Annotated in this window: 48 protein-coding genes and 1 riboswitch (2 of these 49 cut by a window edge); of the genes, 25 read left to right on the plus strand and 23 right to left on the minus strand. The window is 37.1% G+C overall.

All coding sequences use genetic code 11. From position 1 onward, the window contains the following. Positions 1-374: the 5' end (the start) of a THUMP domain-containing class I SAM-dependent RNA methyltransferase gene (locus ACMA47_RS04330; RefSeq protein WP_034695266.1), read on the minus strand. Its footprint begins 793 nt before the window's first position; only the first 374 of its 1,167 coding nucleotides appear in the window; its start codon is at positions 372-374; its stop codon lies beyond the left edge, outside the window. Between the two features lie 137 nt (positions 375-511). Between ACMA47_RS04330 and ACMA47_RS04335 the strand changes: the two genes are divergently transcribed. From ACMA47_RS04335 to ACMA47_RS04350, 4 genes are all read left to right on the plus strand, one after another. Then, positions 512-1,237 carry a class I SAM-dependent DNA methyltransferase gene (locus ACMA47_RS04335; protein WP_413928816.1) on the plus strand — a complete coding sequence of 242 codons (726 nt, stop codon included), beginning with the start codon at positions 512-514 and terminating at the stop codon, positions 1,235-1,237. Continuing rightward, complete coding sequence (locus ACMA47_RS04340; protein WP_413928817.1) at positions 1,237-1,965, plus strand: ZIP family metal transporter; 729 nt, start codon at positions 1,237-1,239, stop codon at positions 1,963-1,965. Before ACMA47_RS04335 ends, ACMA47_RS04340 begins: the two co-directional genes overlap by 1 nt. Positions 1,966-2,244: 279 nt before the next feature. After that, positions 2,245-4,983 carry a SusC/RagA family TonB-linked outer membrane protein gene (locus tag ACMA47_RS04345; RefSeq protein ID WP_413928818.1) on the plus strand — a complete coding sequence of 913 codons (2,739 nt, stop codon included), beginning with the start codon at positions 2,245-2,247 and terminating at the stop codon, positions 4,981-4,983. A gap of 10 nt (positions 4,984-4,993) precedes the next feature. After that, the gene (locus ACMA47_RS04350; protein WP_413928819.1) at positions 4,994-6,646 is read left to right on the plus strand and encodes a RagB/SusD family nutrient uptake outer membrane protein; all 1,653 of its coding nucleotides are present in this window, start codon (positions 4,994-4,996) and stop codon (positions 6,644-6,646) included. 120 nt (positions 6,647-6,766) lie between these two features. On the opposite strand, the gene ACMA47_RS04355 is transcribed toward ACMA47_RS04350, so the two are convergent. Together ACMA47_RS04355 and ACMA47_RS04360 are read right to left on the minus strand one after the other, a co-directional pair. Next, on the minus strand, positions 6,767-8,152 hold the full coding sequence (locus ACMA47_RS04355) for an OmpP1/FadL family transporter (protein ID WP_413928820.1): 1,386 nt from the start codon (positions 8,150-8,152) through the stop codon (positions 6,767-6,769). A gap of 54 nt (positions 8,153-8,206) precedes the next feature. Continuing rightward, a complete protein-coding gene (locus tag ACMA47_RS04360) occupies positions 8,207-9,307 on the minus strand; it encodes a prolyl-tRNA synthetase (RefSeq protein ID WP_413928821.1) in 1,101 nt (366 codons plus the stop codon). 144 nt (positions 9,308-9,451) lie between these two features. On the opposite strand from ACMA47_RS04360, the gene proS reads away from it, so the two are divergent. From proS to dnaJ, 5 genes are all read left to right on the plus strand, one after another. After that, a complete protein-coding gene (gene proS, locus ACMA47_RS04365; RefSeq protein ID WP_413928822.1) occupies positions 9,452-10,927 on the plus strand; it encodes a proline--tRNA ligase in 1,476 nt (491 codons plus the stop codon). 118 nt (positions 10,928-11,045) lie between these two features. Beyond that, positions 11,046-12,371, plus strand: a complete 1,326-nt coding sequence (locus tag ACMA47_RS04370; protein ID WP_413928823.1) for a DUF937 domain-containing protein — start codon at positions 11,046-11,048, stop codon at positions 12,369-12,371. A 113-nt stretch (positions 12,372-12,484) separates the two neighbouring features. Then, positions 12,485-13,819 carry an Nramp family divalent metal transporter gene (locus ACMA47_RS04375; RefSeq protein ID WP_079240989.1) on the plus strand — a complete coding sequence of 445 codons (1,335 nt, stop codon included), beginning with the start codon at positions 12,485-12,487 and terminating at the stop codon, positions 13,817-13,819. Between the two features lie 606 nt (positions 13,820-14,425). After that, the gene (locus tag ACMA47_RS04380) at positions 14,426-14,965 is read left to right on the plus strand and encodes a nucleotide exchange factor GrpE (protein ID WP_413928977.1); all 540 of its coding nucleotides are present in this window, start codon (positions 14,426-14,428) and stop codon (positions 14,963-14,965) included. A gap of 101 nt (positions 14,966-15,066) precedes the next feature. Continuing rightward, positions 15,067-16,194 (plus strand): molecular chaperone DnaJ, encoded by a 1,128-nt coding sequence (dnaJ, locus tag ACMA47_RS04385; protein WP_413928824.1) that lies wholly within the window; start codon positions 15,067-15,069, stop codon positions 16,192-16,194. Positions 16,195-16,334: 140 nt separating this feature from the next. Here the strand turns inward: dnaJ and ACMA47_RS04390 are convergent, their stop codons facing one another. Next, positions 16,335-17,219, minus strand: a complete 885-nt coding sequence (locus ACMA47_RS04390; RefSeq protein ID WP_413928825.1) for a DUF808 family protein — start codon at positions 17,217-17,219, stop codon at positions 16,335-16,337. Positions 17,220-17,374: 155 nt separating this feature from the next. On the opposite strand from ACMA47_RS04390, the gene ACMA47_RS04395 reads away from it, so the two are divergent. Genes ACMA47_RS04395 through ACMA47_RS04405 form a run of 3 tightly spaced genes read left to right on the plus strand, consistent with a single transcriptional unit; the run spans position 17,375 to position 20,196 of the window. Beyond that, a complete protein-coding gene (locus ACMA47_RS04395; RefSeq protein WP_413928826.1) occupies positions 17,375-17,857 on the plus strand; it encodes a tetratricopeptide repeat protein in 483 nt (160 codons plus the stop codon). Positions 17,858-17,885: 28 nt separating this feature from the next. Next, positions 17,886-19,277: a serine hydrolase gene (locus tag ACMA47_RS04400; RefSeq protein WP_413928827.1), complete on the plus strand. Its 1,392-nt coding sequence runs from the start codon at positions 17,886-17,888 to the stop codon at positions 19,275-19,277. Between the two features lie 49 nt (positions 19,278-19,326). Next, positions 19,327-20,196, plus strand: a complete 870-nt coding sequence (locus ACMA47_RS04405) for an alpha/beta hydrolase (RefSeq protein ID WP_413928828.1) — start codon at positions 19,327-19,329, stop codon at positions 20,194-20,196. A gap of 279 nt (positions 20,197-20,475) precedes the next feature. Here the strand turns inward: ACMA47_RS04405 and ACMA47_RS04410 are convergent, their stop codons facing one another. From ACMA47_RS04410 to ACMA47_RS04430, 5 genes are all read right to left on the minus strand, one after another. Then, a complete protein-coding gene (locus ACMA47_RS04410; RefSeq protein ID WP_034697501.1) occupies positions 20,476-21,174 on the minus strand; it encodes a DedA family protein in 699 nt (232 codons plus the stop codon). Positions 21,175-21,260: 86 nt separating this feature from the next. Continuing rightward, positions 21,261-22,373, minus strand: coding sequence for a peptide chain release factor 2 (prfB, locus tag ACMA47_RS04415; protein ID WP_079240982.1), 1,113 nt, complete (start codon positions 22,371-22,373; stop codon positions 21,261-21,263). Between the two features lie 343 nt (positions 22,374-22,716). Continuing rightward, on the minus strand, positions 22,717-23,010 hold the full coding sequence (locus ACMA47_RS04420) for a hypothetical protein (RefSeq protein ID WP_413928829.1): 294 nt from the start codon (positions 23,008-23,010) through the stop codon (positions 22,717-22,719). 18 nt (positions 23,011-23,028) lie between these two features. Beyond that, complete coding sequence (locus ACMA47_RS04425; RefSeq protein ID WP_413928830.1) at positions 23,029-24,132, minus strand: NAD(P)/FAD-dependent oxidoreductase; 1,104 nt, start codon at positions 24,130-24,132, stop codon at positions 23,029-23,031. A gap of 77 nt (positions 24,133-24,209) precedes the next feature. Then, a complete protein-coding gene (locus ACMA47_RS04430) occupies positions 24,210-25,559 on the minus strand; it encodes an AAA family ATPase (protein ID WP_413928831.1) in 1,350 nt (449 codons plus the stop codon). 116 nt (positions 25,560-25,675) lie between these two features. On the opposite strand from ACMA47_RS04430, the gene ACMA47_RS04435 reads away from it, so the two are divergent. Next, positions 25,676-26,578 carry an ABC transporter ATP-binding protein gene (locus ACMA47_RS04435; protein WP_413928832.1) on the plus strand — a complete coding sequence of 301 codons (903 nt, stop codon included), beginning with the start codon at positions 25,676-25,678 and terminating at the stop codon, positions 26,576-26,578. Positions 26,579-26,580: 2 nt separating this feature from the next. Next, positions 26,581-27,426, plus strand: coding sequence for an ABC transporter permease (locus ACMA47_RS04440; protein ID WP_413928833.1), 846 nt, complete (start codon positions 26,581-26,583; stop codon positions 27,424-27,426). A 168-nt stretch (positions 27,427-27,594) separates the two neighbouring features. Here ACMA47_RS04440 and msrB read toward each other — a convergent pair whose 3' ends face one another. The 4 genes from msrB to ACMA47_RS04460 all read right to left on the minus strand — a co-directional run bounded on the left by msrB (position 27,595) and on the right by ACMA47_RS04460 (position 30,063). After that, positions 27,595-28,692, minus strand: coding sequence for a peptide-methionine (R)-S-oxide reductase MsrB (gene msrB / locus ACMA47_RS04445; RefSeq protein WP_413928834.1), 1,098 nt, complete (start codon positions 28,690-28,692; stop codon positions 27,595-27,597). A gap of 17 nt (positions 28,693-28,709) precedes the next feature. Beyond that, positions 28,710-29,153: a DUF417 family protein gene (locus ACMA47_RS04450; RefSeq protein ID WP_413928835.1), complete on the minus strand. Its 444-nt coding sequence runs from the start codon at positions 29,151-29,153 to the stop codon at positions 28,710-28,712. Between the two features lie 80 nt (positions 29,154-29,233). Then, a complete protein-coding gene (locus ACMA47_RS04455; protein WP_413928836.1) occupies positions 29,234-29,503 on the minus strand; it encodes a hypothetical protein in 270 nt (89 codons plus the stop codon). 5 nt (positions 29,504-29,508) lie between these two features. Continuing rightward, on the minus strand, positions 29,509-30,063 hold the full coding sequence (locus ACMA47_RS04460; RefSeq protein ID WP_413928837.1) for a sigma-70 family RNA polymerase sigma factor: 555 nt from the start codon (positions 30,061-30,063) through the stop codon (positions 29,509-29,511). Between the two features lie 270 nt (positions 30,064-30,333). Between ACMA47_RS04460 and alaS the strand changes: the two genes are divergently transcribed. The 6 genes from alaS (at position 30,334) to ACMA47_RS04490 (ending at position 41,356) form a co-directional block, all read left to right on the plus strand. Then, positions 30,334-32,937 carry an alanine--tRNA ligase gene (gene alaS / locus ACMA47_RS04465; protein WP_413928838.1) on the plus strand — a complete coding sequence of 868 codons (2,604 nt, stop codon included), beginning with the start codon at positions 30,334-30,336 and terminating at the stop codon, positions 32,935-32,937. A 637-nt stretch (positions 32,938-33,574) separates the two neighbouring features. Next, a complete protein-coding gene (locus tag ACMA47_RS04470) occupies positions 33,575-35,053 on the plus strand; it encodes an alkaline phosphatase PhoX (protein WP_413928839.1) in 1,479 nt (492 codons plus the stop codon). Between the two features lie 65 nt (positions 35,054-35,118). Next, complete coding sequence (locus ACMA47_RS04475; RefSeq protein ID WP_413928840.1) at positions 35,119-36,933, plus strand: cytochrome-c peroxidase; 1,815 nt, start codon at positions 35,119-35,121, stop codon at positions 36,931-36,933. 305 nt (positions 36,934-37,238) lie between these two features. Further along, positions 37,239-39,566 (plus strand): hypothetical protein, encoded by a 2,328-nt coding sequence (locus tag ACMA47_RS04480; RefSeq protein WP_413928841.1) that lies wholly within the window; start codon positions 37,239-37,241, stop codon positions 39,564-39,566. Between the two features lie 75 nt (positions 39,567-39,641). Beyond that, on the plus strand, positions 39,642-39,878 hold the full coding sequence (locus tag ACMA47_RS04485) for a hypothetical protein (protein WP_034697514.1): 237 nt from the start codon (positions 39,642-39,644) through the stop codon (positions 39,876-39,878). An 8-nt stretch (positions 39,879-39,886) separates the two neighbouring features. After that, entirely contained in the window at positions 39,887-41,356 is a 1,470-nt protein-coding gene (locus ACMA47_RS04490; protein ID WP_413928842.1) for a M20/M25/M40 family metallo-hydrolase, read from the plus strand. A 414-nt stretch (positions 41,357-41,770) separates the two neighbouring features. On the opposite strand, the gene ilvA is transcribed toward ACMA47_RS04490, so the two are convergent. The 7 genes from ilvA to folP form a co-directional block, all read right to left on the minus strand. Next, positions 41,771-43,033 carry a threonine ammonia-lyase gene (ilvA, locus tag ACMA47_RS04495; RefSeq protein ID WP_413928843.1) on the minus strand — a complete coding sequence of 421 codons (1,263 nt, stop codon included), beginning with the start codon at positions 43,031-43,033 and terminating at the stop codon, positions 41,771-41,773. Positions 43,034-43,044: 11 nt separating this feature from the next. Then, on the minus strand, positions 43,045-44,091 hold the full coding sequence (gene ilvC / locus ACMA47_RS04500) for a ketol-acid reductoisomerase (protein WP_034692308.1): 1,047 nt from the start codon (positions 44,089-44,091) through the stop codon (positions 43,045-43,047). Positions 44,092-44,139: 48 nt separating this feature from the next. Further along, positions 44,140-44,421 carry a hypothetical protein gene (locus ACMA47_RS04505; protein WP_062671248.1) on the minus strand — a complete coding sequence of 94 codons (282 nt, stop codon included), beginning with the start codon at positions 44,419-44,421 and terminating at the stop codon, positions 44,140-44,142. Positions 44,422-44,432: 11 nt separating this feature from the next. After that, positions 44,433-46,157, minus strand: a complete 1,725-nt coding sequence (ilvB, locus tag ACMA47_RS04510) for a biosynthetic-type acetolactate synthase large subunit (protein ID WP_413928844.1) — start codon at positions 46,155-46,157, stop codon at positions 44,433-44,435. 6 nt (positions 46,158-46,163) lie between these two features. Continuing rightward, entirely contained in the window at positions 46,164-47,846 is a 1,683-nt protein-coding gene (gene ilvD / locus ACMA47_RS04515; protein WP_413928845.1) for a dihydroxy-acid dehydratase, read from the minus strand. 180 nt (positions 47,847-48,026) lie between these two features. Continuing rightward, positions 48,027-48,899 (minus strand): branched-chain-amino-acid transaminase, encoded by an 873-nt coding sequence (ilvE, locus tag ACMA47_RS04520; RefSeq protein WP_253318216.1) that lies wholly within the window; start codon positions 48,897-48,899, stop codon positions 48,027-48,029. A 370-nt stretch (positions 48,900-49,269) separates the two neighbouring features. Further along, on the minus strand, positions 49,270-50,040 hold the full coding sequence (gene folP / locus ACMA47_RS04525; protein WP_413928978.1) for a dihydropteroate synthase: 771 nt from the start codon (positions 50,038-50,040) through the stop codon (positions 49,270-49,272). 413 nt (positions 50,041-50,453) lie between these two features. Here folP and ACMA47_RS04530 point away from each other — a divergent pair, with 413 nt between their 5' ends. The 4 genes from ACMA47_RS04530 (at position 50,454) to tpiA (ending at position 53,401) form a co-directional block, all read left to right on the plus strand. Then, positions 50,454-51,020, plus strand: coding sequence for a DUF1599 domain-containing protein (locus ACMA47_RS04530; protein WP_062671258.1), 567 nt, complete (start codon positions 50,454-50,456; stop codon positions 51,018-51,020). A gap of 1 nt (position 51,021) precedes the next feature. Further along, entirely contained in the window at positions 51,022-52,131 is a 1,110-nt protein-coding gene (locus ACMA47_RS04535; RefSeq protein WP_413928846.1) for a BT_3928 family protein, read from the plus strand. A gap of 108 nt (positions 52,132-52,239) precedes the next feature. Then, on the plus strand, positions 52,240-52,587 hold the full coding sequence (locus ACMA47_RS04540; protein ID WP_034692300.1) for a TerB family tellurite resistance protein: 348 nt from the start codon (positions 52,240-52,242) through the stop codon (positions 52,585-52,587). Between the two features lie 55 nt (positions 52,588-52,642). Further along, on the plus strand, positions 52,643-53,401 hold the full coding sequence (gene tpiA / locus ACMA47_RS04545) for a triose-phosphate isomerase (protein WP_413928847.1): 759 nt from the start codon (positions 52,643-52,645) through the stop codon (positions 53,399-53,401). A 77-nt stretch (positions 53,402-53,478) separates the two neighbouring features. On the opposite strand, the gene ACMA47_RS04550 is transcribed toward tpiA, so the two are convergent. After that, positions 53,479-54,747: an esterase-like activity of phytase family protein gene (locus ACMA47_RS04550; RefSeq protein WP_413928848.1), complete on the minus strand. Its 1,269-nt coding sequence runs from the start codon at positions 54,745-54,747 to the stop codon at positions 53,479-53,481. A gap of 224 nt (positions 54,748-54,971) precedes the next feature. Beyond that, positions 54,972-55,163, plus strand: a riboswitch (cobalamin riboswitch). 62 nt (positions 55,164-55,225) lie between these two features. On the opposite strand from ACMA47_RS04550, the gene ACMA47_RS04555 reads away from it, so the two are divergent. Beyond that, on the plus strand, positions 55,226-56,332 hold the full coding sequence (locus ACMA47_RS04555; protein WP_413928849.1) for a T9SS type A sorting domain-containing protein: 1,107 nt from the start codon (positions 55,226-55,228) through the stop codon (positions 56,330-56,332). Positions 56,333-56,653: 321 nt separating this feature from the next. Here the strand turns inward: ACMA47_RS04555 and clpP are convergent, their stop codons facing one another. Beyond that, positions 56,654-57,340 carry an ATP-dependent Clp endopeptidase proteolytic subunit ClpP gene (clpP, locus tag ACMA47_RS04560; protein ID WP_027373257.1) on the minus strand — a complete coding sequence of 229 codons (687 nt, stop codon included), beginning with the start codon at positions 57,338-57,340 and terminating at the stop codon, positions 56,654-56,656. Between the two features lie 111 nt (positions 57,341-57,451). Further along, on the minus strand, positions 57,452-57,671 hold the 3' portion of the coding sequence (gene dnaG, locus ACMA47_RS04565) for a DNA primase (protein WP_413928850.1). Its footprint extends 1,769 nt past the window's final position; 220 of the gene's 1,989 nt are visible here — the last part of the coding sequence; its start codon lies beyond the right edge, outside the window; its stop codon occupies positions 57,452-57,454.

Genomic DNA, 57,671 nt, shown 5'->3' on the forward strand with positions numbered 1-57,671 from the left:
TGGAAATAATCCACGATCGCATCCTTCATTTTTAAAGTCACAAACTGAGAATGTTTGAACGTTTCAGAATTTACAGTGGCATCAATAGAGAAAGACTGATCAACATCCATAAAGTTCTCCCATTCAAATTTGAACAATCTATCATAGAACTGATGCTGATTGAAAGCTTTGAATTCATGAATTGGTACCAGGATTTTCAATGCTGTTCTTGCAGAGTAATTGATTTTATAAAGAAAACCAAGATCTCCTTCACAGTTTACTGCTCTGTTTTTAATTTCAACATTTCTTCCACCCAATTTTTTGATTTCTTCTGCCAGAATCTGCTCCAATCCAAAGAAAGTCTTTATCTGTATTTTAATATTTTCTGTATCCATAAGTTTGAATTAAAAGATTTAAAGCTTTAAAAATTAAAAGATTAACCATCCAACTTCTTGTCCAATTGAATTTTTCAATCTCTTAATGTTGTAAAATACTTTGCTTTTAACCGCACAAATTTAGTTATTTTTGCATTATGGAATGGTTTGAATCTTGGTTTGATACCCCTTATTATCATTTGCTTTATAGCAACAGAGACTATACTGAAGCAGAAAACTTCATTACAAAGCTCACAGCGGACCTTCAGTTGCCGCCTCAGTCGAAAATCATAGATCTTGCCTGTGGAAAGGGAAGACACTCTGTTTTCCTTAATAAATTAGGGTATGATGTTTTGGGACTTGATCTTTCAAGACAAAGTATTGAATCTGACAAACAGTACGAAAATCAAACTTTACTTTTTGAAGTTCATGATATGAGAAACCCTATTGATGCGGATCCAATGGATGCTGTATTCAATTTATTTACAAGCTTCGGGTATTTTGACAATGAAAGCGATGATAAGAAAGTATTCCAATCGGTTTACAATGCTTTAAAACCAGGAGGATATTTTGTACTGGACTATCTGAATGAAGAATTTGTAAGAAGTACCTTAGTTCCTGAAACCACAATAACCCGCGGCGATATTGAGTTCAGAATCTTAAAGAAGATCGAAGGCAGACATATCATCAAAGATATCCGTTTTGAGGCTGACGGTAAACCGTTTCATTTCTTTGAAAAAGTAAAACTTCATACCTTGGAAGCCATTCATGCCTATGCTTCTGAATGTGGATTTGAAAGAATAAAAATCTGGGGAGATTATCAGCTGAATGAATTTAAGAAAGAAAATTCCCCGCGATGCATCAATTTATTTAAGAAAAAATAATGACAACAGTACTTTTACTGATTTTAAGTGTTGTAACAGGAGTATTCCTTGGAAAACACTTTGGTAAAAAAGAGAAACTGGCTAAAAATTTACTGATATTAAGTGCCGGTTTTTTGATTACAATATGCCTCAACGAAGTTTTTCCACAGGTTTACACCTCTGCCGGAAGCAATAGTCTTGGGATATTTGTAATTGCAGGAGTTCTTCTCCAGATGATTCTGGAAGCCCTTACCAAAGGTTTTGAACACGGACACTTCCATCATCATAGTGAACATAATATTCTTCCCGTTGCTTTAATGGTAGGACTATTCATCCATGCTTTTATTGAAGGGATTCCTTTGGCTAATGAGCAGCATGAAATGTCACCATACCTTTGGGGAATTGTATTTCATAATCTTCCTATTTCATTTATTCTGGGAGCATTTTTATTTAACAGAAAGGGAGAATCAAAAAGTTCTTCATCCTATCCTTCTATTCTCATTGTAGCCTTATTTGCTCTGGCTTCTCCAATGGGAATGTTGTTAGGAAATTATTTCAATCCTGATCTTCAGCCCTATTTTCTGGCTATCGTAGGGGGAATTTTTCTTCATATTTCATCCGTAATCATTTTTGAAAGTAATAAAAATCACAATATCGATTGGGTAAAGATCGGACTGGTTGTCTTAGGAGTTTCACTTGCACTCATGATGCATGTTTTCCATCAACACCCCACTGCTCATTCTCATTAAAAAATAAAAAAGCTCTGAAATCCAGAGCTTTTTTTATTGTATTTGTAGTAATGATCCACTTTTTTCACAATCATTCCCGTTAATATTTACTCACACCTGTTTAGACATATAAGTTAAAATTTGTTTTTTAAAAAATATTTTACATAAAAGATTAAGTAATAATTAATTATATACACTTAAAACAAAAACGAAACATATTTTTTAACATTTTTTAACACGCTCATAATAACAACACATTGTTTTTTGTACATTAGCAACATTACCATCACCTAAATATGTATGAAAAAACAAAAAAATTTAACGACATCAGTCTGTTTTTTTTTAATGACGGGTTTTATAGCAGCCCAGACGACAAAGAAAACAGATTCTTTAGAAGAAAAAAAAATTGATGACATTGTAATTATCGGCTACAAGGCACAGAAAAGATCAAGCCTTACAGCTGCCGTTTCTGTTATTTCCGACAAAAAACTTCAGGATTCCAATACCCCCAGCGTATCCGGTCTTCTGCAGGGAAAAGCCGCTGGCGTTCAAATCTTACCTGGCGGAGGCTCTGCAGGTTCTGTAGCCACTGTAAAAATCAGGGGTACTTCTACTATCAATGGCCCTAGCTCTGCCCTTTGGGTGGTGGATGGCGTAGTAATGCCCTATGCCCCCAATCTGGATCCCAATCAGATTGAAAGTATCAACATCTTAAAAGATGCCGCTTCTACAGCCTTGTATGGCTCTAAAGCTGCAAATGGTATTGTACAGGTATTTACCAAATCAGGAAATTCAGGAAAAGGAACATTAAGCGCATCTCTTAATAATTCTTTTAATGTGTTTAACAACGGGCGCTTCAAGCTTATGAACGGAACGCAACTGTATGATTATTTCACCTCATTAAAAGGAGCACCTGAAATCCCTAAAACCCTTAGAAATGATGGTTACAACTGGCTGAAAGACGGTACACAAACAGGAGTTGTACAAAATTACACTATTGATTTCAGAGGTGGTTCGGACCATTCCAAAACCTATATTTCAGGAAATTATTATAATGAAACCGGAACAATAAAAGGAGATGAATACAATAGGCTCTCATTCAGAATCAATCATGAACAAACCATAAAGCCTTGGTTGATACTGAAACCCAAAGTCAGTTTATCATATACCACAGGAAAAGATACTCAGGCTTCCCTTTATCAGATGTACCTTAATATGCCATGGGACAACCCCAGAGATGCCAATGGAAATCTGATCCGGGTGGATGAGGATTACGCAGATTGGTATGGAAGAGATAAAAGCAGTTACCTTTATGACCTTCAATGGAACTATGGTAAAAGTAATCAACTGGACCTCATAGGAAATCTGGATGCTGAAGTCAGGTTTACTGATTATCTCAAATTCATCAGTACCAACAATGTTACCTACAAAAACTATGATGACATGTACTATACCGATCCCAGATCGATCAGTGGAACAAGTAATAAAGGGGAGCTAACAGAAAACTATCAAAGAGATATCAGCAAATTTTTCAACCAGATGCTGAGATTTGACAAAGATTTTGGAAATCATAACATCAACGCATTAGCTGCGTATGAATATACCGACAGATTCTATAAGTCATCAAGAGCAGGGGTTTATGGCGTAGTACCTGGTACAGATATTTTTAATACTGGAGCAACCACAGGACAAAAGCCAACAGGGAGAAAGCTTGACCGCGCTTATAATGCATTCCTGTTTAACACAGAGTATGTATATGATAAAAAATATTTTATCCAAGGGTCTTTAAGAAGCGAATCATCTTCTGCATTTGGTGCCAACAACAGAAACGGCTTATTTTATGCGTATAGTGTGGGATGGAATATTCATAAAGAAAATTTCTTCAAAGTAAAACCTGTTAACGAATGGAAATTACGAGCAAGCAGAGGACTTGTGGGAAATACACCCAGTCCGGATTACGGATGGCAGGACCTGTATAGACTGACTGAGAAATATGACGGACAAATAGGAGCAACATGGTACCAGCTCGGAAACCCTGGGTTAACCTGGGAATCAATCTATCAGAATAATATCGGTACGGATATCAGGGCATTTAATAACAGGCTTACTTTAAATATTGATTATTTTAATAATAAAACGAAAAACCTGCTGATGCTTGTCCCTCTGCCATCACTGACAGGTGTTGACAGACAGTACCTGAATATCGGTGACGTAAGAAACAAAGGCTGGGAGTTCAATGTAAATTATTCCATTATCCGCTCAAAGGATATCAACTGGGATCTGGGGTTCAATATCAGCACCTATAAAAACAGTGTCCTTTCAACCCGAAATAACGGCACACAGGTATTGGACAATTATCATGTAGCTATACAAGGATATGACGTTAACTCTTTCTATATGAGAAAGTGGCTGGGTGTAAATCCGGACAATGGTGAAGCACAATGGGAGGTCATTAATCCGGATGGAAGCAGAAGCGCAACCTCAAAATACAACCTGGCTACCGTTCAGGTGGTAGGAGCTGCCACACCAGATTATTATGGTTCTGTAAGTACTAATCTGAATATCAAAAATTTCTATTTTGCCGCAAATCTTTATTTCTCACAGGGAGGGCAAGTATATAACTCGTACAGAGAATTATTTGATTCAGACGGTGCCTATCCGTATTACAACCAGATGGTTTTAAAAGATGGATGGACAAGATGGGAAAAGCCTGGAGATATCGCAACCCATCCGGCTGCTGTATACAACAATAATTCATTAACAAATAAGCCTTCATCACGTTATCTTGAAGATGCCAGCTTTGTCAAATTAAGATCCCTGAGAATAGGATATAATTTACCTGCATCTCTAACAGAAAAGATGAAAATAAAATCGGCGAATATCTATATTATGGGTGAAAATTTATTCACCATCACCAAATTTTCCGGAGTGGATCCGGAAGTTGGTAATGCAGATAGTCAAAACGTCTATTCTGGCAATGCAGGAGCTATCTACCCTATTCCGAGAAGATTTTCTTTAGGCTTAAACTTTTCATTTTAAAAAAATAATTATGAAAAAAATACTCATTCCCATTCTTATAGTATCATTAACGGCATGCAATATAGATCGTTCACCATATGATTCAAAAGAGTCTGATGTTATCCTTGCAGACGCAACAGGACTAAAAACCATAACGCTAGGAAATTATGCATTGCTTAAAGGAGATGCCGAAGGTGGTGGTTTTTACAACAACCTCTACAGAATCAGTGAATATGGTGGCGATAATATTGATATCAGCGGAACTACCACCGATTCATTCTTTTATTATTATAATTATAAAAGTATTAAAAACAATGCCCGCACCAATATTATCTGGAACTCCGGATACAAGGCTATTATTGGGTGCAACAGAGTGATATCAAAGGTTGCCGAAGGAAAAGACATAGAAACAGATCAGCTCATAGGCGAAAATTATTTCTTAAGAGCTTATGTATATTTTTCTATGGTCAATGTATTTGGAAGACCATATAATCAGGGGACCGGCAATTCCGGAGTACCTTTAAAACTATCTGACGACGTCAACGATTTGCCTGCCAGAGCCACTGTGGGAGAAATATACAATCAGGTGGTAAGTGATCTTCTGAAAGCAGAAAAACTGATGACCCTGGATAAAAACAACATATATGCATCCAAAGAAGCAGCACAGGCTTTACTTTCCAGAGTCTATTTATACATGGAAAATAATGATAAAGCGATTGAATATGCAGATAAAGTCATCAATTCCGGAAAATATACCCTTTTGTCTAAAGCAGAATTGCCTGCTTATGCTACCAAAACTCCTGAATCGAATACCGAAACTATTTTTGCATTTAAATACAATAAAGATGGAGACTATAGTGATGGCTGGTATACTATAGGCTCTATGTATGCTACCATACAGAATGTGGGCTGGGGTGAAATGTATGCTTCTTCTTCTTATCTTGATCTTATCAATCAAAATCCTCAGGATGCAAGACTAAAATTTATTTCTCCAAAATACAGCAGTCCGGCAGTTCCGGTAGCATATTGGGTACAAAAAGGAACCAACTCATCCGGTGCTACCACCTACAGTTATCAATTTCAAAAGACTTTCCAGCAGAATGGAAACACTTATTTTACCATGAATAATATCAATTATCAGGTACAATCTGAGGTAACACCCAATAAAACAAACTATTATTTTATCAATGCAACCGGTGGGAAAACTTATGTTTACCTGGATAATGATATGGATAAAAGAAACGGATATCCTAAATTTTATGTTTTAAAATGTTCCTTACAGGAAGGAGTTCCACAATTGTGGTCTCCGGTTGTTATAAGACTGGCAGAAATATACATGAACAGAGCCGAAGCCCAAGCGAAAAAAGGGAATACCGCTTCAGCACTCGCAGATGTAAATATCATCAGAACAAGAGCAGGAATACCTGTATACAATTCAGTTCCGGCAGGACAGACAACGCTGAACACTGTTCTACAGGAAAGAAGATTGGAAATGGCTTTTGAAGGACATAGAAGATATGATGTTTTCAGAAACAAACTGGATCTCGACAGGCAGTATCCCGGCACCCATTTAAGTGGAAGTAATGCCTTTTATACGGTACCTTACACTCATAACAGAGTGGTAGAATATATTCCAGAACAGCAAATCCAGATCCAGCCAAATCTTGTGCAGAATCCGGATTAAAAAATGGATATACGTATACTTCTATTGTATATGAGTAGGAGACAAAATCAACAAAAAAGAGGCTGCCCAAAATTTTCGGGCAGCCTCTTTGTATATTTTGATATTTTTTAAAGCATCAGATTAGAATTTCCATCCTAAAGTAAGGAAGAAATTATTTCTGTTGTTTTTCACATTACTTACAGCATAATCCTGACTTTCAATAATTTTACTCGAAGAATAATATGATGAATCAAAATTATCACCCATGTATCCTCTCATAAAAGGATTTACATATTTGGAAGATATATTTTGATAAGATGCATCGATATAGAATGATTTGAAATCATATCCAATACCGAAAGAAAGTGTATTTCTATCACTTAGCATAAGATTGTCGTAAGACTCATCTCCCACAGTACCTGCATCATTAAATCTACTGATTGTAAGTGCATCAAAAGGACTTGACTGATAAGAGTATCCTCCTCTCAATCTGAACTGCTGTACTCTGTACTCAGCTCCCACTCTTACTTCTGAAAGATTCTTGTAGTTTTCTTTGAAGAAATCATTCAATTCTCTTTCTGCACCTCCATATACTTTATAATCAGGTTTTGTAAGTCCAAGAGTATAGTCTACGTTCAATGAGAAGTTTTTACTTGCTACAAACGCAGCACTCACCGTTGCTTTAAGAGGTGAAGTGAATTTTCTGTTTTCAGCTCCCATATCGTCTCCATAAACAGGATCATTATAGAAGTAATAATTTCTGTCTATTGTCCAGAATGTAGGAGTTTCAAGAGATGCTCCCACTCTGAAGTTAGGACTTAACTTCCCGATTACCCCTAATGAAGCAGAAAAACCTGATGATCTTTCTGAATAAGGAGTATCCTGCTTACTGAATGCTTCTGTAGAACCATTGGCAATGTTTCGGTACAACAAAGTATCATATTGGTCCAATGAAGCATTGAAAAAATTGAAACCTGCTCCTAAATATAAATTATGATTATAATTGGCTCCAACTCCAAAACTCATCTTTGACAAGTTTCCGTATCTTTCATACATATGCCCCGCTAATGCAGCATCCTTGGTAGTATCATTCTTATCAAAAGCATAAACGACCTTATTATTTCCCGGTGACTGGATGATATTGTCTAAGCTCTGATTAGAAAAATTAATACCAATGTTGATAAACTTCCATCCGGTTTCTGTCATCAAAGGAAAAGCAATTACTCCTCCTGCATTTCCAAGGTCTCCTCGGGTTTTGCTATAATCTATTGTAGATCCTCCTAAAGTACTTTTGTTTTTATTTCCTAAAATAGATAAAGTTCCTGAAACCTCACCTGAAATAGCGACTCCTAAACCTGCCGGGTTCGTAAGCAAAGAGTTTGCATCACCACCTAGCGCACCATTAGCTCCAGCCATTGCATTAAACTTAGCTGATCCCACCATAGGAGTACTTGAATAAACCTCTACAGTATTTCTTATGACAGAAACATCCTGAGCCTGTGCATAAAATGCAACAGAAATGCTCATTAATACTAAAGATTTTTTTAACATTATTTTTTAATAGTTTATTAATTTGAAAAATTATCTAAAGCCACCTCTGCCTCCGCCGCCGGATCTCATTCCGCCACCGCCTCCTGAAGAACCGCCTCTAAAGCCTCCTCCTCCGGAGTTGAAGCCACCACTAGATCTGAAACCTCCTGAATCATTAGATCTGAAGCCTCCGTTATTGTTGTTATATCTTGGTTGTGGTTGCTGATAATTGTAATTAGGTCTTGTTTGTGGCGCAGAATTACGGAATCCACCATTAGACTGTGTATTTCCGAAGCCTCCGGAATTACCGTTTCTAAAACCTCCGGAATTGCCATCTCTGAAACCGCCATTACTGTTTCTGAAACCTCCGTTTGAGTTAGTATCTCTGAAACCACCATTATTATTAGTGTTTCTGAAACCTGAATTATTTGTATTCGTTCTGTACACTGCGTTGGCTACCCCTGTATTCTGGAATCCACCTCCACTGATACCACTTCTTCTGTAAACAGGTCTGTTGTAGTAGCCACCACCCCAGTAACCGCCTCCGTAACCCCAGTAAGGATTTCCGTAGTATCCGCCCCAGAATGGATCATAATATCCGCCATAGCCGTATCCCCAGTATGGACTTCCCCATCCGTAAGAGCCTCCCCAGCCCCATCCGAATGATCCGCCCCAACCCCAGGACATACTTGCACCCCAGCCCCAGCCACGGTTCATACCCCAACCCCAATACGGGCTGTAACCACCATACCATCCCCAAGGAGATCCCCATCCCCATGAGTTGTCATAGTAGTTCGTCTGAGAACCTGAATAAAGTCCCCAATCTGAGTCTGTAGCATTAGAGTTCCAATTTGTATTGGTACCACTCCAATCGTTATATCTGTTTTGCTGCTCTCTGGAATTCGTCTGTGCATTTTGAATTACATTGGAATCCTGGTAGTAGTCATAGTATTCTCCTACTCTGTTTCCGCTATCATTAATGATAACTCCTTCAGGTAGCGTATCCTTATTGGGGTCGTAATACACCCCGTCTGTCTCGCTATACCCTCCCATCTGAGCACCACAAGACACAAGTAATAATCCGCCCGATATAGCCAATATCCCTTTGGATCTTAGCAGACCAAGCAAATTTTTATGTATATTTCTTTTCATGATAACGTAAAAATTTTTAATTTAAATTATATTTGCAATCTGTACCAAAAATGTACCAAAATACTGGTAAAAAAATCTATCAAAAATAGATTTTTATTTTTAGATAACAATAATGTACAAAAGTTAAAAAAATTTTAAAAAATAATGGCAAAATTAACCTCAAGAAGCGAAGATTACAGCAAATGGTATAATGAGCTGGTTGTAAAAGCTGATTTAGCTGAAAACTCAGGCGTGCGTGGATGTATGGTGATCAAACCGTATGGCTATGCGATCTGGGAAAAAATGCGTGATGAAATGGATAAAAAATTCAAAGAAACAGGTCACGTTAACGCATACTTCCCGCTTTTTGTGCCCAAAAGCTTGTTTGAGGCTGAGGAAAAAAATGCAGAAGGTTTTGCAAAAGAATGTGCTGTTGTTACCCACTACAGGTTAAAAACCGATCCGGACAATCCTTCAAAACTGATTGTGGATCCGGACGCAAAACTTGAAGAAGAACTTATTGTTCGTCCTACTTCAGAAGCAATTATCTGGAATACCTACAAAAACTGGATTCAGTCTTACAGAGACTTACCGATACTAATCAACCAATGGGCAAATGTTGTTCGTTGGGAAATGAGAACACGTCTTTTCCTGAGAACAGCAGAATTCTTATGGCAGGAAGGTCACACCGCTCACGCTACAAAAGATGAAGCTATTGAAGAAGCAGAAAAGATGAATAAAGTATACGCAGATTTTGCAGAAAACTTTATGGCCATTCCTGTAATTCAAGGGTTAAAAACACCTTCTGAAAGATTTGCAGGAGCTGATGAAACGTATTGTATTGAAGCATTAATGCAGGACGGAAAAGCTTTACAGGCTGGAACATCTCACTTCTTAGGTCAGAATTTCGCAAAAGCATTTGACGTAAAATTCACCAACAAAGAAGGGAAAATCGAACATGCATGGGCAACATCATGGGGAACTTCTACCCGTCTGATGGGAGCTTTAATTATGACGCACTCTGATGATTTCGGATTGGTATTGCCTCCTACTCTTGCGCCAATTCAGGTGGTGATTGTTCCTATCTTTAAAGGAGAAGAGCAACTGGAACAAATCAGTGAAGTGGCTTTAGATATTCAGGCTAAATTGAGAGCAAGAGGAATTTCTGTGAAGTTTGACAATGATACTCAGAACAAACCAGGATGGAAATTTGCAGAATATGAATTGAAAGGAGTTCCTGTAAGAATTGCAATGGGACCAAGAGACCTTGAAAATAAATCTGTAGAAATTGCGAGAAGAGATAATCTGACTAAAGAAGTTCGTTCTATTGAAGGAATTGATTCTTATATCGAAGATCTATTGAAAACGATTCAGCAGGATATTTATAACAAAGCATTTGAATTCAGAAAAAATAATATCACGAAAGTGGATACTTATGAAGAATTCAAAAAAGTGCTGGAAGAGAAGGGTGGATTCATCTATGCACACTGGGATGGAACGGCTGAAGAAGAGGAACAAATCAAGGATGAAACGAAGGCTACAATCAGATGTATTCCTTTGGATAATGATGTAGAAGAAGGAATTTCTTTGATTTCAGGAAAACCATCTAAGAGACGTGTATTATTTGCAAAAGCTTATTAAAAATTTTAATGATTTAGAAAAAAATCATTAATTTTTAAAGAAATATTCAAAAAAAAGTGACATTTGGACGGATTTTTGTTTAAATTTATCTCAACATTAATCAAAAAAATTTATTATTATGTCTTTAAATGTCATTGATTTAATTAAAGGACAATTAGGTCCCGCATTGGTTTCACAGGCTGCATCGCAGTTTGGAGAAAGTGAATCCGGTATTTCTAAAGCAATTGGCGGATTATTACCTGCTGTAGTAGGTGGATTAGCCAATAATGCAGATAAACCTGGCGTTGTGGATGCTATTACACAAGCCTCTTCAAGTGGAATTTTAGGAAATTTATTAGGTGGTTCGTCCAGCAATCCTATTATTTCAAACTTGTTGTCTTCAATTTTTGGAGATAAAGTAAGTGCATTAGTGAATTCTATTGCCAGTTTTTCAGGAGTAAGCAATACCTCTGCAAGTTCTTTGTTAAACCTGGTGACTGGAGCTACAGTAGGCACTGTGGGAAAATATGCAACAGACAATAATTTGGGTGCTTCAGGTATTTCCAGCTTACTGAATGATCAGAAAGGCATTATTTCTTCTTTATTGCCTGCAGGTCTTTCTTTGGCTTCCTTTGGATTAGGAGCTGAAAATTGGTTTGGCCAGGCAAAAGAAACAGTTTCTTCAGTAACTTCTACTGCTAAAGATAACATCGCTGAAGGTGTTGCTACAGCAAGAGAAAATGTTTCAGAAGGAGCAAGAGAAGTAAGAGAAAGATTTGAAAATAATAACAATAATAATCAAGGCGGAGGTTCAATCTGGAAATGGTTGCTTCCGCTTTTATTATTGATCGCTGCAGCTTATTTCTTATGGAAGCAGTGTGAGAAAAAACAAACCACTACAACCACTACCACAACATCTGACTCAACAGCAACCAGCACAACTACGGATACTGCTGCTGCTACAGTAACACCTGCTCCTGCAACAGCTAAAACAGATGAAGACATTGATCTTAACGGAGTGATGTTAAAAGGTTATAAAGGAGGAATGGAAGATCAGATGATTACATTCCTGAAATCCGGAAACTACAAAAATGCAGCTGATGATGCAGCATTGAAAGATAAGTGGTACGATTTCGATCACGTAAATTTCAAAATGGGAAGTTCTACTGAACTTGAAGCAGGTTCACAAGGACAATTGGATAACTTAGTGGCTATCCTTAAAGCTTTCCCTGATGCAAAAATCAAAATCGGAGGTTATACAGACAAAACCGGAAACGAAGCCAACAATGTAAAACTTTCAAAAGCCAGAGCTGAATATATCAAGTCTGCTTTAGTAAAAGCAGGAGTTGGTGCTCAGGTCTTAGAAGCTGAAGGCTACGGAAGCAAATTTGCTAAAGTAGATGCAAAAGCTTCTGATGCTGAAAGAGCTGCCGACAGAAAAATGGCTGTAAGATTTGCAAAATAATCTTTAGATTGAATAAAAATTAGATCCCGGAAAGCAATTTCCGGGATTTTTTTAGGTCATGATTTTTCTGTTTACATTTATTTAATTAAATTTGTTAGTCATTTCTAACATTTATGAATTTCAATATAAAAAGCGCCTGGCGAAAAGATAAAACCAACCATTCCTTATCAGAGGTTTATTCATCCATCAAAGTCCCTAAAAATGCAACTTTTTGGAGAAAATATCTTGCATTTGCAGGACCGGGGCTGATGATTGCAGTAGGTTACATGGATCCAGGAAACTGGGCTACAGATATTGCCGGGGGAGCTCAATTCGGTTATACACTCCTTTCGGTTATCCTTATTTCCAATATTTTTGCAATGGTTTTACAGCACTTATCCGTAAAATTGGGTGTTGTTGCAGAAAGAGATCTTGCTCAGGCTTGCAGAGACCACTTCAGTCCTACCACTAATTTTATTCTCTGGGTATTCTGTGAAATAGCTATTGCCGCCTGTGATCTCGCTGAGGTTATCGGTTCAGCTATTGCATTAAACCTGTTATTCCATATCCCGCTGACCTGGGGAATTGTCATTACAACAGTGGACGTTTTAATCATTCTTTTACTTCAGTCTAAAGGTTTCCGATGGATTGAGAGTATTGTAGGAGGACTTATCTTCATTATTCTGGCGTGTTTCGTGTATGAAATTATCATTTCGCAACCTGCTTTTAATGAGATTCTGGGAGGTTTGGTTCCACAAAAGGAAATCATTCAGAACCCTGCCATGCTTTATATAGCAATCGGAATTTTAGGAGCTACCGTAATGCCACACAATCTGTATCTGCACAGCAGTATTGTACAGACCAGAGATTATACCCGTGATACCGAAGGAAAAAAAGAAGCCATAAAGTTTGCCACCATAGACAGTACGGTTTCATTAATGCTGGCATTTTTCATCAATGCAGCCATCCTTATTCTGGCTGCTGCTACATTCCATACTACAGGTAACGAACATGTGGCGGATATTCATGATGCCTATAAAATGTTAACTCCTATTCTGGGAGCTTCTATGGCAAGTATTGCGTTTGCCATTGCTTTATTAGCATCCGGGCAAAATTCAACATTAACTGGAACTCTTGCCGGGCAGATCGTCATGGAAGGCTTCCTGAATATCAGATTAAAACCATGGCTGAGAAGATTGATCACCAGACTTATTGCTGTAATTCCAGCACTTATTGTTGCCATTCTTTATGGAGAACAGGGAACCACTGAATTATTGGTTTTAAGCCAAGTAATTCTTTCTATGCAACTGAGTTTTGCAGTTGTTCCATTGGTGATGTTTACCAATGACAAAGCTAAAATGGGAGAATTCGCGAATAAGCCTTTCCTTAAAATCTGCGTATGGATTATTTCCATTATAATTATTGTTTTAAACCTTTATCTGTTATATCAGACATTTACAGGAGAATAGTCCATATATGTGAATTGTCAATGGTGAATTTTTGTTTCACAAAGTGAATTTTTAATCCCACACTGGGAAAAATTCACAAGCGAAGCAGATTGACGTATTTACATTGAACATAATTAAAGTGAATGGTCAATAGTCAATTTTTGCTTTGCAAAGTCAATTTTTTATCCTATCCTACAACAAATTCACGAGCGAAGCGGATTGATGCCTTCACCATTGATAAGTGAATGGTTAATGGTCAATTTTTGCTTTGCAAAGTCAATTTTTTTATCCTATCCTACAACAAATTCACAAGCGAAGCGAATTGACACCTTCACCATTGATAAGTGAATAGTCAATAGTCAATTTTTGCTTTGCAAAGTCAATATTTAAACTTACACTTTCCAAAATTCACGAGCGAAGCGGATTGATACCTTCACCATTGATAAGTGAATGATCAATAGTCAATTTTTGTTTCGCAAAGTCAATTTTTTAAAATTACACACCTACAAATTCACAAGCGAAGCGGATTGACGTATTCACAATTCACCATTACTCCTTTTTCTGCCTTAATGTCCAGATTTTAGATTTGGCAGGCTCTTTGTCAAACAATCAGTAAATAAATATTGAATTATGGAAAACCAGGATATTAACGAAGAAAGCATCAATAATCAGGAAGAAAACAATGTTCAGAATGACGCAACGTCTCAGGACAATGTGACAGTAGCTCCTTCTCCAGAGGAACTTTTGGCAGAAGAAAAAGACCGTTACATCAGATTGTATGCTGAATTCGAAAACTATAAAAAAAGAACGAGCAAAGAGAAGATCGAATTCTTCCAGTATGCCAACCAGGAAATGATGGTTTCAATGTTAGGAGTTTTGGATGATTTTGAAAGAGCTTTAAAAGAAATCGCTAAAAATGGAAATCCGGCTGACCTGCAAGGTGTGGAACTTATCTATCAGAAATTCAAGAATAAACTTACCGAAAAAGGACTAAAAACAATGGAAGTAAAGGCTGGTGACAGCTTTAATGTTGATTTCCATGAAGCGATTACTCAGATCCCTGCTCCATCGGAAGATTTGAAAGGAAAAATCGTAGACGTTATTGAAACAGGATATACTTTAAATGATAAAGTGATCCGTTTTGCAAAAGTAGTAACAGGAAATTAAAATTCATAAATGATAAATGGTGAGTGATAATTGATGAATGTTTCACTTATTAGCTTTACAATATCTTTTATCATTTATCAACAATCAATTATAAAGTTGTCATGTCAAAAAGAGATTATTACGAGGTTCTTGAGATCAGCAAATCTGCATCGGCCGACGAAATAAAAAAAGCATACCGTAAAATGGCCATCAAATTTCACCCGGATAAAAATCCGGGAGATAAAGAGGCTGAAGAAAAATTTAAAGAAGCTGCTGAAGCTTACGAAGTTCTGAGCGACGATCAGAAACGTGCAAGATACGACCAGTTCGGACATGCCGGAATGGGTGGAAATGGTGGTTTCGGAGGCGGAGGCTTTGGAGGCGGAATGAACATGGAAGATATTTTCAGCCAGTTTGGAGATATTTTCGGTGGTGGTTTCGGAGGATTCGGTGGAGGCGGTGGAGGCGGTGGAGGCCGTCAGCAGGTGAAAGGTTCTAATTTAAGAATCAGAATCAAGCTGAACCTTGAGGAAATGGTAAATGGTACTCAGAAAACCATCAAAGTAAAGAAAATGAAGATGGCAGAAGGTGCCACTTCAAAAACATGTCCTACCTGTAACGGTTCCGGTGTTCAGTTAAAAGTAATGAATACCATGTTCGGTCAAATGCAGACCCAAACTACATGTAGTACTTGTCAGGGAATTGGAAAAGTTGCTGACAAAATTCCTGCAGGAGCCAATGCACAGGGTCTTATCAAAGATGAAGAGGAAATCACAATCAACATTCCGGCAGGAGCAAGAGATGGTATCCAGCTTAATGTAAGAGGAAAAGGAAATGACGCTCCATTTGGAGGTGTTCCGGGAGATCTATTGGTGATCATTGAAGAGGAAGTAGATCAGGTGATCAAGAGAGAGGGCGATAATCTTCACCAGGAGTTGTATGTTTCATTTGCTGAAGCTGCTTTAGGAACGAAGAAAGAAATTCCTACTGTAGGCGGAAAAGTAAAAATTACTGTTGATCCGGGAACTCAATCCGGAAAGATCCTGAGATTAGCTGGAAAAGGACTTCCAAGCATCGACAGTTATGGTAAAGGAGATATGTTTATCCACATCAATGTATGGACTCCACAAAAGCTTACTAAAGAGCAGAAAGATTTCTTTGAAAAGCAGATGTCCAGCGGAGAAATGGTTGCAGAACCATCCGGAAAGGAAAAAACTTTTTTTGATAAAGTAAAAGATTTATTCAATTAATATAGAAAAAGAGACTTGTAAAAAGTCTCTTTTTTTGTTCAAAGTTCAAAGTTTTATATTCAAGGTTTAAATCTAAATATAAAAAATCCTGCACTCTCTCGAGCACAGGATTTTTTTGGTTATTTAATTCTAATTCTGTTTTATTTTTTTGTCGCTAAGGAATAGATTCCCTTTCCTAAAGTAAATACGGCAACCGCTGCCAATCCACCTACAACGCCAAGCGTAAGCTCTTTCAAAACATCTGGCCAGGTTGGCAATATACCATGGAAAAATTCAATCCTATGCAGAAAAATTCCACCAGCAACCATTATTAAAGCAATTGTTCCTACGACTCCTAATATTTTAATAACAATAGGTAAAGCCTTTACTAATAGATGTCCAAGCCCCCCGAAAAAACCTTTATCCTTACTTTTCTTTATTAATTTAAACCCTGCATCATCCATTCTTACGATCAAAGCTACAATTCCATACACTCCAACAGTAGCGATAAATGCAACCAAGCTCGTTACTAAAATCTGCGTAATGAAAGGATGACTTTCTTCCAATACCGTTCCTAAAGCAATAATAACGATCTCGATGGATAAAATAAAATCAGTTGTAATTGCCGATTTTACTTTCTCTTTTTCAATTTCTTCAGAACTTTTTTCGTCTTCTTCAATTTCCTCTACAACTTCATGACCCTTTTTGTCACGGTGAAAAAGAAATTCTATTACTTTTTCAACACCTTCAAAAGCCAGGTAAAATCCTCCAAGAATCAATACATAATTAATAGCCGGAGCATACAACCAGTTAAGTAAAAAAACGACAGGAAGAATAATCAGTTTATTGATAAATGATCCTTTGGTAATTGCCCATAAAACGGGAATTTCCCTTGAGGAAAGAAAGCCAGTGGCTTTTTCTGCATTTACAGCCAGGTCGTCTCCTAAAATTCCTGCTGTCTTTTGGGTAGCAACCTTACTGGTAACCGCTACATCATCCATCAATGCTGCAATATCATCCAAAATTGCAAAAAAGCCTGATGCCATATTTTAATAATTTTTTAATCTTTGTTAAGTTCAGCAAAAATAATTATTTAATTCCGTTTTTGGATTCATAATCTAACAATAATTTTGAAAATTATAATAATCATTACACAATTCTTCACTTTCAATATTTTATATCTTTGTTTAAAATCTATTCAATGGATAAAAACTGGGAAAACCAATTACAAAGTATATGGCTAAAACTTGGAACTATAAGTAGTGAAGAGTTTATTGGGCAAATTAAAAATCATGTAGAATTACTTACAGAAACGGATTCCCAGGCTATTGCTGATTTTGAAAAAGCCTGCGCTTTTGACTCTACCGGACATGAACAGGAAGCAGAACCATTGTACAGATCAGCATTAGAAAAAGGATTAACTGGCTTACGAAGAAGAAGAGCCAGAATTCAGCTGGCAAGCACCTTAAGAAATAATGGAAAAATAGAAGAAAGTATCCATATTTTAAGGGAGGAAAAAGCCCATTATTCTGATGAACTGGATGATGCAGTAGATTCTTTTTTAGCGTTGTCCCTTTCTTCATCAGGAGAATACAAAGAAGCACTGTCTTTAGCATTGAAAGCAGTATCAAAACATTTGCCCAGATATAATAATTCTTTGAGCCGCTACGCTGAAAACCTGTAATTTTAACCGTTTTTAAAATCTGATACCTATGCAACGTCAATTTCATATTTTAGCTTTAGGATGCGTATTTTGTTTGTTCAGCACATTCTACTCTACTCTGAAAGCTCAGACAGAAAATCATCTCAGTACGATTAACCAGGAAAATAAGAAAGAAGAAATAGACCGCATTATAAAAGCATTTGCAGCAATTAATAAATTTAATGGAACTGCTTTGATCCATTATCAGCATAAAAACATTTTTGAAAGATCATACGGCTGGCAGGATGCAGAAAAAAAGATTTCCAATCAGGACAAAAGTGTGTATCAGATTGCTTCTTTAACCAAATCTTTCACAGCCTTGATCATTGTGAAGCTAAGTGAAGAAGGAAAACTTTCTTTTAAAGATCCTGTCTCAAAGTTTATTCCCGATTATCCTAGAGGAAATGAAATTACTATTGAAAATCTCCTTACTCATACTTCGGGAATTTATGAAATATTGCGAAATAAAGAGTATTTCAATCTTCTTCACACCGGAAAATCCATACCAAAAGATAAAGAACTTTCATTTTTTAAAAATGAACCATTGGATTTTGAGCCCGGAACTCAGTTTTCTTATACCAATTCAGGGTATATCCTATTAGGACTTATCATTGAAAAAATCACAGGGCTTTCTTATGAAGATGCTGTAAGAAAATTCATCCTAAATCCTCTGAAGATGACTCACACCGGCTTTAACTACCTAGCTCTGAAAAGCCCGTACAAAACAGTTTCCTATTCTTATATTTCAAACACAAAACAGGAAAAAACACAAGTCTGGAATTCTACATTAACCGGCCCTGCCGGACAAATCTACAGTACCGTTGAAGATCTGTACCATTACTATATTGGATTGAGAGATTATAAAATTGTTTCCAAAGAAGCATTTAAAAAAGCAACCACGCCTTATTTGAGTGGCTACGGCTATGGATGGTTTATTGATGATCTTTATGGGAAAAAACTCATTAACCATGGTGGAAATATTGAGGGTTCTACAAGTTATTTTGCCATGCTTCCGGAGGATGATCTCTGCATTATCCTTCTGAACAATATCACGAGTAAAAAACTGGAGAAAGCAGGTAATACTATTTTAGCGGCTCTCTTAAAACAACCATACACACTTCCAGAGCCAAAGAAAGAAGTAGTATTGAGTCCTGATGTCCTTAAAAAATACGTGGGAGATTATCAGCTTTCAGATGATAGCATTATCCATATTCTGTACGAAAACGGGCAGCTTTTTATGCAGAACAATAAAGATCCTAAAGTCAGAATTTTAGCTGAAAAAGAAGATGCATTTTTCCTTCAGGATGATGACACTGAGATTTCTTTCATTTTCAAAGAAGGTGAAAAAGGCGTTATTACCATCAAAAAAGGGTTGTCATCAAAAACAGCGGAAAAGCTTTAATTAAACCTTTTTGCTTCATCATCAATAGAATTTTCCGTAAATTTAAGTAATGAAAAAGCTCATTCTCCGGTATCATTTTTTCGTCATGGGATGCATTGGTTTCCTTCTGCAGTCCTGTAATACGAAATTCAGAGTTTGGGTAGGTCCGGGAGGACAACAGAAGATTTACAATCTGAAATATGGTGAGCATAAGAGACAGAAAATGGATGTCTTTCTTCCCAAAGACTACGCTGAAGATTCTCCTGTAGTTCTTATCGTTCATGGTGGAGCCTGGACTTTGGGTAAAAAAGAGCATATGATTCAGGTTCAGAAGATGCTTTTTGAAAATAGAATTCCAAGCATCAGCATGAACTATAGATTGGTTTCTACAAAGGAGAAAATCACTTATAGACAACAGCTCGAAGATATTGGTCTCGTCATTGAAAAATTCAATTCTCTGGCAGAAAAAGCAGAACTACAGCCTAACAATTATATTCTGTTGGGAGAAAGTGCCGGTGGACATCTCGCCTTACTGTACGGATATCAGCATCCTGAACAGATCAAAAAAATCATCTCTTTAAGCGGACCTACAGATTTTTACAGCTCTGAATATCTTAAATCTTTTTATTCCAAATACACTTCTCCTACTTTTCAAAAGGTAGTAGGGACTAAGTTTGATCGGAAAAATATCTCTGAAGCCTTTAAAGAAGCCAGCCCCATTGCCAATATTACAAATGTTCCGACCCTGTTATTTCAGGGAAATAATGATGTACTGGTGAATCAACATCAGGGAATTGCTATGGACTCAGCACTTACAAAAATGGACATTCCACACAAATTCATTTTCATGAAAGGAGCCGGACATGCACCAAGGTTTTTTAGTAAAAGAAAAAGAGACAGTATTATCTACCCGAATATTCTGGAATGGATAAAAAAGTAAAGATATCTAACAGAATTTATTTGATTATTAAACGCAAAGGATAAATAATTACAACTCATTATTGTAAGAAAGCAAAGAAGTCGTGACTTTATCACTGATGAAGCTCACGAATATATATCCATACGCTTAGAAAGAATCAATTTTATTGATTTCTACCTTTGCTCTCTTAAAATAATACTCAATACAAATTAATCTTTGTGTTTTAAAAAAATATTTACAAGCAATAAAAAAGCCATCTCAACAATGAGACGGCTCTATATTTTTGATTGAATTTCTTATTTATTCAAAATCCTGGTCTTCGTATTTTTTAGCAAGATCTTCTTTTTTTCCGAAAACGAACTTGAAGATGACCGGAAGTGTGGTTACCAATACAATGACGATAATGATGTATTCCAGCTTTTGTTTTAAGTTGATTCCAAACTGTTCCATGAAAAGTTTATCCAGATAATGCCCTGCAAAGATCAAAATGAATGACCATAATACAGCACCAATAATATTATCTCTTAAAAACTCTTTTTTATCCATCTTTACAATACCTGCTACAATGGGTGTAAAAGTTCTTACAACCGGTAAGAATCTTGCCATAATAACAGCTAATGCTCCATGTTTTTCAAAGAAATCGTGTGCCTGATAAAGGTATTTTTTCTTGAAAAGCATTGAATCTGGTCTTTTGTATAAAGCGGGTCCTGCTTTTCTTCCGAAATAATATCCTACTTCATTTCCTATTATAGCAGCAAGAGCCACTCCGGAAGCTAAAAGTGTAGTATCTAAGAAATCGCTCCCTGTAGAGCCAAAAGTCTCTTTGATGATTTCAACAGCATAAATTCCCGAAACGAACAATAGTGAATCCCCAGGTAGAAAAAATCCTACAAAAAGACCTGTTTCAGCAAAAACAATAAACAAAATCAGCCAAAACCCTCCCATTTTTATATAAAACTCCGGGTTTAATAAATCCTTCCAGCTATTGAAATCTTCCATAAATATCGATGAACAACAAAAGTAAGTCTAAAATGTCTGAAACAAAAATTAATTATAAGATTTTAACTAAAATTCAAACATGATTTTTATAAGTCCATATCATCATCGGAAACTGCCGTTCCATCGGCCATTAAGAATGCTTTCAGGAATGGGGTGATATTTCCGTTCATTACGGCATCCACATCTGAAGTTTCATGACCGGAACGTACATCTTTTACCAGCTTGTACGGATGCATGACGTAGTTTCTGATCTGGCTTCCCCACTCGATCTTCATTTTGTTGGCTTCAATTTCATTTCTGGCTTTCATACGCTCTTCCAGTTCCATTTCGTAAAGTCTTGAACGAAGGAGCTGCATAGCCTTTTCTTTATTCTGAAGCTGAGAACGGGATTCTGAATTTTCAATGATAATTCCTGTTGGTGCGTGACGAAGACGTACAGCCGTTTCCACCTTGTTGACGTTCTGTCCTCCAGCTCCGGAAGCTCTCATGGTTTCAAAGCTGATATCTGCCGGATTGATATTAATTTCAATCGTATCATCTACTAATGGATAAACATATACGGAAACAAAACTTGTATGACGTTTTGCATTACTGTCAAAAGGAGAAATCCTTACCAAACGGTGTACTCCGTTTTCACCTCTTAAATATCCAAAAGCGAATTCGCCTTCAATTTCAAGGGTAACAGTTTTCACACCTGCTACATCACCTTCCTGGAAGTTCAGTTCACGGATTTTATAGCCTTGTTTTTCTGCCCACATCGTATACATTCTCATCAGCATAGCTGCCCAGTCGCAACTTTCTGTTCCTCCTGCTCCTGCTGTAATCTGCAGCACTGCAGAAAGTTCATCACCTTCGTTGGAAAGCATATTTTTGAATTCCAGATCTTCAATTTTTTCCACCAATTGCGGGAAGGTTTCATCCAGTTCTTTTTCAGAATCCGGATCTTCTTTAGCAAAATCAGCCAAAACCTGCAGATCTTCAAACTGTGTCTGAATCTCGTCATAACCCTCTACCCATTTTTTCTTGGAACGAAGCTGTTTTAGAAATGCTTCAGCCGTTTTTGGATTGTCCCAAAATTCAGGTGCCGCAGTTTTTTCGTCATCATTGGCTATTTCAATCTTCTTTTTTTCAATCTGAAGATATCTGTGTAAGTCTTCAATTCTGGATTGAACTTCTTTTATCTGGTCGTTGTTAATCACGAATGTTTCTTTTTTGCAAAAATAAGGAATTCTTTTAGAGTGGCGAGGTGCGGGTTCTTAGTTTTCGGGGTTCGGGATTCGAGTTTTTGGGATACTGGATTTTTTTGGGAATTTAATGGAGGTTCAGAATCTGATTTAAGAGAAACTATTCCTCTATTATTTCGGCGTCAAAGCTTCTTCTAAGATATTCCTTTGCTTGTTTACTTTCCGATTTGAACCTAACTATAGTTAAAGCATAGACAAACAAAAGCATCAATAATGGAAGAAAAAGTTCTACAGATATTTCTTTTGCTCTTATATCTCTTATAGAAACACCTATGAAGAAAAGCAAGGCAAATGAGCATCAGATTATTAAAAAAAAGGATACAAATGCATGTAATGATAGAGTCACCTGTATTTTTACCCCATCATTTCCATTTTGAATTCTACCGTTTATCTGAGGAAGAAAAGAATTCCTGTATTGAATAACTCTGCTTATTTCAAAGCTATTATTATGGATAGATCCTTCATATTCTTTTATATAATTTCTCCCTAACCCGAATTTTTTGGGTTCTACAAAACCGGAAAGTCTTGTTAAAACTTCCTCTTCAGATAAGTTTGTTTTATAAGTAATACGTTCAAAGGGCAAGTATTTCATAGGTATCAGCCGTGGTATTTATATCATTTCTGCTATCATTTCTCCAATTTTCGGAGCTAAAGCAACGCCCATTCCTGAAAGTCTTACCGCACAAAACTGTCTCTCAGAAACTTGTTTTACAATAGGTGACTTTTCTTCGCCCATAGCCATGATTCCCGACCAGCGAAGGGCAATTTTAAACTCATCGTTGGGAAGTATAACTTCTTTTAAAAAGTTTTCTAAGTGATTCTGCAGAAATTCTGTGGTTTCAAAAGCAGTCGTTTCTTCTGTTTTAAAATCCTGATTTCTTCCGCCACCAAGCAATATTCTGTTCCCTAAGTTTCTGAAGTAATAGTAGCCTTCATCGTAATGAAAGGTTCCTTTAAGCTTTAATCCATCTATAGGTTCTGTCAGAAGAACCTGTCCACGGGCAGGAATAATATTTTCTTTTTCCAGAAATTTTGAAGTGAATGCATTGGTACAATAAATAAGCTGGTCGGCGATTACAGAAAGATCTGTTGAAAGCTGAACTTCAACTTTGTTTGTTTCTACAATACTCTGAACTTCCGTTCCAAATAAAAACTCAATTTTCAGTTCGTGGCATTTCTCCAGTAGTTTCTGTACTAACTTTCCGGAGTGAAGACCTCCTTCACAGGGATTTTCAATCAGGAACACAGATTTTCCAAGTCCGAATTCCTTTATTTTATTCTGTTTTAAAGTATAAGTCTGATCCAGTCCGGTTATTGTTTTCAGTTTTTTATTTACAGCATCAATCTGGGTTAAAGGCCCTTCAGTGTTTACAATTTCATAACCTCCATTCAGTTCAAAATCAATTTCATCATGTTTAAAATAATGCTGGATTTTCTGAAGTCCGTTAAATCTCATTGTAACGAGCTCCAGTGTTTTTTCCCAGCCCATTTTCTCAGAATCGGCAATCACTTCGGTAAGACTTCCAAAGCAGGCAAACCCCGCATTTCTTGTGGAAGCACCCAATGGAATGGTATTCCGTTCAATAATAAGAACAGATTTTTCAGGATACTTCTCCTTTATGGATATGGCTGTCCATAGCCCGGAAAACCCCGCACCAATAATGATGATGTCTCTTTTTCTGTAGAATGTATCCAATTCCCAAATACTGTTCATAAATAATGAGTAATAGGTAATGAGTAATTTTTATAAAACCTTAAACCTTAAACTTTAAACCTTGAACTTTAAACAGTTTATCCTTTATCTCCTTCATTATGCTGAAATCCGATTGCTCTTTGCGGCTCTTCGACAACTCTGTAGGTTTCCAGTTCATTTTTCAGAGCCTGAATCCTAAACCTGAAGTCATCAAAATTATTGATAATAGCATCTGCAAGAAATCTTGCTACCTGATCAAGATATTCTTCGGTAAGTTTTGACCCGGCATCCCTCAACGCACTCTCTAAGAGTTTCTGATCAATTTTCAGCTTTTCGTTTCTGGTTCTCTGATAAAGGTTTTTAATTCTTTTCTTTAAGCTTTGAGTGAAGTCTATCAGCATTGTGTTACTGAAAGCTTTCATCTTTGAAGAAATTTCATGCCAGAAAGGAACCTTATCGGCTTTGTTATTTTTAAGTATTTTGTAGAGTAAAGAATCTTCTTCCAGCCCTCTGGTCATGGCATAAAGTATAATTTCTGAACGCTCTGAAGCATTGGGTGGAAATATGGGAATCATCACATCAAATCTTCCCGGAGCAAGAATTTCTTCGTCAATTTCTGAAACGGAATTGGCAGAACCAACCATCAGAACGCCTTCTTTTTCAAATTTTCCGATGTAGTGAAGAATCAATTCCTGAGCTTCAAGATTACAGGAAGCAACATCTGTCTCTGCCCTTCTCTGCATCATAATTTCATCAAAATCATCCATGAAAAGCAGCATTTTGTTTTCCTTCATCATACTCAGCAGGAAATCACTGAAATTGATCTCATTTCCGTCAATCAGCGAAGTTCCCAAATAGTGTTTTTTAACTTCTTTAAACTGATATCCGATGATTTCAGCAATTTTATTGGCCCAGAATATCTTTCCGCTTCCCGGAGGACCATACAGGATAATTCCCGCAGGTTTATTGATGCCCCAGTCTTTGATCTGCTGTGGATTCAGGAAGGGTTCCAAAACAGTGGATGTATAAAAGAAAAGGTCTCTGTACCCTATAAAATCTCTTTGCTGAAGACTGGTTTTATGCCCAAAATAATCGTAGACAAACTGATAATTCCCTCCAAGTTTGTTATCAATTCCATAGCTTGATATAGAGGATTTGAAAAAACCATTATCGAAAATATTGAGATTATTGTCTTTGATCACCTTTTCCACCTTATCTTTTGGCTGCTTAATGACTTCGGCAATCTGCTCGAGTGTTTTATTTTTATCAAGATCTTTTTCATATAGTCTTAAAAAATCTACATTCTCACGGGCAAATTTTTCAAAATCTTCTTTTACGTCAAAATTTGTACTGACACAGTCTACCAGTTCAAGATCAAAATCCTGGATAAACTGTTTGATGGCTTCTGCAGATACATTTAATTCTTCTGCCAGTTCAATTAGCTTCATAACTGTTGATTAATTCTACCAAATTTAATGTATTTGTCCATAAATTAATATTGATTTATGATAATTCTGTAACATTCTCTAATTTATATAGACTACTACTATGTAAAACAAATTACATGGAAAAGATTTTATCAGTAAAAAATTTGACGAAGAAATTCAAGAGAGTTGTGGTGAACAATATTTCTTTTGATGTCGAAAGAGGAAATGTTTATGGCCTTTTGGGTCCGAACGGAAGTGGCAAATCCACTACTTTCGGAATGCTGCTTTCAACCATCAATCCTACCAGCGGAGACTGGTTTTGGTTTGGAAAAAAAGGAACTGATCCTGATACTTTGAAAAAGATCGGAGCAATTATCGAACAGCCTAACTTTTATCCTTATTTAAGTGCAGAAACCAACCTTAAGATTGTCGCTGAAATTAAGCAAACGCCCTATTCAAGGATTGACGAAGTTCTGAAAACGGTTAATCTGTATGAAAGAAGAAAAGATACTTTCAAAACTTTCTCTTTAGGAATGAAACAGCGTCTTGCCATAGCTTCAGCGATGCTCAACAATCCTGAAGTAATGATTTTAGATGAACCTACCAACGGACTGGATCCTGAAGGAATCATTCAGATCAGAGAAATCATCAGTGATATTGCCAAGCAGGGAATCACCATTATCATTGCGAGCCATCTTCTGGATGAAATTGAGAAAATCTGCAGCCATGTGATTGTCCTGAAAGAAGGAAACTCTATTTATTGTGGAAGAGTGGATGAAATGACGTCCAACAATGGCTATTTCGAACTGAAAGCGGATAATAATACATTGCTGTTAAATGCTCTTAATGAGCTTCAGTGGTTCTCTTCCATCCATCAGGAAGGTGATCTTATCAAAGCCCAGATCCGCGATGATGCTTCCATTTCAGCTTCAGCGATGAATCAGAAACTGGCAGAGAAAGGAATCTACCTGTCCCACTTGACCAGAAAAAAGCTATCTCTTGAATCTCAATTCCTTGAACTTGTAAAAAACACTAATTAATCATGATCAAATTATTAAAACTTGAATATTACAAAAACCTGAACTACCAACCGTTTAAGGTTTTCACGATACTTTATTTTGCCATTCTTATTGCGTTGCTTTTCATTGGATTGGTCGACTTTGATGTTTTTGGAGGAACCATTAACTTAAAAGAACAAGGGATTTATAATTTCCCCGAAATCTGGAATTTCACCACATGGATTGTTGCTTTGTTAAAAATTTTCCTGGGATTAATCATTGTTTTCTCCATTTCCCAGGAATTCAGCAACCGCATGTTCAAGCAGAATACGATTGATGGATTGAGCAGAAAGGAATTCATCACTTCAAAATTATTGACGATAAGCATTTTTACTATTGTTTCGACAGCCATTGTGTTGGGAATTACTTTGTTTCTGGGATATCAATATTCGAATACAACGGAATCTACAAAGGCTTTTGCTGAGATCTTCTTTATTGGAAATTATTTTGTGAAGCTATTTACCTTCTTTTGCTTCTTAATGTTCCTTTCTATTTTACTGAGAAAATCTGTTTTTGTTTTTCTTGCCCTTTTCGTTTTCTGGATTGGCGAAGGAATTTTAACCGCTCTTGAAACGTATTCAAAAGTAAAAGGAATGCAGGGACCGCAAAGAAATGAGGTTCTTCAGAATGACTTTTTTATTTCGCATCTTTTACCCCTGGAAAGTATGTCCAGCCTAATTCCTAACCCGATGATGAGATTAAATATGGCTAAAATGATGGGACTAAAATATGAATTCCACTACCCTACAGAAAGCCTTATCGCTTGCCTGGTGTGGTGTGCTGTTTTCATCTTCGGTTCGTACTGGATTCTGAGAAAAAGGGATTGGTAGATTTAATTATACTATGAATTCAAAATAAAAAGGCTGCCAGATAGCACAATAATTTGGCTTTTGTCATTCTGACGAAGGAAGAATCTCATTAATCAGTAGACCTATGAGATTCTTCACTTCATTTCATTTCGTTCAGAATGACATTTTTTAGGCAGCCTTCCTTTCACATTACTTTTTATCTAACAACGGAAGATATTTTCCGTATCCTTTACTTTCCATTTCCGCTTTCGGAATAAACTTCAGAGAAGCACTGTTGATACAGTAACGAAGTCCTCCTTTATCCTGCGGCCCGTCTGTGAAAACGTGTCCCAAGTGGGCATCACCGGTTTTACTTCTTACTTCTACTCTGTCCATACCATGGGAACGATCCAGCTTTTCATCAATCAAACCTTTGGTAATCGGTTTGGAGAAACTTGGCCATCCACATCCGGATTCAAATTTATCTGTAGAGACAAACAAAGGTTCTCCTGTGGTAATATCTACATAAATTCCTTCACGGGTTTCGTTCCAGTATTCATTCTGAAAAGGTCTTTCTGTTCCGTTTTCCTGGGTAACATTATATTGTTCTTCAGTCAGTTTTCCTTTTAAAACCTTTTTATCTTGTTTTTGATAGGTTGGCTTTGGAAGTGGATTGGCTTTTTTCGCCATTTCAAAAAGTCCCGGTTCAATATGGCAGTAACCGCCCGGATTTTTATCCAGATAATCCTGATGATAATCTTCTGCCTTGTAGAAATTTTTCAATGGAATAGTTTCTACGACTACTGGTTTATTATAATTGTTTGCCAGCTTCTGAACTTCATCTTTTACCACCGCTTCATCCTTTTTATCAGTGAAATAAATTCCTGTTCTGTACTGGTTTCCTCTGTCATTTCCCTGTTGATCCTTGCTTGTAGGATCAATGGTTTTAAAATACAGATCAATCAATAGTTTCAGATCTACCTGTTCAGGATCATATTTTACTTTTACGGTTTCTGCAAAACCTGTTGTATGACTTACCACTTCTTCATAAGTAGGATTTTGGGTATTTCCGTTGGCATACCCCACTTCTGTTCCTACAACACCACGAATTTGTTGAAAAAAATGTTCTGTTCCCCAGAAACATCCACCTGCAAAATAAATCTCTCTAACGTTTTTGTTATCCATAATTTTCTCATTTTCTTTTTTTACTTCCACTACATCAGGCTTGTTTTTTTTGAAAAGCCCGGACCCCGCAGCAAAGACTGCTATACCAAGAATGACTCCAAGTACGATTAATATATTTTTCATTTTTACTTTTTTATTCATTACTTATTATTTTGAACGATCATGAATCCAAATCCTAAAAGCATAAGGTCTTTTAAAATAAAGAAATCCGTCACAGGCACTCCGTCCACTACTTTCCATATTCCCGGTGTTGTAAACAAATAGCTTAATGTCACCAGAAAGGTTACGATCATTCCTATCCCTGCATACTTTTTCAATACAGCAAATTTCGCACTAAATATCAGGAGTAAGGCAATGATAATTTCTATCACTCCGATAAGATTTGACACTGCCTGGACGCTTATAATTTTATATACGAAAAAAGTTAAGAAATGGTTTTCTACCAAGGGTTTTATTGCAGCGGCTTCTGTGGGAGTGAATTTGAAGATACCAATCCACAGTAAAATAAGTGCTGCTCCGAAAAGGGAGATATAATACCCGATTCGGGTTAATTGATTTTTAGATTCCTGTACTGTTCCGACCATATTTTTAAGATTTTAAATGAATACTTTATTGTTTTCAAAAGTATAGTCGGTGCTATTTTAAAATCCTGACAGAAATTATCCTAGAAATTTAATTTATCGATCATTTTATTTTTAAAGTCTTGAATTTCAGAATCATTAATTTCAGTTTCTTTTTCAGAAAAAGTCTTTTTAAAAGCTTTATCCAGAAGAGCAAGCTTTTCATTGTACATCCTGCACCATTTACAGATCATCAGATGCATGCTGAGCATCCTGTTTTCTCTGGAAGAAATAGATTGCGCATTCCTCTTTTCCATCAGTAAAGTAGCTTCACTGCATGGTAAAAATAATTTATGTAGTATTCTTCTTATCATTTCTCTTATGATTTTGAAAACCAGTTAAACTCCAGACATTCTCTGAGCTGCATACGGCTTCTTTGCAAAATCTTCCAAAGATTAGTCGTAGAAACTTCTAATTCCTGACTGACTTCCGGTGCTTTTTTTTCTTCGATGTAATACATTTTAAGCAGAATTTTCCATCTGGAAGGCAATTCTTCAATACATTCTTCCAATGTTTTATTAAATTCTATACTGTCTAAAAGTTCATCACCATCTCCAGAAACATTCCAGTCGTTTAAAACATCATTATTTTTCCATGATCCGGTTTCATCAAAAAAATGATCGAGTCGGATATTGGGTTCAGATTTATACTTTTTACGGTAAAAATCTGCAACTTTCCTGTTCAGAATAGCCATCAGCCATGTAAGCGCATTGCTTTTCCCTTCAAAAGAATCATAAGCTGAGTAAGCAGCAAGAAAAACTTCCTGAACAACATCCTGTGCATCTTCTTTATTTGATAGTACGTACAGTGCGCGCTTCAAAAGCGGCCCTGAATATTGTTCTATCCAGCTTTTCAGTTCTTCATCTTTTGTCATTGGAAGGATTTTTTGTCTTTTTTCAGATCGCAACGAAGGTAGGAAGTTAAATGGAAAATTGCAAAATGAGATCGATTATTATTGATTACAGCCATTACAAACTTACCATCTCAAACCTTACAGATTTTGAAAACCTGTAAGGTTTACCACACCTCCATTAGCCAAACTCGTTATCATTCAAAACATAGCATAAAATTATTACAAATCGCTTAAAAATCTTAAATTTGCATCTTATCAAAATTTGATATTTAAAAAAGCAAAAGCAATACTATGACATCACAAGAGATACGTCAAAAATTTTTAGATTATTTTAAAAGTAAGGAGCACTTGATCGTTCCTTCAGCTCCTATTGTGCTGAAAGACGATCCTACCCTTATGTTTTCCAACTCCGGAATGACGCAGTTCAAGGATTTTTTCCTTGGCTACAAAACCCCTACCTCCCCTAGAATTGCCGATACACAGAAGTGTCTGAGAGTTTCAGGGAAACACAATGACCTGGATGATGTAGGGAGAGATACTTACCACCATACCATGTTTGAAATGTTAGGAAACTGGTCTTTCGGGGATTACTTCAAAAAAGAGGCTATTGCTTTTGCCTGGGAATTACTGACTGAAGTATACGGAATTCCAAAAGAAAATTTATACGTAACGATTTTTGAAGGAGATGCTTCAGAAAATCTGGACAGAGACCAGGATGCTTATGACTTCTGGAAATCTCATATTTCAGAGGACAGAATCATCAACGGAAATAAAAAAGATAACTTCTGGGAAATGGGTGAAAGCGGACCATGCGGACCGTGTTCGGAAATCCATATTGACCTGAGAACTCCTGAAGAAAAAGCAGCAGTTCCGGGAATTTCCCTTGTGAATCAGGACCACCCGCAGGTTGTGGAAGTCTGGAATCTGGTTTTCATGGAATTCAACAGAAAGGCAGATAAATCTTTAGAGAAACTTCCTGCTCAGCACGTAGATACAGGAATGGGCTTTGAGCGTCTTTGTATGGCACTTCAAGGGAAGTCTTCCAACTATGATACGGATGTTTTCACACCGCTTATTGCTAAAGTTGAGGAACTTTCAGGTAAAAAATATACCGGAATTTTAGAAGACGAAAAAGATATTGCCATCCGTGTTGTGGTAGACCACATCAGAGCAGTTTCTTTTGCTATTGCAGACGGACAATTGCCATCCAACGGAGGAGCCGGTTATGTGATCAGAAGAATTTTAAGAAGAGGAATTTCTTATTCTTACAGATTCCTGGATATGAAAGAGCCTTTCCTTTACAAACTGGTGGCTGTTCTGCAGGAACAAATGGGAGCTTTCTTTCCAGAACTTGAAAAACAAGGAAAACTGGTTGCTGAAGTGATCAAAAGTGAAGAAGATTCATTCTTAAAAACAATTGAAAACGGTCTGATCAGAGTAGAAAAACTGATCCAGCAGACTATTGCCAATAATCAGAAAGTATTACCAAGTGAAGAAGTTTTTGAACTGTATGATACTTATGGTTTCCCTGATGATTTAACAAGAATTATTGCAGAAGAAAAAGGATTAACAATTGATGAAGCAGGTTTCAAAGCTGAAATGGAGAAACAGAAGCTCCGTTCAAAAGCTGATTCTGCTCAGAAAGTTTATGACTGGGTTACCCTGGAAGAAAGAGATGAAAACTTTGTAGGATATGATCAAATTGAATCCGAAACCTATATCACAAGATACAGAAAGGTAGAAAATAAAGACGGAGAATTTTACCAGGTGGTATTAAGCAATTCTCCTTTCTATCCTGAAGGTGGTGGACAAGTTGGAGACAAAGGTGTTCTTGAGAATGCGGTTGAAAGCTTTGAAGTATTGGAGACTAAGAAGGAAAACGGATTGATTATTTCTTTGATCAACGGTCTTCCAAAAGATGCCGGTGCTGTTTTCTATGCTAAAGTAAACGCTTCTGAAAGAAAAAATTCTCAGGCCAACCACTCTGTGACTCACCTTCTGCATGAAGCTTTAAGGGAGGTGTTAGGAACTCACGTAGAACAGAAAGGTTCTTATGTTGGTCCTGATTATCTTCGTTTCGACTTCTCTCACTTCAACAAAATGACGGAAGAAGAATTAGCATTAATTGAAGAAAAAGTAAACAAAAAGATCAAAGAAAGTATTGCTTTACAGGAATTCAGAAATATTCCGATTCAGGAAGCTCTGGAAAAAGGGGCAATGGCTTTATTTGGTGAAAAATATGGTGATAGTGTGAGAATGATCCAGTTTGGAAGTTCAAAAGAACTTTGCGGGGGAACTCACGTAAAAAACACCAGCGAAATTGGTCATTTCAAGATCACTTCTGAAGGTTCTGCGGCTGCGGGAATCAGAAGAATTGAGGCTATTTCGGGAGATAAATCCGAAGAATATTTCAACAATCTTGAAAAACAGATCATTGAACTTTCTCAATTATTAAAGTCTAAAGATGTGGTAAGATCGATCGAAAAACTGATCGAAGAAAATACGTCATTGAAGGCTGAAGTAGATGCTCTTAAAAAGGAAAAAGCAAAAGGAGAAATCGGAGAATGGAAGAATTCATATGAGCAGAAAGGCAACAAACAGCTTTTAGTAAAGAAAACTTCTCTGGATGCAGGTTCTGTAAAAGACATCGTATTCCAGCTGAAGAGAGAAATCCCAACTTCAGTAACGATTATACTTTCTGATGCAGACGGAAAACCAATGATTACCGTTGGAGTTTCTGATGATCTGGCTGCAGATTACCAGGCTGGAGCTATCGTAAAAGACCTTGCTAAAGAAATCCAAGGTGGTGGTGGTGGAAACCCAGGTTTCGCTACTGCTGGTGGTAAAAACCTTGAAGGGTTAGAAAACGCTTACCAAAAAGCTTTGAATATTTAAAATAGAAACCTCTATTATAAATTTTAACTCCGGCTGTCTCAAAATTGAGACAGCCGGAGTTGTTTTTACCCTATCTCTCCTATTATATTCTTAACGCAAAGTTTTTCGTATAGCACGTCGTATGGAAGGGAGCAAAGAGGAAAATCAATTTCATTGATTCTGACTAAGCGTAAGTAATAATTACACTTCCATCAGATAAAGCAAATTTCCCATAAACATCTGTGTCATCCGTGAAATCCGTGGGAGATTAAAATAAAATAATTAGGAAAAGGTTACACAAGCCGGATATAGGTTTTATTTAACGCTAAGGATCACAAAGAAACGCTCATGCTATCATCAATATTTACGTTCGCAAAGGCGTTACACTCAGCTATGAAATGATTGCGTTTTTTGCTAAATGGAATGCCTTTGCGAACGAAAAAAGCAGGAAATAAAACTTTTGCGTACTCTGCGCTATACCATACTATTCTTTATTACTAAGATTTCATCACAGTCTTTTTTATTTATACCCGTTCTAATTATTGACCTTATCTTAACAAACCATTCCTTAATATTAAACTAATTGTTTTGTCTTATTAAAACATAGTTAATACTAGACCTTTAGTTTTGCCATAATCGAAATTCAAAAAAAGTAATTATGAAAATTAATCAAACTATTGGAGCTCTATTCCTTGCAGCTATTGTTTTTCAAAGCTGTAACGATGACAATAACGGGGATTCCAATACCCCTGTGAATGACAAAATCAAACTTGAAAATTTTTCTAAAGAACCCGCTTTCGTTTATGGAATGCAAGGTTTTGAAAATTTAAATATAACCACCCTTATTTCCAGTTCCGATGTGCTTCCGGGTTCACCGGATTTCGTTTTCGGAGGACAGCCGGACGGAATGGGACTTATGAAAGATCCAAACTCTGACGGTTACCTGATGATTACCAACCATGAGATCAAGCAATCGGTATCAAGAGTCTATTTAGACAAAACTTTTAAGCCTGTAAAAGGAGAATATATCTTAAACGGAACCGGAGGAATGACAAGATTATGCTCCGCTACATTAGCGACTCCTGAAATTCATGGTTTCAGTGCATTCCTTACCGCAGGTGAATCAGGTGAAGAAAGTATGGTACATGCTTTAAACCCTTTGGCACCCGTGTCTCAGGCCACTGATAAAACAAGGGTAAAGCCGGCATTAGGAAAGGCTTCTATGGAAAATGCAGTTCCGCTTCCTAAAGATGTTTCTAACGGAAAAACTTATATCATCATTGGTGAAGACCAGTCTTATTCTTCTTCTCACCAGTCTGCAGGACAATTGATCATGTATGTTGCGGATACACAGGGAGATCTTGATAACGGCAAGTTGTATTCTTTGAAAAGAACCAACAGCAACTATACTGAAACCGATATGACAAAAGGAAACAGCTATGATGTAGAATTCGTGGAAATTCCGAACGCTAAAAACCTTACCGGAGCTCAGATCAACCAAAAGAACATCGATAATAATGCGATCCGTTTTTCAAGAGTGGAAGATGTAGATTACAGAAAAGGCGCAGGAAAAGGAAGAGAAATCTACTTTACCGCTACAGGTGAATCTTCTGATGGTGTGAATCCAAAAGCAGGATTAACGATGTGGGGAAGAGTCTACAAGCTTGTTCTGAACGCCAATAATATGATGACAGGTAAACTGGAAGTTGTAGCTGAAGGAGACTCTAATCCGGGAAATAACCTTATAAATCCTGATAACTTATGTGTGACTGAAAACTTTGTGTACATTCAGGAAGACGGAGATTCTTATTACAAAAACGCCAACCACGATTCTTATATCTGGCAGCTGAATATCGCAACAAAACAATACAAACCATGGCTGAATATGAAGCACAACAGAGGTGACTCTGCATGGCAGACGGCTTACAACCAATCCGGAGATCTTCAGAAATTCGGTTCATGGGAATTCGGAGCAATGGTTGATATTTCAGACATCATCGGAATTCCTAATACCTTCTCTGTGAATATCCATTCTCATACATGGCAACTGGATAAATTCAAAAATCCTGACGGTTCAGGAATCAACACCAATAAAGAAGGTGGACAGATTGTAATCATCAGAAACGTAGAAAAATAGTTTTAATTCCTTCATATCCAATTAAAGTATCAATAGAAAATCTCTGTTGATACTTTTTCATACCTATGAATAAGCTTTCAAAATACCCAATACTCCTTCTTCTTTACTGTGCAGCAGCGCTTTTTACCCTTTATTACTGTAAAAACGATAAGCAGCAGCCACTATACGAAGATCTTGGTTCTGTCAAAAACAGGATTATCAAAACCAATGCAGATTTCGAAAAGCAAATTAACGAACTGAAAATTCTGGTTACTAAAAACGCTGATGAAAAGCTTCTTCAGCAAAAATTTCAGGATATCCGAAAAACCTACAAAACAATGGAATGGGCGGTAGAATACTTCCAGCCCCACTCCGCAAGGTTTATCAACGGCCCTGCCCTTCCTGAAATAGAGATGGACGAACATACGGAAATAGAACCCGAAGGGCTTCAGGTTTTGGAAGAAATGTTGTATCCATATGATAAAGGAAATAAAGAGGAAGTGATCAGGATGCTCAATAAGCTCATCAATAAAAGCAATACCATAGAAACCAACTTTCAGGTCATTACGATCAGTAAAGATCAGGTTTTTGATGCCTTAAGACAGGAAGCTTTCAGAATTTCCAGCTTAGGAATCTCTGGTTTTGACACACCCGTTTCAGGAGTATTTTTAGAGGAAATGCCATCTTCTCTGCAAGGAATAAAAGAAACTTTAGAACAAATCTCTACTGACCGTTCGAAAAATAAAGCCCTAAAAAGTCTTTTGGCAGAGATCAGTTCAGCCATTAATGTACTGAAGAAAAACCATGACAAAAACACATTTGATTACGTCAATTTCATTCCGGATCATCTGAATAGGATCACGACTTTGATGCTTGATTTTAAAAATCAGGAGAAGATTCCTGATGTTGAGGTAACCACTGCTTTAAACAAAAATGCAGATACATTCTTTAGTAAAAATGCTTTTAATCCTAATGCTTTCACTCCCGGAAAAGAATATGCCTACTCTGAAGAAAAGGCAGCTCTTGGACATCAGCTTTTTAATGATAAATTATTATCCAACAGCAATAACCGAAGCTGCGCAACATGCCATATTCCAGAGATGGCATTTACAGACGGTCTTGCCAGAGCAATGTCCCTTGAAAATTCAGAACTGGCGAGAAATACACCTTCACTCAACTATGCAGGATATCAGCATGGCCAGTTTTGGGATATGAGAAAGGATGATCTGGAAGGACAAAGCTCAGATGTGATCTCCAATAAAGAAGAAATGCACGGTGACCTGAATATCATTCTTGCCAAAATCAATCAGGATAAAAATTATCAGGCAGCATTCAAAAAAATTTATCACTCCCCAAAAACTGAAGTATGGCAGCTGCAGAATGTACTGGCGAGCTATATTCGTTCGCTGGCAAAATTCAATTCAGATTTTGATGAATATATGAGAGGAAATAAATCAGCGATGACAGAAAATCAAAAGCGTGGTTTCAATCTTTTTGTGGGAAAGGCCCAGTGTACCATCTGTCATTTCCTTCCCTTATTCAATGGTACAGTGCCTCCTAATTTCAAAAAAACTGAGCAGGAAATATTGGGTGTGGCATTGAATGCAGAGAATAAAACATTTGATGCCGATCCGGGAAGAGGAAAATTTCATGAAACAGTTCCTTCTTTGCAGCATTCTTTCAAAACACCAACTCTCCGAAACATTCAAAAAACAGCTCCTTATATGCACAACGGAGGTTACAAAACATTAAAAGAAGTGATGAATTTCTATAACAAAGGTGGAGGAAAAGCTTTTGGATTTAAAGTAGAAAACCAGACTCTTTCTGATGCGCCTCTGCAGCTTACGGATCAGGAGATTAATGATATTATTGAATTTATGATGGCTCTTGATGACAAATAAAATACGATTCTAAAACACAAAACAACGAAAAACCAAAAACTCCTGAATCTTAACTGCTAAGGAGTTTTTTTATTTGAAAATTCCATTACAATACAGAAAGACTATCTGATCATTTTTTCATTTGTCTTTGCCTGTACAAAATCCATGAAAACATTAGATTAAATCAATGTTATACTCTGTTAAAAACTTTTCTACAAGAATAAATATCATTATTTTTGACGTAGTTTTTTTACATGAAAAGGGGTTTACTATTAATATTTTTTCTGATCTGCTTTTTGGGGTATTCGCAAACAAAAATTAAGGTTGTGGATGACACCAGTCAAAAGCCTGTCTTTAAAGCAAAGGTATCCTGTGACAATACGGTTATCGGATACACCAATGAACAAGGTATTCTGGAGTTTAAAACCGGATGCAAAAACATTGATATAGATGCTGAATCTTATCAGAAAGAAACCCTTACCGTAGAAAGCAGCATGGAAGTTTCCCTGCTCAAAAAAACATCAAAGACTACTAATATTGAAGCTGTAGTTATTGAAGATAAAAGTGACCCCAGGGCTCTGGAAATTCTTAAAAAAGTAAATAAATTATTCAAAGAAAACTCACCCAAAAGTTTAGGGTCCTACTCTTACAAATCCTACGAAAAAATCTCTCTGGATATTGATGAGGACAGTCTTTCGCAGTTTAATCAGTATTTTAATGATTTAAACATTTTCAAGAAAAAAAGAGAAAAAGACTCGCTGAATAATATCAACGCAAGAAAAATATTTTCAAAAAGTAAACTCTTCCTTTGGGAAAGAGCTCAGGAGTTTTTGTACTCCAAAAAGTATGGTGAAAAGATCAATATTCTGGACAACAGAATCTCCGGTCTGAAGCAGCCTATTTACGAAATGATTGCACTCCAGCAAAGTAACAGGGATGTTGTTCCCGAACAGATAAAACCCGAAAACAGAGGGCTGTACAGATTCTTTCTTTCAGATACCGTTACCCTTGACGGAAGGAAAAACTTTGTGATCCGCTTCCGGGAAGTAAATTACAAAAAGCCGGACAGAAAACGAAAGTATAATGGTGCTATTTATGTAGATACCGAAACGTACGGAATCAAAAAAATTGAGAACTTCAGTAAAAATAAAAACGAAGGAATTATTACCAGTACCTGGGTATTCTACAATAATAAATGGTTCCTTGCCCATGAAAAAGCCAAGCTTAAAATGGGTAAAATGGCCATGGATGACAAAGTGCATGCCGATGATAAAAAAGACAAAAAAAGCTTCGGAACTTATGCTTTCCTTACCTCAAAGTATTTTGATTTCGAATCTCCTATTGAAGAAGATCCAAAGGATTTCAAAGGCTATACCTTCTCAGTAAAAAATATTGACGGCCAATCTCTGGACCGATACAGGACAGATCCTCTTACCGAAAGGGAACAAAATACCTATAAAACCATCGACAGTTTAGGTAAAAAATATAAAATCGACAGCAAAGCACAGATTTTATCAGGTTTACTGAACGGACAGATCAGAGTCGGTTCTGTAGACTTTGCTGTGGATGAAATTGTTAATTATAACTCCTATGAAGGTTTCAGATTAGGTTTAAAAGCCAAGCTGAATGAAAATTTCAACCCATATTTTTCGCCGGATTACTATTTTGCATATGGTGTGAAAGACCGAAAATGGAAGTACGGAATGGGACTTGATATGAAAACCACACTGGAAAAGAATTCATTTTTCAGATTTGAAGTGTATGATGATGTAACAGCATCCGGAGAATTCAACCGAAAGATGTGGAATTTCAAGATGAGAATGATGAACTTCGGGAATAATTTGAATAATGACCGGTATTTCCACTTTAAAGGAATGTCATTATCTTACCTGAACGATGTCACCAACGGACTTACCGTTGCTCTTGCCATGAGAAGAAACACAGAAGAAGCTGAATTCGATTATCAGTTCAGAGACCGGGGAACATCTTACAGAAACTTCAATACACTTTTCACCCTGAAATATTCTCCGAATTCTACCAATATTATGACTCCGCAGGGGAAATCTCTGATTGATCAGAAATACCCTGAGCTGTATTTTAATTATGAGCAGAGTTACAAAATACTACAGGGAGATTTTAATTATTCCCGTTTTGATGCCTTATTTGTTCATAATTTTAAAACACCAATCGGGACTACAGGTTTCAGATTGTACGGAGGTCTTGTTCTGGGTGGAGCGCCTATCTGGAAAAACTTTACGATGAACGGACTGGCTTCTCCTGGCAAGGATTTTAATTTCAACCTTACTTCTTATCTTGGGTTTGCAACACTGGAAGGAGGAAAATATTATAATGATAGATTCGTAGCATACTACTTTACGCACAAACTTCCCTGGTATTTCAAAAGTTTCGGACACAATGTTTCCAGTTTTGATTTTGTATTAAGAGGAACTATCGGAGATATGAAACATCCGGAATACCACCAGTTTAAATTCAGAAAATTAGATCATCTCTATCAGGAAGTCGGTTTGGAATGGAACAATTTCCTTTCCAGTTATTTTAACCTTGGACTATTCTACAGAGTCGGTTATTATGCAACTCCACATTTCAAAGAAAACTTTGCCATCCAGTTTAAGCTGAAGTTTCTCGAGTTTTAATACTCTTTACCATACAAAATCTTTATTTTTGAATCAGAATTCAGAAATATTCAACGACAATATATAAAAAAGAACATGCAGAAAATCGAAATCAAAGCAGAACAGTTTTTTGAATTATTAAAATTAAAAGACACTCCGATGTGGGAGATTTTCTCACAGATGATTGATGGAAATGAAAAGGAAATTATCTTTTTAGACAATGAAGACAAAATCCTTTTTAATTATATTTTACCTTCTACACAGGAAAAGCTGGAAGAAGACAGAAAGGAGTTTTCAAAACAGTTCTCAGAGAAATTGGCTAACTTTAATTAAGAGTTCTTATGAATAAAAATTATGTTTTTTCTCTCCTTGGGCTCGTTTTATTTGCCTTTGGAAATGCTCAGAATTATAAAAAACCTTTGGTTTCTGCCATCAAAGAATCTGATCTTCGTACCGATATGTATCAGCTGGCTGCAGACCAGTTCTGGGGGCGTGAAGCCGGAACTCTGGATGAATTGAAAGTTTCCATGTGGTTGGCCGACAAAGCCAAAGAAGCAGGAATGAAACCCGCCGGAGATAACGGAACTTTTTTCCAGTTCTTCGATATGTACAGACATCAGGTAATTCCACAAAGTAATCTGAAAATTGGAGATACCAGTTTGAAATTATGGAAAGATTTCCTTGTCGCTGAACCCGTAAATGCTACTGTAGATGCTGACATAGTATATGCCGGAAACACAGAGCCTGAAGAGCTTGCGAAACTGAATATCAAAGGAAAAGTTCTTGCAGTAAACGCTTCTGACAAAAACATTTCAAAAGACATGACTCTTTTTGTAAGAAGATATCCCGGATTTGTAAGAAATAAATATTACGATAAAGCTTTTCAGCTGGGAGCAAAAGCAATTATTTTCATCACCGATGATATTTCTGAAAAAAGCTGGGTAGAAGTACTGCCTCAAATGACGAGAGGAAGCTACGGCGTAGAAGGTTTAAGAGAAAAAATCACGAATAATATTCCTGTTTTGTGGATCAAAAGAGAAAATGCTGGCTGGGTAAAAAACAATCCTAAAGCTTCTCTGAACCTGATTACTGAAACTTACAAATATCCTTCAGTCAATATCATTGGAAAAATAGAAGGTACAGATCCTGTTCTTAAAAATGAATATGTTTTGCTAAGCGGACATCAGGATCATGACGGGATCAGACATCCTGTAAAGAATGACACGATCTACAACGGTGCTGATGATAATGCCAGTACTTGTGTTGCCATGTTGGCAATGGCCAGAGCTTATAAAAAACAGCCGGGAAAAAGAAGTATCCTTTTTGTTTTCCATGGTGCTGAAGAAAGAGGATTGCTGGGTTCAAGATGGCATGCCGCCCATCCTGTAGTTCCAAAAGAGAACATTGTAGCCGTTCTGAATGGCGATATGATCGGAAGAAATGACAATAATGAAGCCGCTCTATTAGGAGGAAATGCTCCTCACAAAAATTCTGAAGAGCTTGTAAAAATGGCCGAAGATGCCAATAACGAAAGTACAAAATTCAAATACCTGAAAGATTGGGATTCTCCAAGCCATGCTGAATATTTCTATTTCAGAAGTGATCATCTTCCCTATGCTAAGATTGGAATTCCTGCCATATTCTTCACCAGTGTGCTGCATGATCAGTACCATACTCCACAGGATGAATCAGAAAATATCAATTACAAAAAGCTTTATAAAATGACTGAATGGATGTACAGAACATCCTGGAAAGTGGCTAATGAAGCTGAACGTCCAAAAGTAATTTCTAATTTTTCGCTTGAAAGATAATCTATATAAAAAGAATTATACTTCTTTTGTCATTTAACAGTGCCAAAAACAAAAAAGCTTCACAGATTGTGAAGCTTTTTTCATCATTGTGTTTTTAGAATCTGAAATACGAAATAATTTAATATTGAATATGATTGGAAACCGTTAATTTTTTTTATTTATTATACTTCTTTTGTCTTGAAACAAAAGAAACAAAAATTCAAGACTTAGAAACTTCAGCTAAAAATGAAATCTGTTCTCTAAAAACTCTAAACTCGTGCGGAAACACTCTATGTTGAGAATCATACGTTGTCCCGCACTCAAACACTAGAGTTTTTTTAACGTTCACAGAATTCATTTTCTTAACGCTTCAGTTTCTTATGTCGTTTTTTAATGTCATCAAAAAAATAGGTCTCTTTTTACATCTAAATCCTTTTAAATAAGTAGATTCATAAGAGAAGGATCATTGTTCAGATAGTTAACAAAGAAATCATACTGCTTCATCTTATCAATTAAAGGGGTGAAATCTTTGTTTTGCTTCAGAGCAATTCCTACGACTGCAATTCCTTTTTCTTTTGAATTTTTCTGGGTGTATTCAAAGTAGGTAATATCATCATCAGGACCTAATACATCCATTACAAAAGCTTTCAATGCTCCGGGACGTTGTGGAAATCTGACCAGGAAATAATGTTTTAACCCTGCATGAAGCAACGCTTTCTCCTTGATCTCTTCCATACGGGTAATATCATTATTGCTTCCACTGATGATACATACTACGTTTTTACCTTTTATTTCCTCTCTGTACTTTTCCAATACTGCTACCGAAAGTGCTCCTGCTGGTTCTACCACAATAGCATCTTTGTTGTACAGTGATAATATGGTTTCACAGACAAGTCCTTCATCTACTGTTGCCATATCGTACAGTACATCTTTACAACGTTCAAAAGTAAGGTCTCCCACTTGCTGTACGGCTGCACCGTCTACAAAACGGCTTATCTTTTCGAGAAGAACGGGTTTCCCTTTTTCAAGGGCTTTTTTCATGCTTGCTGCTGCGGAGGGTTCTACACCAATAATTTTTGTTTGTGGAGACAGATGCTGAAATACAGTACAGACTCCTGCTGCCAGTCCACCACCACCTATCGGAACAAAAAGATAATCAACCAGACCTTCTGACTGTTCCAGAATTTCCAAAGCCGTTGTAGCCTGTCCTTCAATAATTGCCGGATCATCAAATGGATGAATAAATACACTGTTGTGGTCTTTACAAAACCTCATCGCAGCATCTTTTGCGGCATCAAAAGTATCTCCAAAAAGAATAACGTCTATGTATTCTCCACCGAACATTTTCACCTGTTCAAGCTTTTGTCCGGGAGTTGGTAAAGGCATGAAAATCGTTCCTTTGACCTTCATGGTCTGACATGCAAAAGCAACGCCCTGGGCATGATTTCCGGCACTGGCACAAACAACACCTTTTGAAAGTTCTTCCTCAGACATGGTGGCCATCTTATTATAGGCTCCTCTTATTTTATAGGATCTGACCCTTTGAAGGTCTTCTCTTTTAAAACGAATATTCGACTCATAAATAGCTGACAAGTTATTATTGACCGCTAAAGGTGTTTTTACCACTACATCTTTTAATCGTTCCTCCGCTTTATAGACATGCTCTAAAACGGAGGAACTTACTTCCTCTTTCATCATCTGTTGGGTAATTAATTGTTTTCGGGTCTCAGACTTCGTACCGTCTTACCTGCTTTCCACATTTCGCTTTCTCTCAGCTCTGTAAGTTCGGCTTCCAATTTTTCACGATAATCCGGTTTGCTGTTACTGTCAATTGAACGTTGTGCTTCATTTCCTTTCGCTACATTGTCATACAGCTCTTCAAACAAAGGTGAAGTGGCATCTCTGAAACGCTTCCACCAATCCAAAGCTCCTCTCTGAGCGGTTGTACTGCAGTTGGCATACATCCAGTCCATTCCGTTTTCTGCTACCAAAGGCATTAATGACTGAGTCAATTCTTCTACGGTTTCATTAAAAGCTTCGGAAGGGCTGTGTCCATTTTTTCTCAATACATCATACTGAGCAGCAAATATTCCCTGCACAGCGCCCATCAAAGTTCCACGTTCTCCGGCAAGATCACTGTATACTTCTTTTTTAAAGTCGGTTTCAAAAAGATATCCGCTTCCTATGGCAATACCTAATGCGGTTACTCTTTCTCTGGCTTTTCCTGTAGCGTCCTGATAAACGGCAAAACTGCTGTTCAAACCTCTGTCCTGCAGAAACATTCTTCTTAATGAAGTTCCTGAACCTTTAGGAGCTACCAGGAATACATCTACATCGGCTGGAGGAACAATTCCTGTACGCTCGCTGAATGTGATTCCGAAACCATGAGAGAAATACAATGCTTTTCCTGGGGTAAGATGCTGTTTTACTTTAGGCCAGTATTCTATCTGTGCGGCATCACTCAGAAGATAGCAAATAACAGTTCCTTTTTCCAGTGCTTCTTCGATTTCAAATAAAGTTTCTCCCGGTACAAATCCGTCTGCGACTGCTTTATCCCATGATTTGGAGTTTTTTCTCTGTCCTACAATCACATTAATTCCGTTATCTTTCTGGTTCAAAGCCTGCCCAGGTCCCTGTACTCCATAACCAATCACTGCTACGACTTCATTTTTTAATACTTCCTGAGCTTTTTCCAACGGAAACTCTTCTCTTGTTACTACGTTCTCCTCTACTCCTCCAAAATTCAATTTTGCCATTTTTTTTTGATTTTATTTATTATTGATTGTGATGTTTAATTTTTACATTTAGCTGGCATATTCTACTGCCGTCAGGTATGGATTTCTGTGGTAATGTACTTCCAGAACGTCTACCTGTTTTTCCATTTGTCTGCTGATCTTCTGAACAGAATCTTCTGTTTCTCTGATTACGATAACAAACTTTTTTACTTTTTCTATTTCTGAGGGTCCTACATTGAAGGTCACCATAGAAATTCTTCTTCTTGAAAAAATAGCATTGATGCGGCTGATCAATCCTAAATAATCTTCTGTATACGCTGTAATGGTATATTCTTTATGATCTGTTTTCATCTTTTATATTTTTAAACTTTATTATTTAATACAATCTCCGAAACACTTTTTCCCTGAGGAATCATCGGAAATACATTGTGTTCTTTTCCTGTCATTACTTCAAGGAGGAAAGATCCTTTGTGGTCAAGCATTTCACGAAGTGCCCACTTCAGTTCTTCTCTCTCGGATACTTTCTTCCCAGCTATATTATATCCCTTAGCTACCTGAACAAAATCAGGGCTTTGGATATCTACTGAGGAATATCTTTCTTCATGAAACAGCTCTTGCCACTGTCTTACCATTCCCAGATAGCAATTGTTAAGAATTAATATTTTAACTTCAGGATGATACTGCATAATGGTTCCCAGTTCCTGAATATTCATCTGAGCTCCTCCATCTCCCATCACTGCAATCACAGGGCGGTTGGTCTCTGCATAGGAAGCTCCAATCGCTGCGGGAAGACAGAATCCCATTGTTCCCAGTCCTCCACTTGTTACGTTAGTTCGGGAATGTTTGAAATGAGAATAGCGACATGTTGCCATCTGATGCTGTCCTACATCTGTTACAATAATTGCTTCACCTCCTGTCATTTCATTCAGATGACGGATAACTTCCCCCATTGTAATCTCACCTTCTTCCGGGTAAAGCTCCGTATGAATCAGATTGATGGTTTCAATTTCATGACATTTTTTAAATCGTTCATTCCAATGGTGATACTCTCTTTTTATCATCTTTTCTGTAAGGAGAGGAAGTGTATGTTTGCAGTTTCCAAGAACCGGAACATCTACTTTTACATTTTTATTGATCTCTGCGTTATCAATATCCAGGTGAATAATCTTTGCCTGTTTTGCATACTGATCCAATTTTCCGGTCACGCGGTCATCGAACCTCATTCCGACAGCAATTAAGACATCACATTCGTTGGTTAATATATTCGGACCATAGTTTCCGTGCATTCCTACCATTCCTACAGCTTGTGGATGATGAGTAGGAATAGCACTCATCCCTAAAACCGTCCATGCTACAGGAATTCCTGATTTTTCAGCAAATTGTAAAAACTCTTTTTCAGCTTTTCCCAACATAATCCCCTGTCCTGCAATGATAAATGGCTTTACTGCATTATTGATCAGCTGTGCTGCTTTTTCGATACTATCAAAACATGGATCAGGATCGGGTTTATAGCTTCTCAGTGAAGAACATGGAGAATATCCTTTATAATCAACAGACTGCAGCTGGGCATTTTTGGTAACATCAATCAGAACTGGACCAGGGCGGCCTGACTTTGCGATGTAGAATGCTTTTGCCAACACTTCGGGAAGTTCATTGGCATCGGTCACCTGATAATTCCATTTGGTAACCGGACTTGTGACGTTCATTACATCTATTTCCTGAAAGGCATCGGTTCCGAGAAGATGTTCAAAAACCTGTCCTGTAATACATACTAAAGGAGTATTATCCAATAAAGCATCTGCCAGACCTGTTACAAGATTGGTTGCTCCCGGGCCGCTTGTAGCTAATACAACACCGACTTCTCCTGAGACTCTTGCCAAACCTTGTGCTGCATGTACTGCTGCCTGCTCGTGGCGTACCAATATATGTTTCAGATTTTCTTTATAATCATAAAGGGCATCGTAAATAGGGATAATGGCACCTCCCGGATATCCGAAAACGGTTTTCACTCCTTCCCGAAGAAATGCTTCAAGAATGATCCGGCTTCCGCTCAATTGTATTTCTGTTGATAGATTCAGATTTTCCATATTTTTTTATTGAGTGATTTCGTCTGTTACACAGCCTTCTGCAGCTGATGATACGGTTAATGCATATTTATAAAGCAATCCTTTTTGTACTTTAAGGGCAGGTTTCTGCCATCCTTTTTTTCTTCTTTCTATCTCTTCTTCTGAAACTTTAAGCTGTATGGTGTTGTTGACAGCATCAATTTCAATCAGGTCATCATCGTTTACAAAAGCGATCAGACCTCCTTCGTGAGCTTCGGGAGTGATGTGTCCTACTACAAAACCATGCGTTCCTCCGCTGAATCTTCCATCTGTAATCAAGGCTACACTGCTTCCCAGCCCTGCTCCGATCAATGCACTGGTGGGTTTCAGCATTTCCGGCATTCCGGGAGCTCCTTTCGGGCCTTCATGACGGATGACAATGACATCACCATGCTGTACGGTTCCATCCTGAATTCCTCTGATCAGATTTTTTTCGCCATCAAATACGCGGGCTTTGCCTACGAAACGCTCCCCTTCTTTTCCTGTAATTTTGGCTACACTTCCCTTTTCAGCAAGGTTTCCGTATAATATTCTCAGGTGCCCTGTCTCTTTTACAGGTTCTGATAATGGTTTAATAATTTTTTGAGTATTAAAATCCAGATCGGGAACATCTTCTAAATTTTCCGCTAATGTTTTTCCGGTTACTGTTAAACAATTACCGTGTAATAATCCCTGGTTCAAAAGGTATTTCATTACTGACGGTATTCCTCCGTGCTCATACAGATCCTGCATCAGGTATTTCCCGCTTGGTTTTAAATCTGCCAGCACCGGAGTTTTATCACTCATTTTTTGGAAATCATCCTGAGTAAGAGGTACTCCCACACTTTTTGCCATGGCTATAAAATGCAGAACGGCATTGGTACTTCCTCCAAGAATAACAATCATTCGCAGTGCATTTTCAAAAGCTTTTCTGGTCATGATATCCGAAGGTTTAATGTCTTTTTCCAGTAATATTTTCAGATATTTTCCTGCTTCAAGGCATTCTTCCTGTTTTTCTTTGCTTAAAGCGGGATTGGAAGAAGAATACGGAAGACTCATTCCTAATGCTTCTATGGCAGAAGCCATTGTATTGGCGGTATACATTCCGCCACATGCGCCTGCTCCGGGACAGGAATTTTTCACAACTCCATCAAAATCTTCTTCTGTAATTTCTCCTGCAATCTTTTTCCCCAATGCTTCAAAAGCAGAAACAATGTTAAGCTGTTCACCTTTGTAGCAGCCGGGAGCAATCGTTCCTCCGTACACCATGATGGAGGGTCTGTTCAGCCTTCCCATCGCGATGATGGTTCCCGGCATATTTTTGTCGCAACCAGGCAATGCGATCAATCCGTCATAGTATTGTGCTCCACAGATGGCTTCGATACTGTCTGCAATTACATCACGGCTTACCAGAGAATAGCGCATTCCATCTGTTCCATTGCTCATTCCGTCACTTACTCCGATGGTGTTGAAAATCAATCCGGCTAATCCATGATTCCATGTTCCTTTTTTTACCACCTGAGCCAGATCATTCAAATGCATATTACAAGTGTTCCCGTCATAACCCATGCTGGCAATTCCGACCTGAGCCTTATGCATATCTTCTTCTGTAAATCCTATCCCGTACAACATGGCTTTGGCTGCGGGCTGTTCGCTATTTTGCGTGAATGTTTTTGAATATTTATTTAACATACTTTTCCTACATTTTCTATTCTTTTCCTCTTCTTCAAATAGAGTTCCTTACTAAATTTTGATCCAAAACTACATTTTGTAATATTCTTTTCATTTTCATTTTTTCTAAAAACTACAATATTCAATTATTAAGAAAACAGAATCATTCAATTGATAATCAGATATTTAAATTCACAATATTTACAATGACAGAACTCTTACTAATTTTAAATATGCCTGTTGTACTCTCCCACTTGCTGTGTTTTCCCAGTCTTTGGTAAAAGGAACATCATCAAGTGAATCCAGGGCAACAATTTCTGCTGCTGTACCACAGAAAAAGCCTGCATCTGCACCCCGCATTTCCTCTGGTTTAAAAAAGGTTTCTTTTACAGGGATATCAAGCTCATCGCAGATCTCCATAACAGTTTGTCTTGTGATTCCAGGAAGGATGCTTCCTTTAGCCGGAGTATATAAAACCCCGCCTTTTTCATAAAAAACATTGGCACCTGAACTTTCGGCAACATTTCCGTTTTCATCCAGAACCAGCGCTTCATCATAGCCTTTGTCTTTGGCATCCTGACAGGCCAATATGGAGTTTACATAATGACCTCCTACTTTGGCTTCTACCTTGAAAGCCTTAGGATTAGGACGTTGAAAAGGGGAAGTCATAATTTTCATTTTATCTGCCAGATAGCCGTTATTCCATTCCCAGGCAAGCAATGACAGGTAAGATTTTTGTCCTTTTGAGAGTGACATATTGGGAGAACACGTGACCAACGGACGGATATAAGCATCTGTAAACCCATTACGATCCAGAAGTTCATAGGTAAGTTCTGTAAGCTGATTTACAGAATAATCAAAAGGAATATGCATCAGTTCTGCCGATCTCTTAAGTCTTTCGTAGTGTTCTTTTGCTTTAAAAATTTGAGTTCCATGATCTGTGCTGTAGGATTTAATTCCTTCAAAAACAGAGTAACCATAGTGAAGAGATTGTCCATACAGATCTGTTCCGGCATCTTTCGCTTTCATAAATTTTCCGTCAAAGTAGATCGTCGTGTCGTCGTTGTAATACATGTTATAGAGGTTTAAAAAATTAACAAATGGGAATAAAAAAAGCCCTCTCACAGTGTGAGAGGGCTCAATATATGTACAGTCATACACCTTCCTTCTCACAGACGCAAGGGAATAATAATGACGATAATAATTACTGATAATAACTGATACATATTCTTATACTATAAAAAATTAAAAACAAAAAAACCGTTTCATAATTTGAAACGGTTTTATATATAATTTAAATTAAAATCTATTTAAAATGCCGTTTCCTTACTGTTGTTAATGACAACAGCAATAATAGAAATGACAATAATATTTTTCTGATTCGTAAAATTCATACTGCAAATGTATAAACTTTTTAATTACTCACAAGTTTTTTTTGCACTTTTTATTTTTTTCGTAAAAAACGAGTCAGTGTTTCCTTTGCTGAAGCCACATCATGAACTCTTAAAATCTTTGCTCCCTGTTCCAACACTTCCCTATGGAGTTTCTGTGTTTCCTCATTGATATCCATAGGTGATTTCCCAAGAGGTTTGTAGATAAATGACTTTCGGGAAATACCTATTAAAAGAGGCAATTTTCCGAATCCCAGATATTCAACTTCATGGATCATTTTCATCTGATCTTCTACTGTTTTTCCGAAGCCAAAACCAGGATCAAGAATGATATCATTCACTCCTTTTTCTAAAAGTTCTTTTGTTTTTTTAGCAAAATATTGGTTCACTTCCAGCGTAATATCTTCAAACTTTATTTTATCATGCATGGTTTCGTAGGAAGGGTTTACATGCATCAGAATATAAGGAAGTTTCGTTTCAGCAGCGGTATCAAACATTTCTGCATCATACTGACCTCCAGAAATATCGTTGATCAGATCAATTCCTTCATTAAATCCGAATCTTACAGTTTCTGCATAAAAAGTATCTAAGGAAATCAAGGCTTCCGGAAATTCTTTTTTGATCAGAGAAATGAGATTTCCAAGTCTGTTTATTTCTTCGGCAGCGCTTAAAAATTCGGCATTGGGACGCGTAGACTGAGGACCAATATCGAGTATTTCTGCTCCGTCCTTCAATAGTTTTTCGGCATGATTTAATGCTGATTTTTCATTATTGAACTTTCCGCCATCAGAGAAAGAATCCGGTGTCATATTGAGGATTCCCATGATTTTTGGAGTGTCCAGTTGTACTAAACGGCCGTTGCAATTGATTGAGTAGGTTGGAGGGTTTGAATGTGGGAGCGTTGGAGCGTTGGAGAGCATGAGATTATTATAATGAGGATAAATGATGAATGATTTCTGTAATGCAAAATTAGTGATTTATGAGTTTTAAATGAGAAATTAGAAGCTAGAAGTTAGAAATTAGCTTGAAAGTTAGAAGCTAAAAGTTGGATGCTAAATGAGCCCACTCTCTACTCCTAAAACCCTCTTACTCTAAAACTCTCAAACCCAACAACTCGAATCCCGAAACCCGAAACTCTAAAACTCTCCCACCCTCAAACCCTCAGACATACAAACTCAACTCATCAAATTCAAAAATCTAAAACCGAATTCGTATATTTGGAAGATTAAGAAAATTTATGCTAAAAACATCAGTACAGTTCGAGAAAGTTATCAGTCAGTGTCGTGATCTTTTCGGTAAAAAATTACAGGATTATGGTGCAGCATGGAGGGTTTTAAGGCCGAGCTCCATTACCGATCAGATTTATATCAAAGTCAACAGGATCCGTACGCTGCAAATGACTGATAAAAAAATGGTGGATGAAAGTGAAGAAGATGAATTTATCGCCATTGTGAACTATTCTATCATTGGACTTATTCAATTAGAAAAAGGTCTTTCCAATGATTTCAATGAAAACAAAGAAGAAATTTTAGGTCTTTATGACAAGTATGCCAATGAAGCAAAGGCTTTGATGGAGAGAAAAAACCATGATTATGGTGAGGCATGGAGAGATATGAGAATCTCTTCAATTACAGATCTTATTTATCAGAAAGTATTAAGGACTAAACAGATTGAGGACAATCAGGGAAAAACAATCGTTTCGGAAGGGCTTGATGCCAACTATTTCGATATGCTGAATTATGCAGTCTTCTGTCTGATCAAATTCTCAGAAAAAGAAAATCAATTCGAACCCAAAAATATTTAGTATGCTCAAAGGTTTATTACGCTTTATTATTGCTGTTATTTTCATCCTTTCAGGCTTTGTAAAAGCCGTGGATCTGGTAGGTTTTTCTTTCAAAATGGAAGAATATTTCGCACCTCCGGTTTTCAACATGCCATTTTTAGAAAAGTTTGCCCTGTTATTCTCCATTATTGTAGTGGTATTGGAGCTTTTCTTAGGATTTATGCTGCTGCTTAAATTAAAGCTTAAATTTACCTTGTCCATATTAATTGCACTTTGTATTTTCTTTGGATTCCTTACATTTTACTCTGCGTATTTCAATGTTGTAACAGACTGTGGATGTTTTGGAGATGCTATCAAATTCACTCCTTGGCAGAGCTTCTTAAAAGACGTTGTACTGCTGGTAGGATTGATTATCTTATTTATCCTTTACAGAAAAGATTTCCGTAAAAAAGATGAATATGGAGTTAGTCCGAAAGAGTCTTCCAACACATTCAAATATATCCTTTTAACAGTCTTTTCTTTAGGAATGATTTATGTTATGGCTCAAGGAATTATGCATGAACCGATCATAGATTTCCGCGATTATAAAATAGGAACAGACATTAAAGCTGAAAAAGCAAAAATTGATAAAAATCCTTCAGAATATAAAACTTTCTACACGCTGAAAAATCAGAAGACAGGAGCTGTTGTAAAAGTAAATCAGGATGATTATATCAAAAAAACAGAATACTGGGCAGAAGGCTCTCCATGGAAAATTGAAGATGGAAAGAATGAATCTGTCCTGATCAAAGAAGGATATAAGTCTGAAATTGTAAAATTCAAGATTGAAGATCCTACAGGAATGGAAGTTACCCAGGAAATCATCAACGCGCCTAAAGCCGTTCTTGTTTTCTCATATCATCCAAAAGATGTTCCTGCAGATCTGCTTCAAAAAGTAGAAACAAAGGCAAAAACACAGAAAGGCACTCTTATCTATGGAATTTCTACAGAGCCTAACACTTTTAAAACTATCAAAAATGTACTGATGGACGGAACTGCCATCAAAACAATAGCGAGAAGCAACCCATTTGTACTGGTCCTTGAAAACGGAAAAATTGTAGACAAACAACCTGCAAAGGACTACATTAATTAATTATAAATGATGAATGATGAATTATAAGTGATCGTTTTTTTGACAAAAAACAATTATATATCAATCAATTATCAAATTTAAACACTAAACTTAAACATACAACAACTCATGCAAAAATCAAATAAATCAATCGCCGGTTATCATTTACTTATGATCCTTTCTTCTGTAGACGGAGAATTTGCTCCTGAGGAAGGAATGCTGGTACAACAATACATGGCGGATGAATTTCCTTTCAGAATGAATCTTGACAATGAACTTGAAACCCTGGCTCTTTTACAGCCTGAGGAATGGAAAGATCATTTTGAATTTCATGCAAGATGTTTCCACGAAGATTCTACAGAGGACGAGCGTGTGAAATTTGTTCAGTTTGCAAAATCACTGATCAAAGCTGACAATAAAGTAACGGAAGAGGAACATACGTTTTATGTTCTGTTGAAAAATCTTTGGGGATTATAGACGCTATACACATTGCACGAACTTAAAAAAATAAATAAATCTATATTTAAATCTTATGAGAAGAAAAATAGTTGCAGGAAACTGGAAAATGAACAAAAATGTAATTGATGCACAACAATTAATGATTCAGTTACTAAGCTATAAAAACAACAATGCTACGAACTGTGAGGTTTGGATTGCTCCACCTGCATTGTATTTGATAATGGCAAAAGACGTTTTTGAAAAGGATGAAATCGGAGTATTTTCTCAGGATATGAGCGAGCATGAAAGCGGTGCCTATACGGGTGAAATTTCTGCAGATATGCTGGAATCTATTGATGCAACCGGTTCACTAATCGGGCACTCTGAAAGAAGACAATACCACGGAGAAACAGATTCTCACTGTAACAGAAAAATCAAATTAGCTCTTGATAAAGGTCTTATTCCTGTATACTGTAATGGAGAAACTCTTGAACAGAGAAAAGCAGGACAGCACCTTGAGGTAGTAAAAAATCAGACTGAAGTAGCTCTTTTCACGCTTTCTGCTGAAGAGATCAAAAAAGTAGTGATTGCTTACGAACCGGTTTGGGCTATCGGAACAGGAGAAACGGCAAGTCCGGAGCAGGCTCAGGAAATCCACGCTCACATCAGAAATATTATCGCTTCAAAATACGGACAGGAAGTTGCTGACGAGGTTTCTATCCTTTACGGAGGTTCTGTAAAACCAGACAATGCTAAAGAAATTTTCTCTCAGCCGGATATCGATGGTGGTCTTATCGGAGGAGCAGCTTTGAAATTAGAGGATTTCTCTAAGATTATTGAAGCTTTTAATTAATATAAAGGATTTATATATTATCCAATAAAAAGCGGCGGAATCTTCGATTCCGCCGCTTTTTCGTTAAAAAAATCTAATTATTGAATATCGACTACATACATTGTTCCTTTGTCTACTTTACCCGTTTTAGGTAAAATTTTAGCTTTTGGATTTCCGTTTCCATCATCTACTACTCCAAAGTCATCATCATTGAAAACAGCCAGTTTATTATTTCCCAAATAAACAATTCCTTCAAATTTATCATGTTCATAGCCCAGTTTTGCAACCAGATCTACGGCTAATGTTTTGGTAACAGCTTTTATTCCGGCATTGGTAATTTCATCCCATGAACACTGCTCTAAAGCTTTCCCGTTAATTTTCATTCCGTCCACCGCTGTAATATCAGCTCCGTTCACATCCGTTGCATTGCTCAGATTGATTCTGTATACTCTTTTTATTCCTCCTTGAGATCCGAAATTTCCGTCTCTTTCAATCACCAGGAATTCATTATTGCTGATGGCTGTAATATCACACACCGAATCAGAAGCTCCACCATCCTGTTTGTATAAAAACTGCTTGGTTTGCCCTGTAATAATATCAAAAGTGACAATTCTCGTTAAAGTAGTATTGGTGGCCAATGCTTTACTAGGAACAAGCATCATGGATTGTATAGTACCTACCAATGTTCTTCCATCCGGAGTCATGCAAAGTCCTTCCATTCCTCTGTTGGCTCTTCTTTTTGCTAAAACAGCAGGCAGTTTTCTTGGTCCTGTATTTACGCCAACAGGGCTTATTCTCTCCATTTCTACTCCGTCTGCACTGTAATGTACGATGTGCGGACCATATTCATCAGAAACCCAGAATGTACCGTCAGCGGCAGCAACAATACTTTCGCTGTCAAGACCATACTGATCAGTACCTAAGACATTTCCGGAAGCATCGTAAGCTACTTCTCCGGTGCTTCCCATTCCTGCAGGGTTTGGAAGTCCCGTAATAGGTTGTCCGGATGGATTTTTAAGTTTAATATATTTGATGACCTCTACATTTCCATCTGCGTTGATTTTAAAATGCATAATGGTTGGAGTAAAATTAGGAGCAAGAAACTTTTTCCCGTTCTGGAAATCGGTATTAGGTCCTCGGTCTGTAATGACATAGAATTCTCCTTTTCTGGTAGGATGAGTGGCTGCTCCGGAACCAAAACCTCCGTTAATAACATCCACTCCGTTTATCGTAACCAGTTTTGTAAATGGAAATTCCTGAGGGAGTTTGGAATAATTAATATCCTGATTTATTATGGTTGTATCATCATCACTTTTACATGAAGCCAATACTGCCAGTATACCCACAGACCATAGTAATTTTTTCATATGCTATTTTATGGCTGCGAAAATAGAACTTGATTGTAAACTGATCTTGAATACAATGATAATTGTTTTTTAACAATAAAACAGACAGAATGCATTGAAGATAAATAATAAAAGAACCTATTTAAAAATGAAAAACCAACAATCCAGCCCAATCATTAATCAATTTGAAAATCAACTTTTTAAAGGAAAATAATTCACAAAACGGACTTATCAATTTATATGATATATTTGCAGCGTTTTAAGGCTGAACAATGTTCATTAATAGGGAATCAAGTGAGAATAATCTTCAAATCTTGAGCTGTACCCGCAACTGTAAACTGTTTAAACTTATGGCACAAAAACCACTGGATCTGAAAATCCGGGAAGGAAGCTGTAAGATGTGAGCCAGGAGACCTGCCTTAAAACACCAGATTCAGAGAAAAAGTTGTTTTTACTCTGAAGATAAGTTTCGGGAATAAAACTTTAAATTAATTATATCATGAGGAAAATCTATCTTTTTTTCTTACTGCTTTGCATGCAGGTATTGTCGGCCCAATTCACAGAAAACGACATTAAATTTTGGGTAGGAACAGGTTCTAAAAAAGCATATTTCATTGCAGACTTTAATGATGACAGCACCCCAAATTCTTATGCATGGGGATACCGTTTTGACGGTGATGGCCTGTTGATGGAAGATCTTATCAATGCAATTGTGGCAGCAGAATCCAACATGCAGGTTGACATTCCTACAGGATATCTTTCTATTCTGAATTATAATCATCACACATCCACTACTGATGACAGCTGGATAACATGGTCCGGATCCAGTTCATCAAACATGACATGGAACAATGGCGTGGGTTATACTCCTTTGGTGGACGGAAAATGGTATGGGGTTACCTACGGCCTTGATCATTACGATATTCCTCCTTCTCCTCCCGTTCCAGCCTACAGCTCTGCTTGGTTTACTCCGTCTCAGGTTACGAACTGGGTGGGAACCGGAACTAATAAAAGTCTTGTCGTTATTGATTTCGGAACTGATAATGCCAACGGAAATGCCAATTCTTTTGTCTTTGGAATCAAATATAACGGAAGCATAACCGCTGAACAGGCGTTACAACTGATCCAGTCTCAAGCTTCCTATTTTAATTTTGCATCAGCGAATAATCAGATTGCTACTCTATCATTGAATTCCTTTGCTGGAAATACTTCCGGATCAGACAGCTGGAAATTATATAAAGGAAAAGATCTATCAAGCTGGCAAACAAAAGCCAATCTTTCTCAGATTCAACTGAGCAACAATGACTGGTTTGGATTGGGTTTCGGGCAAAGAAGACCATTTACTCCAACCGAAGCACAGCTTACTTTAGGAATTTCTTCTGTTACAAAGAAAAAATTCAGTGTTTATCCAAATCCGACTAGTGACTTCATTCAGATTGAAACGGCTGAGAAACTGAAAGAAGTGAATATTTACTCTGTGACAGGACAGAAAATAATGACTTCTCAGGTTACTAAGATTGATATTCATTCTTTAAACACGGGAGTTTATTTTATCGAGATTAAAACAGCTGAAAGTGCTACGGTACATAAGATTGTTAAGAAATAGAGAAAGCGCCATGAGGCGCTTTTTTTGTGGGGATGGGTAAAATATACGTTGAAACCACCCCGTCAAAAATTCTTTGAATTTTTGCCACCCCTCCAGAGGAGGGGAATTCTTACGTCTTCAGTTGAAACTTTGATCGGGGTTGTAATTTTTCTCTAACATCTGTCCTTGAATCATTGTGCTGGATTCCTACGGAATGACAAACTGCATGGATAAACCATCATTCCAATTGTGTCATTCCTCAGGAATCTAAACATTTAAAAATATAACCCAACAAAAAAACCGCACCAGATTGGTGCGGTTTCCTGATGATGTTACCATCAATTATTTTTTCTCTGTAGATCTTTGTAAAACCTCATCTACCATTCCGTAACCTTTAGCTTCTTCAGAAGTCATCCAGTAATCTCTGTCAGAAGATTTTTCTACCCACTCATACGTTTGTCCTGAGTGATGACCGATGATTTCATAAAGTTCCTGCTTTAATTTCAACATCTCTCTCAAGTTGATTTCCATATCAGAAGCAACTCCCTGAGCACCTCCAGAAGGCTGGTGAATCATAACTCTTGAGTGCTTAAGTGCTGAACGTTTTCCTTTTTCTCCGGCAACCAATAATACAGCTCCCATTGAAGCAGCCATACCTGTACAGATTGTTGCTACGTCCGGCTTAATGATCTGCATGGTATCATAAATACCTAAACCTGCATATACACTTCCACCCGGAGAGTTGATATAGATCTGAATATCTTTTGAAGGATCAGCACTTTCCAAGAATAAAAGCTGAGCCGTAACAATGTTTGCTACCTGATCATCAATACCTGTTCCCAGGAAGATAATTCTATCCATCATCAGACGGGAGAAAACGTCCATTTGAGCAACGTTTAATCTTCTTTCTTCCATGATGTACGGAGTAAGATTCGTTGGGCCATACATTCCCATATACTGATCGGTAACCAAACCGTTGTTTCCTAAATGCTTTACAGAGAAATCTCTGAATTCTTTTTTAATGTCCATATTTTTATTATGTATTATTTTTTAACTATTCTCGAAGTTTAAATTACAATATTTATTCCTAAAATTTTATAGGACTTTTTGTCACAGAATACCAAAAAAACTGACTCTAAATTATCTTTTTCTATCCACATAAATTCCTTTGATAGGCGAATATTCTATGATAGTGCTCAATCGTATGGAAGCCTGCTTTAACAGGGTAATCTTTTTGATCAGCTCATAATATTTTACTTCATCCGTACTGCTGTACTGATCGAGCTCTTTAGCCGTTTCCTTGATCAGATAGTCAATATATCTGTATTTATGCAAAAGAACATCTCCCTTAATCTGATCT

The organism is Chryseobacterium sp. T20, from assembly GCF_047345655.1.
Classification (GTDB): Bacteria; Bacteroidota; Bacteroidia; order Flavobacteriales; family Weeksellaceae; genus Chryseobacterium.

Bases quoted from the DNA above. Each gene is read 5' to 3' on its own strand.
- msrB (WP_413928834.1), bottom strand. From the start codon at position 28,692: ATGAAAAATATATTAATCGTACTTGGAGTCATTCTTGGTATAGCAGTC.
- ACMA47_RS04425 (WP_413928830.1), bottom strand. From the start codon at position 24,132: ATGAACAGTATTTGGGAATTGGATACATTCTACAGAAAAAGAGACATC.
- ACMA47_RS04550 (WP_413928848.1), bottom strand. From the start codon at position 54,747: ATGAAAAAATTACTATGGTCTGTGGGTATACTGGCAGTATTGGCTTCA.
- alaS (WP_413928838.1), top strand. From the start codon at position 30,334: ATGACATCACAAGAGATACGTCAAAAATTTTTAGATTATTTTAAAAGT.
- ACMA47_RS04390 (WP_413928825.1), bottom strand. From the start codon at position 17,219: ATGGCATCAGGCTTTTTTGCAATTTTGGATGATATTGCAGCATTGATG.
- ACMA47_RS04485 (WP_034697514.1), top strand. From the start codon at position 39,642: ATGCAGAAAATCGAAATCAAAGCAGAACAGTTTTTTGAATTATTAAAA.
- ACMA47_RS04360 (WP_413928821.1), bottom strand. From the start codon at position 9,307: ATGAAAAGAAATATACATAAAAATTTGCTTGGTCTGCTAAGATCCAAA.
- ilvA (WP_413928843.1), bottom strand. From the start codon at position 43,033: ATGATGAAAGAGGAAGTAAGTTCCTCCGTTTTAGAGCATGTCTATAAA.
- ilvB (WP_413928844.1), bottom strand. From the start codon at position 46,157: ATGGAAAATCTGAATCTATCAACAGAAATACAATTGAGCGGAAGCCGG.
- ACMA47_RS04470 (WP_413928839.1), top strand. From the start codon at position 33,575: ATGAAAATTAATCAAACTATTGGAGCTCTATTCCTTGCAGCTATTGTT.
- ilvD (WP_413928845.1), bottom strand. From the start codon at position 47,846: ATGTTAAATAAATATTCAAAAACATTCACGCAAAATAGCGAACAGCCC.
- ACMA47_RS04400 (WP_413928827.1), top strand. From the start codon at position 17,886: ATGCAACGTCAATTTCATATTTTAGCTTTAGGATGCGTATTTTGTTTG.
- ACMA47_RS04535 (WP_413928846.1), top strand. From the start codon at position 51,022: ATGCTCAAAGGTTTATTACGCTTTATTATTGCTGTTATTTTCATCCTT.
- ACMA47_RS04350 (WP_413928819.1), top strand. From the start codon at position 4,994: ATGAAAAAAATACTCATTCCCATTCTTATAGTATCATTAACGGCATGC.
- folP (WP_413928978.1), bottom strand. From the start codon at position 50,040: ATGGGAATCCTCAATATGACACCGGATTCTTTCTCTGATGGCGGAAAG.
- ACMA47_RS04440 (WP_413928833.1), top strand. From the start codon at position 26,581: ATGATCAAATTATTAAAACTTGAATATTACAAAAACCTGAACTACCAA.
- dnaJ (WP_413928824.1), top strand. From the start codon at position 15,067: ATGTCAAAAAGAGATTATTACGAGGTTCTTGAGATCAGCAAATCTGCA.
- ACMA47_RS04430 (WP_413928831.1), bottom strand. From the start codon at position 25,559: ATGAAGCTAATTGAACTGGCAGAAGAATTAAATGTATCTGCAGAAGCC.
- ACMA47_RS04455 (WP_413928836.1), bottom strand. From the start codon at position 29,503: ATGATAAGAAGAATACTACATAAATTATTTTTACCATGCAGTGAAGCT.
- ACMA47_RS04335 (WP_413928816.1), top strand. From the start codon at position 512: ATGGAATGGTTTGAATCTTGGTTTGATACCCCTTATTATCATTTGCTT.
- tpiA (WP_413928847.1), top strand. From the start codon at position 52,643: ATGAGAAGAAAAATAGTTGCAGGAAACTGGAAAATGAACAAAAATGTA.
- clpP (WP_027373257.1), bottom strand. From the start codon at position 57,340: ATGGACATTAAAAAAGAATTCAGAGATTTCTCTGTAAAGCATTTAGGA.
- ACMA47_RS04475 (WP_413928840.1), top strand. From the start codon at position 35,119: ATGAATAAGCTTTCAAAATACCCAATACTCCTTCTTCTTTACTGTGCA.
- ACMA47_RS04345 (WP_413928818.1), top strand. From the start codon at position 2,245: ATGAAAAAACAAAAAAATTTAACGACATCAGTCTGTTTTTTTTTAATG.
- ACMA47_RS04420 (WP_413928829.1), bottom strand. From the start codon at position 23,010: ATGAAATACTTGCCCTTTGAACGTATTACTTATAAAACAAACTTATCT.
- ACMA47_RS04405 (WP_413928828.1), top strand. From the start codon at position 19,327: ATGAAAAAGCTCATTCTCCGGTATCATTTTTTCGTCATGGGATGCATT.
- ACMA47_RS04505 (WP_062671248.1), bottom strand. From the start codon at position 44,421: ATGAAAACAGATCATAAAGAATATACCATTACAGCGTATACAGAAGAT.
- ACMA47_RS04460 (WP_413928837.1), bottom strand. From the start codon at position 30,063: ATGACAAAAGATGAAGAACTGAAAAGCTGGATAGAACAATATTCAGGG.
- ACMA47_RS04340 (WP_413928817.1), top strand. From the start codon at position 1,237: ATGACAACAGTACTTTTACTGATTTTAAGTGTTGTAACAGGAGTATTC.
- ACMA47_RS04375 (WP_079240989.1), top strand. From the start codon at position 12,485: ATGAATTTCAATATAAAAAGCGCCTGGCGAAAAGATAAAACCAACCAT.
- proS (WP_413928822.1), top strand. From the start codon at position 9,452: ATGGCAAAATTAACCTCAAGAAGCGAAGATTACAGCAAATGGTATAAT.
- ACMA47_RS04490 (WP_413928842.1), top strand. From the start codon at position 39,887: ATGAATAAAAATTATGTTTTTTCTCTCCTTGGGCTCGTTTTATTTGCC.
- ilvC (WP_034692308.1), bottom strand. From the start codon at position 44,091: ATGGCAAAATTGAATTTTGGAGGAGTAGAGGAGAACGTAGTAACAAGA.
- ACMA47_RS04410 (WP_034697501.1), bottom strand. From the start codon at position 21,174: ATGGAAGATTTCAATAGCTGGAAGGATTTATTAAACCCGGAGTTTTAT.
- ACMA47_RS04555 (WP_413928849.1), top strand. From the start codon at position 55,226: ATGAGGAAAATCTATCTTTTTTTCTTACTGCTTTGCATGCAGGTATTG.
- ACMA47_RS04370 (WP_413928823.1), top strand. From the start codon at position 11,046: ATGTCTTTAAATGTCATTGATTTAATTAAAGGACAATTAGGTCCCGCA.
- ACMA47_RS04355 (WP_413928820.1), bottom strand. From the start codon at position 8,152: ATGAGCATTTCTGTTGCATTTTATGCACAGGCTCAGGATGTTTCTGTC.
- ACMA47_RS04530 (WP_062671258.1), top strand. From the start codon at position 50,454: ATGCTAAAAACATCAGTACAGTTCGAGAAAGTTATCAGTCAGTGTCGT.
- ilvE (WP_253318216.1), bottom strand. From the start codon at position 48,899: ATGTATTACAACGACGACACGACGATCTACTTTGACGGAAAATTTATG.
- ACMA47_RS04435 (WP_413928832.1), top strand. From the start codon at position 25,676: ATGGAAAAGATTTTATCAGTAAAAAATTTGACGAAGAAATTCAAGAGA.
- ACMA47_RS04395 (WP_413928826.1), top strand. From the start codon at position 17,375: ATGGATAAAAACTGGGAAAACCAATTACAAAGTATATGGCTAAAACTT.
- ACMA47_RS04540 (WP_034692300.1), top strand. From the start codon at position 52,240: ATGCAAAAATCAAATAAATCAATCGCCGGTTATCATTTACTTATGATC.
- ACMA47_RS04450 (WP_413928835.1), bottom strand. From the start codon at position 29,153: ATGGTCGGAACAGTACAGGAATCTAAAAATCAATTAACCCGAATCGGG.